Genomic DNA, 57671 nt, shown 5'->3' on the forward strand with positions numbered 1-57671 from the left:
AACCAAAAAGATGATCGAAAAGTATTTTGCTGAAATCCCCAAAGGGAATGAAGTAGAAAGAGTTTCGGTTAAAGAAGAGCCTATTACTGAAACTATTACTGCTACCGAATATGATAGCAATATTCAAATTCCGGCAAAGTTATTTGTTTACCGCACCCCTTCCATGAAAAACAGAGACGCCTATGTGCTAGACATGATTTCCTCTATTCTTACCGATGGAAGAAGCTCTAGAATGTATAAGAAAATGGTAGACGAAGACAAAACCGCCTTACAGGTTTTAGCCTTCCCAAGATCTCAGGAAGATTATGGAACCTATGTGATGGGCGCACTTGCTTTAGGAGAAACTCCGCTAGATACTTTAGCTGCTTCCATGGATGAAGAAATTGATAAACTTCAAAATGAACTCATCTCTGAAAAAGAATACCAAAAACTTCAGAACAAATTCGAGAACCGCTTTGTAAACTCCAATAGCAGTATATCGGGTATTGCTTCTTCATTGGCAACTTACAATGTTCTTTATGGAAACACCGATCTAATTAATGAAGAGATTGAAATCTACAGGGATATTACCAGAGAAGACATCAAAAGAGTAGCCAACCAATACCTTAACGAAAATCAACGTCTAGAATTAGACTACCTTCCAGAAAGCGAAAAAGAATAACATAAAAAATAAATAGAATGAAATTTAATATACTCACATTATTTATCGCCTGTTTTTTGACCACCACGGCAATAGCACAGGTAGACCGTTCTAAACAACCCGAACCGGGACCGGCACCAAAGATTAATCTAGGGCAACCAGATGAATTTGTATTACAAAACGGGCTAAAAGTTTTGGTAGTTGAAAACAATAAACTACCACGTGTTTCTGCATCCCTGATTATAGATAATAAACCTCACGCCGAAGAAAAACCGGCCACCTCATCTTTAGTTTCTGCCTTAATGGGAACGGGTACCCAAAACATATCTAAAGACGATTTTAACGAAGAAATAGACTTTTTGGGAGCCAGTATAAGTTTAGGGGCTGAAAATGCTTCTGCACGTTCACTTTCTAAATTTTTCCCAAGGGTTATGGAGCTTATGGCCGAAGGGGCTTTAAGGCCAAAATTTACCCAGGAAGAGTTTGAAGCCGAAAAAACCAAACAAATCGAAAGTCTAAAGTCTATCAACAAAGATGTAGGTTCTATCGCCAGCCGGGTTAGTGCAGCCTTAGCTTATGGAGCTAACCACCCTTACGGTGAATTTGCTACCGTAGAAAATACTGAAAAAGTAAGCCTGGAAGATATCGAAAATTTCTACAACACTTACTTTAAACCCGGTAACGCATATCTGGTTGTAGTTGGAGATATAAAAACTTCTGAAGTTAAAAAACTTGCCGAGAAAAATTTTGGAGACTGGGAAGCCGGAACTCCAAATGAACAGGAATTACCAAAGGTAGCTAATGTAGCCAATACACAAATCAACCTGGTAGATATGCCCAATGCGGTACAAAGCGAACTAAGGCTTCAAAACACCATAGATTTAAAAATGGCAGATGAAGATTACTTCCCGGTATTGGTGGCAAACCAAATTCTAGGAGGTAGTTTTGGAAGTTACCTAAATATGAACCTTCGGGAAGACAAAGGCTACACCTATGGTGCAAGAACAAGTACCGGAGCCGATAAATATGCCTCTAGATTTGTTGCACAGGCAAGTGTTAGAAACGCAGTAACCGATAGTGCTATTGTAGAATCTTTAAAGGAAATAAAAAGAATTAAGACCGAACCGGTAGACGCTAAAATTTTAGAAAACGCTAAAAGCAAATTTGCAGGAGACTTCGTTTTAAGACTAGAAAGACCTTCTACTATCGCCAATTATGCACTTAACATTAAAACCAACGATCTTTCAGATGATTTTTATGAAACTTTTTTAGAAAATATAAATGCAGTTACCGCCGAAGACATTCAACGGGTAGCCAACAAATATTATCAAACCGACAATATGAGAATTGTTGTGGCAGGTAAAGCTTCAGAAATTGCTGAAAATCTTGAAAAAGTTGAATTTAACGGGAAAACAATTCCGGTTAAATACTACAACAAACTTGGCGAAGAAGTTGAAAAACCACAAACTAAAGAAGTTGATGCATCGGTAACGGTAGAAAAAATTTATGCAGACTATATTGAAGCAATTGGGGGACGTGATGCTGTGGAAGATGTAGAAAGTGTAGTTATGAAAGCCGAAGCCAGTGTACAGGGAATGGCTCTAAACCTAAGTCTAAAAAGAACTATGGATGGTAAATTAAACCAGGAAGTTTCTGTTGGCGGTAACGTAATGAGCAAACAGATTTTTGATGGTGAAGCTGGATTTGTAATGGCGCAGGGTCAAAAAATCCCTTACAATGAAGATCAAATTAAAACTGCTAAATTAGATGCTAATCCATTTCCAGAACTAAAGGTTGGAGACGCAACTCTAGAAGGAATTGAAACTGTTGAAGGTAAAGATGCTTACGTTGTTGCACTTAGCGACAACTACAAAGCTTACTACAACGTAGAAAGTGGTTTAAAAATGCAAACTGTACAAACGGTATCACAAGCAGGGCAAACCATGACCATTCCTACAGGATATAGCGATTACCAGGAAGTTAAAGGAGTGAAATTCCCTTTTAAAATGACTCAGGCTGCAGGCCCACAAACATTTGAATTTGATGTTGCCGAAATCCTTGTTAACGAAGGAGTTTCAGCTGAAGATTTTGAAGAATAGTGATTTTTGTTAATGTTAGAGGGAACCGGCCAGCGATGGTCGGTTCTTTTTTTTTTCTAAAACTATATTTCATGAGATTTGAAACCGAAAAACATCTTTTACCGCCTTATTTTAAGATTATCTCTTTTGCAATTACTGCCCTGGCATTAATTTCTGCGATAATAAGCTTTAATGAAAAACTGAACCTAGACCCAAATATTTTCCTGCCACTTGGGAAATACTTATTCTTGTTAGCGCTCGTATTTTTTTCATTCTCGAGAGAAAAAAATGAAGAAAAAATTTTTAATCAACTTAGGTTAAAATGTCTAATTTCAGCAATAATTTTCCCTAATATCTTCTTCCTTTTTAATACTTTTATGGAGTTACCCGAATCGGTTAAGCATCGTGAATTTATGTCTGCCTTCGAGGTTTTATTGATCTTTCATATCTACTATCTGGTTTCCTTTTATTATTATAAAAACAAATAAACCAAATGACATTAAAAATTTAAATTAAGTTGCCTGTTTTCTAAACTTAGAGAACACTTTTTTAGATCGGTTTACAATAAACACTCCTATCAAGATTACAAAAGCTGAAAATAATTGCCAGACACTAAAAACTTCGCCGTCTAAAATCCCCCAACCTAAAGCAACCACTGGTATCGTATAAGTAACGGAAGTGGTGAATACCGGATCTGATATTTGCACCAGTTTATTAAAAATTATCATAGCGACCCCAGTTCCAATCACCCCCAAAACAGCAACATAACCTATAGATTGCTGTAAAACATCATTAGATAGCTCACGTTCAAAGAATCCAGAATAATATAAAATTAACAAACCAGGCAATAGTAAAACGCCAAAACTTCCCGCTGCGATTGCCAGCGGACTAATATCACTCATATGGTTCTTCAAAATATTAACATTCATAGCATAGCAAGATGCTGCCACAATAACCAAAAGTGAATAAAGGTAATTTTGGTCTGGGTTGATACTGGCACCACTTAAAATTAAGCCTGCCGTACCTAGAAGCCCCACTACAACTCCTAAAATTTTATTCTGATTGAATGCTGCCTTAAAAAATAAAGCCCCAAAAATAAGTGTCATTAAAGGAGTGGCTGCATTTAAAATTGAAGCAATAGCACTATCTATTTCGGTCTCTGCAAAAGAAAAGAGATAAACCGGAAAGAAATTTCCCAGTATACCCGATATCAGCACCCATTTCCACTGTCTTTTTCTAATGTTTAGCATTGATTTAAAACCAATAAGCAAAAGAAAAACCGCCGCAAAAATTATTCTAAAAGAACCTACTTCCAGGGCCGATAAACCAACAAGTCCCTTTTTAATAAGAATAAAGGAACTTCCCCAAACAAGAGAAAGTATAACCAGGTAAATCCATTTCAATTTTTCCAAAGGCATATTTCCAAATTTTTAAAGCTGCAAAAATCGGTATTACTTTAGAGCTAAAAAGAAATTCAACAACTAATTTTAAAATGATTTTAATGCAAAACCCGGCACAAAATTATATGCAGTTTTCTACATCTCTAGTACAATCTTTTATAGCAATTTAGCTAAATTGGGAAACAAACGGATTTTCAAAGAAGTACAAGAAGCTAAAACCAAAAAAAGCTCTTCGGAAAGAATTAATTAGAATTTGAAGTTAAATTTTCCCAACGGAAAGTTTCAATAATATGTTTCATATCTTCTTTTAAGTAATCTGCAGCGGGAATAATAGAATCGTAATTGGGTTTAGCCCTAAAATAGGCCGAAGCGGTTACAAAATGATTTACACTATCGGTAAGATAAAATTGAGCCTGGGAAGCCGCATCTCCGGAAACCTCATAAAACATCCCATAAACATCCCGAAGCTTATTTGTATAAACATCTCCTTCAATAGCATCAGCTTTGATAGTATGCTGCAAAGGAAGTTTCTGAGCATCTGCTAACAAAGAATCCAGATTATTATTTATTCGCTGATAAGTTATAAATATAGTACCGTTAAGCTCTTTATACTCCAGGTCTACCCAACAAGGAATATTGTTTCGGGAGTCTTTGATTTTCGCCAGGGTATTAATTTCAAAATTATAGGGACAGTTAAGTTGTGCAGCCCCGTATTTTGCCTCGGGATAATTTAGCGATAAAAAGGCACGAGGTTTTGGTGTTGTTGCATCTTCACCGCAAGCGGCAAACAACAAAAGCAACAAGAAAAACCCACAATATTTCATAGCCTCAAATATTTTAAACTTCTACCGGTGAGATATTTACTTTTATTTGTTTTAGCCGTTTGTTATCTAAAACCTCTACTGTAAAACTATAGTTCAAAAAGTAGATAACATCATTCTTTTTCGGAAAACCTCCTGAAGTCTCCAATAAAAAACCGGCAAGGGTATCTGCTTCCCCTTTCCTCTCTTCAAAAGCCACCGGATCCTCAATTTTCACAATGCGGTAAAAATCCTTTAACGGGGTTTTCCCTTCAAAAACATAGGTGTTTTCATCTAATTTAGAGTACACCAGGTCTTCATCATCAAATTCATCGCTAATATCACCAACAATTTCTTCAATAATATCTTCCAGGGAAATCAAGCCACTGGTCCCACCATACTCGTCTACTACAATTGCCAGGTGATTCTTTTTAGTTTTAAAATCGTTAAGTAAATCATCTAACTTTTTATTCTCGGGAACAAAATAAGGCTCCCGTAACAAGCCTGTCCACTCAAAGTCCTTTTTATCGATAAATGGCAATAAATCTTTAACATATAAAATACCTATTACATTATCTATATTTTCCCGGTAAACCGGAATTCTAGAATACCCCCTATCTATAATTTCAGGAATAATTTCTTTATAAGCCTGACTCTCATTTAAGGCAAAGATGTCCATTCTTGGGCGCATTACCTGTTTGGTATCTGTATTTCCAAACGAAACAATGCCTTGTAATATTTTTTGCTCTTCCTGGGTGGTATCTTCTTCACTAGTAAGTTCTAAAGCCTGTGATAAATGGTCTACACTTATAAAAGCACGCTGCTTCCCAAGACGGTTGTGCATAAAAATTGTAACTGCTCTCATTGGGCTACTAAGAGGCGTAAATATGGTATCAAGAAAATTTAAGGGACGTGCCATAAAATTGGAAAACGCCACGTTATTACGACTTGCATATACCTTCGGTAAAATCTCACCAAATAAAAGAATGATGAAGGTAACTACCCCAACCTCAATAAGAAACTTAAAGTTAATACCGTAAAACACAGTATTCATCCCACCAAAAATTTCATCGGCAATATTATCAAATAGCAGCACCACCGCTATGTTAATAAAATTATTGGCCACCAGGATAGTAGCCAACAGCTTCTTGGGTTTATCTAATAAGTTTACCACAAGTTGCTGGGTTTTACTTCGCTTGCCGTCTTCGGTTATTACATCGGCAGGAGTTAGCGAAAAGAAAGCCACCTCTGCCCCAGAAATCAAGGCTGAACATAGTAAAAGCAGCAATAGCACCAAATAGCCTATTAGCTGCGTAAAATCAAAAGCGGCCCATAACAAAATCAAACTGGGAGGTTCTGAATCCAAATGATGAGGTTTTAATTAAACTTAGAAAGGCAAATCGTCTTCCTCTTCTTCCTTTGCCATAGATTGACCGGCAAAATTATCATTTTTAGGTGTGTTTTGTTGGTTTTGAGAAGGAGAATTTTGTTGTTGCATATTTCCGCCACCTTTGCTCTCTCCTTTTGGCGTTAAAAAGGTAAAATCTGTACATTGTATCTCTGTAGTATAACGATCATTTCCCTGGTCGTCCTGCCACTTTCGGGTTTTAATTCTACCCTCAATATATACCTTATCGCCTTTTTTAAGATATTTCTCGCAAATTTCTGCAGCCTTATTACGCACTACAATATTATGCCACTCGGTATTGGTAACACGTTCGTTAGTGGTACGGTTAGTATAGGTTTCGTTGGTAGCCAACGGAAATCGGCCTATTGCGCCACCCCCTTCAAAATAATGCATTTTCACGTCGTCTCCCGTATACCCAATTAGCATTACTTTGTTTAATGTACCTGTCATCTCAATTAATTATTTTTAGCCAAAAACAGCTCTTTAATTCACACCCTAAAATACTGAAAAATTTATTGCTATTTAAAGCCAAACCCCATAAAACTTTAAACAAATTATACAGAATAGGTCTCCAGCCCGGTTTCTTCAATGAAATTAGCAATTAAAACCGGAACGGGATAATTCTTAACCTGCTTTACAGGAATTCCCTCTCCACCTACTCTCTCAGCTTTCACCCACCAAAAATGCGTATAAATATGTTGATGTGAAAGCCTATGCACCACGGGTTTTTTATTATGCAACTGCAAAGACATCTTTTGTTCTCCCAAAATCTCCTTTAAATTTTCTTCGGAAAGGAAAGCCTTATCGCTTACCGGCTTCTCAGTTTCAATTAATGGAAACTCGTATAAACCGTTCCAAATTCCTTTCCCGGTTCTTTGCTGAAGCAAGGTTTTATTTTCTTCAGAATACACTACTAAATAATTAAAGTAGCGTTTTTTAATTTTAGTTTTCTTCAACTTAACCGGCAAATCCTTAATTTTATCCTTTTTCAAGGCCAGACAGGCCAAATTTAAAGGACAAGTCTCACAAAGCGGATTTTGCGGTTTGCATTGTAATGCACCAAATTCCATGATGGCCTGGTTAAAAGTAGCAGGGTCTTCTTTATCCAGAAGTTCTTCAGCCAAAGCCCTGAACTCTTTAATACCTGATGTAGAATTTATAGGTGTATCTACATCAAAAAAGCGAGATAAAACCCTGTAAACATTTCCATCCACTACCGCTACAGGTTCATTATAGCTAATAGAAGCAACCGCAGCCGCAGTATAATCTCCAACCCCTTTTAACTTTTTAAGTTCTTTATAAGAGCCCGGAAAAACACCATTTAGTTCATCGGCTACATATTTAGCACTTTCATGTAGATTTCTTGCGCGCGAATAATAGCCCAGCCCCTGCCATAATTTTAACACCTGCTCCTGCTTAGCTTTAGCTAGGTCAAAAACACTTGGAAAAGCATTTATAAAACGTAAATAATAGGGCAAACCTTGCGCTATTCTGGTTTGTTGAAGCATAATTTCGCTTAACCAAATACGATAAGGATCGCTGGTTTTGCGCCAGGGCAGTTCGCGTTTATTCCTCAAATACCAATTAATCAAGACTTTAGAAAAAACCATATACAAAATAGACTTGATGCAATATTAAAAGTTTATTCCGTTATTATTTAATGAATTAGGCTTGAAATATTGCAGATTTAATTCTTATATTTGCGCCCTTGAAAAATATAGAAATCCCAATTTATAATATTAAATAGTACGAAAATGACGAAAGCAGATATTGTAGCAAACATTTCAGAAAAATTAGGAATGGAAAAAGGTGATGTCCAGGCTACTATTGAAACCTTCATGGATGAGGTTAAAACTTCATTAGAAAGTGGAGATAACGTATATTTAAGAGGATTTGGAAGCTTTGTTGTAAAAACAAGAGCCGAAAAAACCGGAAGAAATATCTCTAAGAACACAACAATTAAAATTCCCGCACACAACATTCCGGCCTTTAAACCGGCTAAAATTTTTGTAGAAGGAGTAAAAACTAACGTAGAAGTTAAGTAAATTGAAACTCTAAAATAGTTTCGCTATAAAATAATTTATTAATTAAAAAGGAACACTATGCCAAGTGGTAAAAAAAGAAAAAGACATAAGGTAGCTACGCACAAGCGTAAAAAAAGAAACAGAGCTAACCGCCACAAGAAAAAGTAGTTTTCATACTACTTTTTTTGTTTAAAACGTTCATTGAAATTGAAACCTAGCTTATTAATTCACAAGCTTAGGGTTTCTTCAGGATTAAAACCCTGTGATAAAATAATGTTTAATCCATCTGTAACTGCTTAGGCAGCTATAGATATAAATCTAATAGAGTGTGGACAAAGAATTAATTATTAGGTCCGAATCCTCTGCTGTAGATTTTGCCTTACTGAAAGATGGAAAACTTATTGAACTCAACAAAGATGAAGACGGCAACAAATTTAATGTTGGCGATATTTTTATCGCTAAAATTAGGAAGGCCGTACCCGGGTTAAATGCCGCATTTGTAAATGTTGGCTACGAGAAAGATGGTTTTTTACACTATCATGATCTCGGCCCCCAGGTTTCTTCTATGCTTAAGTTCATAAAACGTGTAAGCACAGGTAAATTAAAAGATTATTCCTTAAAGAATTTTACATTCGAAAAGGATATTGACAAAGACGGGGTAATTACCGACGTCTTAAAGTCAAATCAGTCGTTACTGGTTCAGGTTGTTAAAGAACCTATTTCTACCAAAGGCCCAAGAATAAGCTCAGAGCTTTCTATTGCGGGTCGTTATATTGTATTGGTCCCCTTTTCTAATCGCATTTCGGTTTCACAAAAAATTGAAAGCAAAGAAGAAAAAGACCGGTTAAAAAGATTGGTAAAAAGCATTAAGCCCAAAGGTTTTGGGATTATTGTTAGAACCGTAGCCGAAGGCAAAAAAGTAGCAGAACTGGACAGAGACCTTCAAAATTTAATGGGTCGCTGGACAGGAATGTGCAAAAAGATGTATAAGCCACATCATCCCTCTAAAGTATTAGGAGAATTAAACAGGGCTTCTTCCCTGTTAAGAGACATTTTTAACGACTCTTTTACTTCTATTACCGTAGATGATGAGACGCTTTATACTCAAATTAAAGACTATGTGGGCGAAATCGCCCCAAGCAAAGAATCGATTGTTAAATTATATCAATCTAATGTTCCAATTTTTGAAAAATACGGTATCGAAAGACAAATAAAAACTTCATTTGGGCGCACCGTCTCTATGAGCAAAGGCGCCTACCTGGTAATAGAACACACCGAAGCTATGCACGTAATAGACGTAAATAGTGGGAACCGTTCCAACAAATCCAGAAACCAGGAAGATACCGCATTAGAGGTGAATATGATTAGCGCCACAGAAATAGCCCGGCAATTGCGTTTACGTGATATGGGGGGTATCATCGTGGTAGACTTTATAGACATGGGCAAAGCCGAAAACCGCAAAACCCTGTTTGATCACCTTAGAAACGAAATGAGTGACGATCGTGCAAAACATAAGATTTTGCCCCCGAGTAAATTTGGGTTGATACAAATTACAAGACAACGCGTAAGGCCGGAAATGAATATTAAAACCCGTGAGGAAAATCCCAACGGTACTGGTGAAATTGAAGCACCAATTCTTTTAATAAACAAAATTAAAACCGACCTGGAAAAACTCATTAAGAAAGATCACAAAAAGATCACTTTGAGTGCGCACCCATTTATTGCAGCCTTTTTAACCAAAGGCTTTCCATCTCCCCGCTCGCAATGGTTTTTAGACCATAAACGATGGGTGAAAATTTTACCAAGAGACGCTTACACGTATATGGAATATCATTTTCACGATAGAGAAGGAAATGAGATCCTTTAATCTTAAAAACGCCTTTCGAAAATTCGGAAGGCGTTTTTTTATGCTTAATCCTGAAAATTCAAATTTGATTCCACTACTATTAATTTTTACTTTTATAGCCTTAAATTTGATTCTTTAATTTTAAATTTTGAAAACATCCCAGGAGTCATACACAATTAAAGAAGCAACCATTAAACTGATGCAGTTTTGTGCTTACCGCGATCGTTCCCATAAAGAAGTTGAGGAAAAACTAAATAAAATGAATATGATCCCCGCTGCGCAAGAGCAAATTATTATACAGTTAATGCAGGAAGATTTTTTAAATGAAGAACGTTTTGCCCGTAGTTTTGTAAGAGGAAAATTCAGAATTAAAAAATGGGGGAAAATTAAAATTAAACAGGAATTGAAATTCAGGGAAATTTCTTCGCCCATCATTAAAATAGCACTCACCGAAATAGAACAGGAAAAATATAACGCTACTTTATACGAACTGGCCAAAAAAAAACTTGATTTACTTAAAGAACCAGATTCTTTTAAAAAAAAGCGAAAATTAGCCGATTTTCTGCTTCGCAAAGGCTATGAGAGCAATCTGGTTTATGAAGTGGTAAATGAGCTCTTAGAGTAGCTCTTATAGACCTCACTAGTATAGAAAACTGTAAGGTTTGCAGGTATTTTAAATCTTATTCCTTTTATGGGTTCGTTTTATAGCTTGCTCATTTTTATAATCTATCCACTTCTGGCCTCTTAGCTTGCGCATATAGTTATCAAAATTACGCATAAACACCAGATTATAAACCGCTTTAGAAAAATTGGCAAGCCTTCTGGGCGTAGCCCTTAAACTCATAGAAAAACCGGGCGTTACATAAGTCATTTGGTGCCAATAACCTTCGGGCATATACAAAGCCTCTCCGTGATTCAATTCGGTTACATAGCCTTTGGCCTTTTTTAAAACCGGGAATTTCTTAAAATCAGGATTATTAAAATCGATGTCTTCACGGGAGATAAGTGCGTGCGGAACCTTATACAAATATTTTCCCTCTGAAGGAGGATAAATTATACATCGTTTTTTTCCGTGGAAATGAAAATGAAGAATATTGGCAAAATCGATGTCGTAATGCATAAACACCTTAGAGTTCTCACCACCAAAAAACAATGTGGGCAACTGTTTTATAAATCGAATTCCGAGATCGGGAAATTTAAAGTCGTTTTGCAAAACCGGCACTTCTTTTAATAAATGATAAAGAAAAATACGGTAATTGGTTGGCCCAGATTTAAGCAGCTCTATATAATTTGCCATCTTCATCTCTGTATGTGGCTCGTTGAATTTTTGTTTTGAATTAATAGGCCTGTCATCATACAACGGAACCACTTTTTCGCCCGCAACCTCGCTTATATAATCTAAATCCCACTTTTGCACAGCAGGCCAATCATCTACTAGATGCTCTATAACCACGGGCTTTTGCGGACGTACATAATTTTCTAAAAAGTCTTTTTTAGAAATAGTTTTAAGCCTGGGTATGGCTTCCAGGTGTAAACTCTCTTCCTTCTCCATCATTCAATTCCGGCACTTCTGTGCGTATTTTCAATCGCTTTTTTATTCTTGTAATCTATCCAATCCTGCCCCTTTATCTTACGCATTAAATTATCGTAATTTCGGGTAATAAGCAAATTTCTAAGCACCTCGGCAATACGTCCCGGCTTTTGAGGCAATGACCGCAGCGTCATAGATAAACTTGCAGTTTCATACTTAATATAATGCCACCATTTACTGGGAATATACAAGGCTTCTCCATGTTGTAAAGTAGCCTCAAAACCCTTTGCTTTGGCCAAAGCCGGATATTTTTCAAAATCTGGGGCATCCATATTTATAATTTCCATACTCACAATAGAGTGCGGAACGTGATATAAAAACTTAGTTTCAGAAGGAGGATATAGAATCACCCTTTTTTCGCCTACAAAATTGAAATGAAAATTATTGGCAAGATCCATATCATAATGCATCACCACACTACTGCCTTCGCCTCCCACAAATAAAACAGGCAACTTTTTAAAGAATTTCACCCCAAGATCTGGATATTGAAAATCATCAATTAACTCCGGACAATTCTGCAACAGGTTAAAGAAAAACATCCTAAGATCTGTTGGGCCTTTTTCAAGAACATCTATGTATTCGCGCATAGGGACTTTCATAGCCGGGCCATGGGAGTTTTGCCGGCCTTTTGCCGGTTTACCATCATAAAGCGGCACTACAACATCCCCGGCTTTATCCCTAAAATAATCAAAATCCCACTTTTTTGTTGCCGGCCAGTTAGATGAAAGTGCTTCAAAAACAACCGGTTTTTCGGGTATAAAATAGTCTTTCAAAAATTCTTCTTTTGAAAGGTTTTTAACCCGCGGTATGTCTTGCAGATTCAATCTCAAAGTTGAATAATGTTTTAAGCCTTGGCCTTAGACTTTTGTTGGGCTTCTACATTGCGCTCAATAGTATGCCCGGGCCTTGACCATTTTGGTTTTTCACCTAAATTCTGATATTTAGATTCTTCAGCTGAAACACTTTTAGGCTGCTCCTTTTTCTCAAATGCTTTCTGAGGGTTCAAACCTAAAGATTTAAACAGTTCCATATCTTCATTTACATCGGGATTTGGCGTGGTAAGCAATTTATCTCCGGCAAAGATCGAGTTTGCCCCTGCAAAGAAACACATGGCCTGCCCTTCCCTACTCATTTGGGTTCTTCCTGCCGAAAGTCTCACCTGGGTTTCAGGCATTACAATCCTTGCAGTAGCAACCATTCGCACCATTTCCCAAATAGAAACGGGCTCCTGCTCTTCCATAGGGGTTCCCTCAACGGGCACCAAAGCGTTAATCGGTACAGATTCCGGCTGCGGACTTAAAGTTGAAAGAGCTACCAGCATTCCTGCCCTGTCGTCTACACTTTCCCCCATTCCTATAATTCCACCACTACAAACCGTAACGTTAGTTTTTCTAACATTCCCAATGGTATCTAACCTATCCTGGTAGCCACGGGTAGAAATCACTTCTTTATAATATTCTTCTGAAGAGTCCAGATTGTGATTGTAAGCATACAAACCGGCTTCAGCAAGACGCTGCGCCTGGTTTTCGGTAATCATTCCCAGGGTACAGCACACTTCCATATCCAGTTTATTTATAGTTCTTACCATCTCTAAAACCGAATCGAATTCTTCACCATCCTTTACGTTTCTCCAGGCAGCCCCCATACAAACCCGGGAACTTCCAGACTCCTTAGCACGCAAGGCCTGGGCTTTTACCTGGTTCACGCTCATAAGGTCGTTTCCTTCTACATTGGTATGATACCTGGCAGCCTGTGGGCAGTATCCACAATCTTCGGGGCAACCGCCGGTTTTTATAGAAAGTAAAGTTGAAACCTGAACCGTATTGGGGTCATGGTTTTTTCTATGTACAGTAGCCGCTTCATAAAGCAGCTCCATTAATGGTTTATTGTATATTTCTAGAATTTCTTCTTTTGTCCAGTTATGTCTTGTGGCCATAAAAATAGATTTGATTCAAAAATAAATAAAACTGCGCTTTAATATAGCTTCAGTATAGAAAGATTTCTAAATATATTACTTTCTACTTATTAAAACGGAAACTGCGTTTCCGCCAAAACCAACGGCATTCACTAAAATATTTTCCAGACGTGCCGGTGTCTTGCTAATTTCAGAAAAAGGAACTTCAATAAATTCCTGATGTTGAAGCATTAAAGCTGCAAGTTCTATATTAAGAATTCCTGATGCAGCAAATGTATGCCCCAGCTTCCATTTATTACTGGTTATTGCGGGCGTATTTTCACCAAAAAGGGCTTTTATAGCATTTACTTCTGAAAGGTCTCCTTTTATGGTTCCCGGCGCATGCATCACCACCGCATCAATCTTTGAAAAATCTTTTTCCCCAATGGCCATTTTCATGGCTCTTTGTAAAGATTCTCCGTTTTCAGAAATTGAAACACTATGCTTTAAAGTTTCTGTGGCATAGCCAATACCCGTAATTTTAGCGATGGCATTTTCAGAATTTTCCTTTTGAAGTGCCAAAATTCCCGAAGCCTCCCCAAGAATCATGGAATTTCGCTTTTTCCCCATATCCAGGGCACGGCATGGGAAATCGAGATCTTCTGAAGCATAAATTTTCATCGCTTTCATTTGGGCAATTGTAAACGCTGTTAAAGCAGCTTCACTCCCACCGGCCAGAAATTTATTCACAAAACCCGCTTGCATCCAGGCAATGGCATTTACCACCGCATGTAACCCTGTTGAACAGGTAACGCTATGTGAAAATGCAGCCCCCTTCGTTTGAAGATCTTGCGAAACCCAGGAAGAAATATTTCCTAAAGTAGTAGAAGGGGAAGCTTGTGTAGCCGCTTTTCCGGTCTCTAAAAATTCCTGATGGTATTTTTCAAATAATCCGGTAGCACCACGGGAACTACCAATATTCACACCAATGTCCTTCTCATCTTTCCAACCTGCTTCTTTAATAGCTTTTCTAGCCGAATAGATAGCAAACAAAACCGAGTCGTCCAGCTTTTTATAATTAAGTTCCTGGCCACGAAGCGATTTTATAGCTTCTTGTACTTGTTCCGGTAAAAAAGCCGCAAAAGCTTCGGTTTTTTCAAATTGATGCTTGTTAATAAAATGTTTTGGCTTTTTATAGTTCTCCCAAATTTCTGCCCTGGATTGACCTAGAGCAGAAACAGAACTTAATGAAGATATATATACGGGTGATTTCAAAAGAAAATAATTTTTCAGCAAAAATACAGTCTGCAGCACCAATCACTAAATGTTTCAGTACAAAATATTAATTGCAATCAAAAAACTACTTCGGGATATTACACCCTTTGGCAGTGCCAATAAATTTTGAAACATCATTTTAAAGCCCCACAAACTTAAATTATTCTTTAAATGGTATTCAACAACTTTTCAATAACCTGATAGATTTTATCCAATTCGGGTTGCGATATGGTAAAAGGCGCCAAAATATAAATGGTATTTCCAAGCGGTCTTAAAAAGACACCATTATCCATAAAATGCTTAAAAAGTTGATCTCTTAGACTACCATAACGCTCCATTTTCACATTTAAATCAAAGGCATAGATCACGCCTAGTTGACGACGATTGGTCACCCTGGGATGACCTTTTATTTTTTCATCAAAACTTTGGTGAGATTTAATAACCGATTTAATTTTTTGTTGAATTTCTTCGGAAACCAATAATTCTATTCCGGCAATGGCAGCAGCACAAGCCGGTGGATTTGCAGAATAGGTGTGCCCATGAAATAGGCCTTTTGAAATATCATTATCATAAAAAGCATCGTAGATTTTTTGCGAACAGGTGGTTAGCCCCATAGGCAGCAAACCGGCGGTTAATGCTTTAGACAGGCACATTACATCTGGTTTATTCTGCAAATAATCTGAAGCGAAATTTTTTCCGGTTTTTCCAAAGCCGGTCATCACCTCATCGGCTACACAAACAACATCATGCTCTTTGCAAATTTTCAGGATTTCATCTAGGCCTGCAGCGTCGTGCATTTTCATTGCTGCAGCTCCCTGCACCAAAGGTTCATAGATAAAACCTGCAATATTGTTTTCAGAAATAAGGTTTTTGAGTTTCGAAATTACTTCAGTATTATTTTCTCCCGTTGGCACCGGAATTCGCAAAACCTCAATAAAATGCTCTTCAAAGGCACCATTATACACCGAAAGCCCGGAAACAGACATAGCGCCAAAAGTGTCGCCATGAAAACCTTCTTCAAAAGCCAGCATCACATTGCGATTGTTACCCTGGTTATGATGGTATTGCAAAGCCATTTTAATTCCAATTTCGGTGGCAGTAGAACCATTATCATTAAAAAACAGTTTCTGCTGATTGCCCGGCAAAATCTTAATAAGTTCTTCTGAAAGCTTTACTGCGGGCTCGTGGGTAAATCCGCTAAATACTACCTGATCCAGGTTTTGCATTTGCTCTGCAACCTTTGCGGTAATATATTCATTGCAATGTCCATACATGGCGGTATACCAGGAAGCAATTCCATCTATAAATTCGCTTCCATCTTCAGCATAAAGTATACTTCCTTTTGCTTTTACTATTGGCAGCGCTTTAGGGGAAATTTTGTGTTGGGTTAAAGGATGCCAAAGGTGTTTTTGATCTCGGGTAACTAAATTCATTTTATATATTCTCAGGAGGTTGTCTGGAAAAGTTTTTTAAATCGTCTTTCTGAATTTATTTCAGAATCTAAGTTGTGGTATTTAGAACTTTTTAGAAGCTGAAGCAAGCCCGCCAGAAAGGACGGGAAGGTTCAGGTTGACAAAATTAGACTTTTTAAACAACCTCTACTTTTAATTTATTTCAATTTCTCTCTAAATATCTCAGCGTATTCTTTAATCACATTTTGATCGAAATAGGGTTCCTGTTCTATTCTTCCAAGAATGTTTACACCACTCATTTTCTCAATAATAGATTCGGTGGTTTTATTTTCTTCACCAGAGAATATAATTCCGAAACAGTGCAAGCCTCGCGATTTTAAAGCTTCTATAGTTAACAAAGTATGATTAATACTCCCTAAGTAATGGCGGGAAACCAGGATGATACGATCTCCGGGCAGGATTAAATCGGCTATCGTCTCTTTATCACTAATAGGTACCAATAGACCTCCGGCACCTTCAATCACAAGATTGTTTTTCGTTTCAGGCCGGGTAATATTTTCAGCATTAATTTTCACCCCATCAATTTCTGCCGCTGCGTGGGGGCTCATCGGTGTTTTTAACGCAAAGCTATTTTTATGAAAAACGGTTTTAGCATTAGAAACTAATTTTTGTACTTTATGGCTATCTGAATTATCAAGATCTCCCGCCTGGATAGGCTTCCAGTAATCTGCCTCTAATGCTTCGGTTAAAATTGCCGAAACCAGGGTCTTTCCAACTTCGGTGCCAATACCGGTAACAAAATAAGTATGTTTCATTATTTATAAATTCAATCTCTAATAAGGAATTCTTCTATACTCAATAAGGTTTGGTATAAAACTAATTTTATATCAATTTTCTTGTTCGTTTAAGCTGAAATTTTCTTCACAGTTTTCGCAGTGATAATCGTATTTATAGTGAATGGGCAGTGCGAAGGTGAGAAATGAAAATAAAAAAGCCAAGAAAGAACGCACATCTTTAATATGCGTATAAACTTTTACAAGAGCACTCTCACATTTTGGGCAAATCACAGGCCTCCCTTCATCATCCAAAGAGTAACTTTCTATCTCCTTTAAAATTGCCCGGGCGCGCTCCTCATCTTCAGTATAAACATTTAATTTTATGCCGCCAACAGCCTGACTCACCAAAGGATCTGTATCTATAAGGACCTGGTCTACCAAAAACACCTGTATTCCTTCAGATTGTAGCTTTCCTTTTACAATTTGTGCTTCAGACGAGTATTGAAACCTGGCAATATTTACAAAAGTATTCATGTCTTTAAATAGTTTATCATAAAATGAGAATCAAGCACCGCCATATAATTAATCCTGTTACAGCGAATTTCAGGATTCAATATCATACTGGTGATATCAGTAATTTAGCGAGTATTTTTAAAACCCGGTTAATTTCCTCTTCCGAATTAAAAGCATGAATGCAAAATCTTAATCTTTCTTTATCTTTTGGTACGGTTGGAGAGAGTATAGGTTTTACATCAAAACCTTCTTTATTGATGTTTTGGGCTACATATTGCACCTGGTCATTTCCTGGGATTATACAACTTTGAATAGCCGATTTACTTTCAAGAAAAGCACTCTCCAAATTATTTTTTACTACTTGTTCTCTAAAATAATGAATATTGTTCTTTAAGCTTTGTATTTGTGAAATTCCACGATAAAGCTCACGGTAAACCACCAGAATAGTCGCCACCGAATGTGGTGGTAAGGCTGTGGTATAGATAAAACTTCTTGAAAAATTAATCAGGTAATCCTTTAGGCTCTTACTTCCTAAAATTACAGCTCCGTGACAACCGGGAGCTTTGCCAAATGTGTTTATGCGGGCAAAAACTTTATGTTGAATTCCAAGCTCCTGAACCAAACCCTGCCCTTTTTTACCAAAAATACCGCTAGCGTGGGCTTCATCTACTATTAAAAAAGCATTGAATTTTTCTGCAATTTTAGCAAGCTCTTCCAAAGGTGCCATATCACCATCCATTGAAAAAACAGATTCTGTAACAATATATATTGCTGCCCCCTCCTGCTTATCTATCTTTAAGAGCCTATTTTGAAGGCTTTCTATACTGTTATGTTGAAACTTATAGGCCTTGGCATGGCTAATTGCAATACCATCTCTAATGGAAGCATGTGCAAGCTCGTCGTAAAAAATAAAGTCTCCACGCTGTGGAACCGAAGCAAAAAAGCCAAGATTAGCATCATAGCCAGAATTAAAAACTAATGCTGCATCAGTTTGATGAAATTCTGCCAAAAGGTTTTCGGTTAACGCATACAACTTATGGTTACCGGAAAGCAACCTGGAACCGGTGGCTCCATTATATAGAATATTATGTTGCTTTAAGACGTCATGGGCCTTATGGTAAATTTTGTCGGAAGAAGCCAACCCAAGATAATCATTAGAAGAAAAATCTATAAGGGATGATGATGAGTTAAGAACTCTAAAAGCCCTTTCCTGCTTTCTATTCTCTAAACTTTTAGCTAATTTTAAAGGTAATTCCTGCATTTTGCAAAACTACAACTTTAACCAACTAATAAATATGGAACTGGCAGAATTTAGCATAAGCATTGGTCTGGCAGCCATAGCCGGACTATTTATAGGTATAGAAAGAGAATTTTCTGGGAAAAGCGCAGGATTAAAAACAAACGCCCTTGTGGCACTTGGAGCTTGTGTTTTTATATTGGTTTCGCTAGAATTTAAAGGCGATGAATTTGTAGACACCTCCAGGGTTTTGGGACAGGTAGTTACAGGAATTGGTTTTATTGGTGCCGGCACCATACTTCAGCATGGTAAAAATGTAAAAGGCTTAACTACTGCGGCTACCATTTGGTGTAGTGCCGGTGCGGGAGCACTTGCAGCATTACAAATGTATACCGAACTTTTAGTTGTATGCATAACAATAGTGGCCATAAACCTTCTTTTTGGTTTTATTGAGCGCAAGTTAATGGCAAAGAAAAGAACACAAAAGGAAAATAAAAGCTAAAAGAATACACCGCAATAGCCTTAAAGGCTTCTTAAACTATAGAGTTCCTGTTTTAAATAGCCTATTGCGAAGCCTCATCATCCATTTTAGAATGATCTACGTTATCTTCAGGGCTATCGTCTGTTTCACTCTTTAAAACATAGGAGTTTTTCTGATATTTCCCACGAAGATCGTCCATAATAGAACCTTTCCACAATTTAACCCCCATAAAATAAGAAGCCCGTCCAATTAAATGTGCACTAACCGGTGCAGTTAAGAACACAAAAAGAATAATCACCAAAGCTCTGGAAGTAGTAGAAAGGTCGTTAAAGAAAACTGCTGTTCCCACTAAAATTAAACCCACTCCCAGGGTTGCGGCCTTAGTATTCACCGAAATTCGCATGTAAGTATCGGGCATTCTTATAAGTCCGATTGCCGAAAGCAAAACGAACAAGGTTCCTAAAGTAACTAAAATTACAATTATTACTGAACTCATTTCTTTCTATTTCTTTTTTCAAGGTAATAAGAAAAAGCTACTGTACTTAAAAAAGCAATCAATGCAAGAATCATTGCGGTATCTAGAAAAGTAGATCTTCCGTGTATAATACTATACACACCAATAATTCCAATCCCGGTAGTGATTAAAACATCTAGAGCAATAATCTTATCGGCAATGCTTGGTCCCTTTATAAATCGGTAAACTATAAGCAATACCGAAAAGGCCAAAATTGGTAAAATTATATAATATAAATAATCGGTTAGCGTCATCTCAATATTTCCAAAATACGTTTTTCAAATCCATTTTTTATCCCATCGATAAATTCCTGCCTATCGGTTATATACATGCTATGTACATAAAGCACCTTTTTATCGTTAGATACATCAAGGCTTAGTGTACCGGGCGTAAGCGAGATCATATTTGCCAGAAAAGTTATCCCAAGGTTGCTTTGTATGGTAAGAGGAACTTTAACAATTCCCGGTTTCATTCTAAAGTTTGGGGTAACCACTTCATAAGCTACCTGCAAATTTGCTTTAAACAGTTCCCATAAAAAATAGAAAAAGAAAGCAATAAGTTTAGGAAGAAGCATAAAATACCGTGCATCACTACTTCCTCGCGTAATAACCCACAGAATAAAGAAATTCACAAGGAATCCAAACAGGTAATTTTGAAAACTAAAATCTCCTGTAAGGGCTACCCATACAAAGGTGAGTAATAAGTTAGATACAAACCTGCTCTTCATTATTCGGATATTTGTGTGTTAAGTACCGCATCTATATAAAGTTGGTTATCTATCAATTCTGATGCAATTCTTGCTGCCAGGGTTTGAATATGTTCTGCACCAAAACCTACATACAAAGTCACCATACTTAAGAAAACAATAGGTACTATTATTTGAATCCTTTTTATTTTTTTAATCTTGTGGTAATACCTAAACTTAGGTTTAACCGGTATTTCCTGTGCATCTTTCCAGAAAACTTCGGCCCAAAGCTTTGCTATTACCACCAAGGTAATAAAACTTGCAAAGATAATGGCTGCCAAGCTCCAATAACTTCCTGTATCAAAACTAGCGGTAATCAACGATATTTTAGGCCAAAAACCAGATAAAGGTGGGATTCCAACCAATGAGAACAATGGGATAAACATCAACAAACTCAACTTAGGATATTGGGCATAAAACCCGCCCAATGCACGTAAGCTATTAGAGCCTTTAATGCGATAAATCAACCCGCTAACCATAAATAAATTTGTCTTTACAAGAATATCGTGAACCAGGTAAAAAATTGCTCCGGCTATGGCTACTTCGGTAAACATTCCCAATCCAATAATCATATAACCAATATGGCAAATAATTAAGTATGAAAATACTTTCCTAATATTATTTTGAACCAGCGCGCCCAAAGCTCCACTAAAAAGTGTAAAAATAGCGAGCACCAGTAAGATTTGATCCAGGAACACATCTTCAACAAAAATCAGGGTAAAAACCCTAATTAAGGCATACACACCTACTTTAGTAAGCAAACCACCAAAAATGGCCGATACAGCCGAAGGCGGCGTATGATAAGAAGCCGGCAACCAAAAATACAGAGGAAAAACCGCCGATTTAATTCCGAAGCCAATTAAAAATAAAATAGCGGTAATCTCTACCAGGGCCCGGTTTTCAACTGCAGCTACTTTATTGGCAAGATCGGCCATGTTAAGGCTTCCGGTTAAACCATAAAGCACCGCAATGGCGGTTAAAAATATCATGGAGGCCAGGAAATTAAGTGTAAAATATTTTACAGCCCCTTCCAATTGAGCTTTTTCACCACCAATAGTTATTAACACAAAAGAGCTAATTATAATAATTTCAAACCAAACATACAGGTTAAAAATATCACCGGTTAAAAAAGCCCCGGTAAGTCCTAATAATAAGAAGTGAAATATGGGAAAATACCCAAATCTTAATCGGTCGCTAATTACAGAACCCGCTGAAAATATCGAAACCGCCAACCCGGCAATAGAAGTTAATAAAACCATGGTTATTGCAAAGGTATCGGCGATAAAGGTTATACCAAAAGGCGCCTCCCAACTACCTGCCTGCACGGTTTGAGTTCCATTGTTCCAAATATAGGCAAAGACACCTATGCTAACACCAAGGTGAACAATGCTACCAAGTATACTAATTACACGCTGCGCTCCAATTCTTTTCCAAAAAAACATCAGCAAAATAGCCAATAATAATTGCAGCAGTAAAGGATATAATATTAATTGTTGTGTCATGAATCTTCGTCTGTTGCGTTCATTTCGTCCAGATCATCGGTTTTAACCACCTTATGCGCTCTTTTCACAAGAATAATGGCAAAAGATTGTAAACCGAAACTAATTACGATAGCGGTTAATATTAATGCCTGTGGAACAGGATCTGCGTATGCCTCTAAAAACACTTTGGATTCTCCGGGGATAATTGGCGGTGCCCCTTCAGTAATTCTTCCAAGAAGAAATATAAGCAGGTTGGCCCCGTTTCCTAAGAGTATAATTCCAATAATGAGTTTCACCAAACTTCTGCGAAGCATCATATAAATACCCGCAGCATACAGAATCCCAATAATTATCGCTAAAAGAACTTCCATAAATTAAGCTGATTCTGAGATTGTAAATATTATTGTGAGGGTAACACCTATTACCACAAGGTATACCCCAATATCAAAAAATAAAGCTGAGCCTACATTACCAATTACCGGGAAAGGTTCGGGGAACCAAAGCCCTGTCATAAAAGCCTGATCAACAAATATTGGAGACAACCCGCTAAAAAAAGCAAGAGCTAAGCCTACCGGCATCAAAAAACCGGGGTGAAATCTCAATAAGTTTTTAGTATCATCCAGGCCATTGGCGAAAGCGTGCAATACAAATGCAATTGCAGCAATTAAGCCACCCACAAAGCCACCGCCCGGCAAATAGTGCCCGCGCAATAATATAAAAATAGAGAACACCAGCAATACCGGTAAAAGGTAATTAGAAGCTGTTCTTAAAATTAGCGTACTCATCTGTATAAATTTTAGTAAGCCTAAATGGCTTTTAACATTGTCTTTACTGGGACCTATCAGTACTTTTCAACCTTAGTTTCAACAAGCCAAAAACACCTATGGCTGCGATAGCCAATACTGAAATTTCCATAAATGTATCTATGCCCCTAAAGTCTACAAGAATAACATTTACCACGTTCTTTCCATGGGCCATTATATAAGCATTTTTAGCATAAAAATCACCAACCTCACTATTGGTTGGTTCAGCTAAAACCTGAAGTGCCAATAGGCATATTACTGTACCTAAAGCTGCCGACAATACCCCATCCCTAATCCTCATTTTATAGTCTGAAAGAGTCAAATACTTCGGCAATCTATATAGCACCAATACAAATAAAATTACGGTTAACGTATCTATAGAAAACTGCGTCATCGCCAAATCGGGCGCACTGTAAAAAACAAAAATCAAACAAATTGCCAAACCAACAACACCCATAGCCGCCACGGCAGCAAGTCTCGATTTTGTAAAAACCGTATAGAAAACGCCGGCAATTAAAATTAAGGCTACCACCAATTCATAAGCAGTAACCTGAGATAGTTGCGTATGATCTATAACTACTCTAGAACTTCCAAACATAATGTAGCTCACCAAAACAACCAGAAATAGTACTATTGTAGTCACATAATTTCTTAAATAGCCATTTTGGAATACATTAGTCCAGAATGCAGAAAACACATTAAAATAGTGCGTTCCTTTTTCCAGAATACTTTTTGGCGAAATAAACTCTAACTTTCCAATCTTATTTTCAAGTTTTACTGAAGGTTTCACTAGAAAGTAAAGAAGAACACCCACGGCAATAGTAATAGCACTTAATAGCAAGACCGTATTGAAACCATGCCATAACGCGAGGTGATACTCTGAAGCATCAGCTCCTAAAGCTGAAACCACAGGTTTCACTAAAGCCGATTCTATTATCATTGGAAATATCCCAAATATGAGACCTAAAACAGCCAGGATAATTGCCGGCCCCCACATTAAGAAATCGGGGGCTTTTACATTTGTATACTCTTCAGGAAGCTTTCCGGTAAAAGGTTTTATTCCGGCTACAAAACCGGCCCAGAGCAATAATATTTTAGTTAAAACAATAGCTACCACGATAACTACTATAAAAGCTTCAGCGTGCAAACTAGCTTCATAGGTAAGCTCTTTCCCTAAGAATCCAACTGTTGGCGGAATACCCGCACTTGAGATCGCTGCTAAAATACCTGCAATTGCCACAGGCATCATAATTTTTCGAAGTCCTGCCAATTTGGTTACATCCCTGGTACCCGTTTGGTGATCTATTATTCCGGTTACAAGGAATAAAGTAGCTTTATATAAGGCATGAACAATTATAAAAACCGAGGCAGCCAAAAAAGCATCCTTACTTCCTAATCCAATTAAGAATACCAGGATTCCAAGGGCAGAAATAGTAGAATAAGCTAAAACTCCTTTAAGATCGATTCTAAAAAGGGCGTGTACAGCAGAGTAAACCATCGTAACACCACCTACAATTATTAAAGTAGTATTCCAAAATTCCTGATCTCCTAATACCGGCGTAAAACGCATAAGTAGATAAATACCCGCTTTTACCATCGTCGCCGAGTGCAAATAAGTTGAAACGGGAGTAGGCGCCTTCATGGCACCGGGCAGCCAGAAATGAAAAGGAAATTGAGCCGATTTCGTAAATGCAGCAACAAAAATAAAAATCACTGCTAAAATATAGTATTCACTACCGGCAATAGCCTCCTTCATACTCAGCATTTCAGAAATACTATACGTACCACTAATACTGCCTAACAACAAAGCTCCTGCCAACAAAGAAAATCCCCCAAAACCGGTTATCCCCAATGCTGTTAAGGCAGATTTTCGCGAAGCCGGATTGGTATTATTAAAACCAATAAGAAAAAATGAACTTATACTGGTTAACTCCCAAAATACAAACATAGAGATTAGGTTATCAGAAAGTACCAACCCAAGCATGGCCGCCATAAAAAGGCTTAAATATCCGTAAAACCTATCTAAATATTTGTGCCCCCTAAGATATGAGGCGGTATATGCAAACACCAGGAAACCAATCCCGGTAATCATTAAGGAAAAAAGAAGCGAAAGGCCGTCCAGTTTAAAACTGAGATCTACGCCAAATGCCGGAACCCATTGGTAAGTTCTACTAATAATTTCTCCTGAACTAATCTTTGGAATAAAACTGGCAAAATAAGCAAAAAGGCCTGCCGGGATAAGCGCCGAAAGGATGGCCATTTTCCCCCTGAAGAACTTTCCTGTAAATACCAGAAACAACGCGAATAAAAAACCTAAAAGTATTGCTGTTAGCATATATTATCTCTCAAAAAGTCCGTTCCTCGCAAATATAATAGATTTATTGAAGTTTTATTACCAAAACCCCCATAAAGCTGCAGAAAGCACACCGATTTAGCAGCTTCTCATTTTTAATCATTTCCTGAAGCCTGTTTCTTAGCAAATTTCTTAAAATGCTGAAATTAATTTACCAATTATCATTAACAGAATTATTGTTTTTCAATAATTAAATATAAATTTGTTATTGTTAAACAATAATTACCTAAAAATGAAATCTTCAGAATGGCTTAAGAATATTTTCAGCATAGCTTATTATCTTATGATCTTTGGCTGAATAATTTTACTTGGTTTTCTACTTTATGCAGTCTTTATTAATCCATGGGATATACTTAAAATATTGCGAGATGCTGAAGAGTTTAAAATCGAATCAGGAAATGCACTATACACCACTTTAACCTATAAACTATTATCAGGCGGATTTTGGATTTACATCTTCCTATTATTTAAAAACTTGATGAAAAATTTACTTGCCGGCCAATTATTTACGAGATTTCAGATTGCAAGCTTCAGATTAATTGGTCAGTTAATTATATACATTACTATTATTGACGCCCTGGCATATTTTATATTCAGGATTATATTTCAAGGACGTTTAAGGATAAGTGCAGATCTATTTGATTTTTGGTTTGTGATAGGTATAGGCTTATTTTTAATATTCCTTTCGAGTATTTTCAATAATGCTAAAATTTTAAAAGAAGAAAACAAATTAACAGTTTAGTTATGCCAATTATAATAAATCTAGATAAAATCCTGGAAGATCGGGGCGTAAAAAGTAACGAACTGGCTGAAAAAATTGGAATTACCAAAGCAAACCTTTCAATTTTAAAAACAGGAAAGGCCAAAGCCGTTAGATTTTCAACTTTAGAAGCGATTTGCGAGGCTCTTAACTGCCAGCCCGGAGATATTTTGTATTACACCCCAAAAGACTAATTAAAGCTTCCTAAGTTTTTTTCTGTTTTTAATTTTTGTTAAAAGCCTGGAGAAATTAATATTGTCAAAAACTAAACCACTTACGATAAAAACAAGCCCTACGATTGTGGACAAAAGAATAGTCTCTCCCAGCACAAAATAGATAACTATTAAAGATAGAAAAGGCACCAAATAGATAAACTTACTAACCTTTGCGGCATGAGAAGATTTCTTTAAGGCTAAAGACCAAATTACAAAAGTGATTCCCATTTCAAAAAGACCAACATAGGCAGCCGCAGCATAACTTTCTATCGAAAAAGAAGGAAACTCTGAAAATGCAAATAGCGCAATACTAATATATATCATTCCAAATAAAAAGTTAAGGAACAACTTACTGATTTCATCTCTCTCATCTTTTATATTATATATCCAAAACAAAGCCCAGATCACGGCAGAAGCAAGCCCCAACAATGCCCCATAAGGGTTGCTAAAAGAGAAAGATAATAAATTGCCTTGTGTAGAAATTACTGCTACCCCCAAAAAGCTAATAACAATAGCTATAAAATTTTTAACGCTAATCTTTTGACCTAGAATAGGAATAGAAAGTAAGGTAATCATTATTGGCCATGTATAATTTAAAGGCTGCGCTTCCTGTGCAGGCAGTAAAGAGTAAGCTTTAAATAGGACTACATAATATATAAAAGGATTTACCAAACCAAAAACAGCCGATTTCAAATAAGCTATTTTCGGAAAGCGAAAAATCTCTTTTAATTTCTTCTGAAGAATCAGTATAAAAAACAAAGAGATTAAAGAACCTAAAACCGCAAGAAACAGCAATTGTAGATAGTCAAAATACTCTAAAGACAACTTCATGGCCGCCGCTACCGTGCTCCACAACAGTACAGCCAAAACCGCATATAGATAAGCTTTATTTTGCTCCTTAACAGACTTCACAGCATTTACAATTAGTAATTAAACAGGCATAAAAAAAGCCGGACGTTTGTCCGGCTTCTCAAGTATTAAATATTCTAAAATTAATCGGCCAGAATAATAGCTTTATTATCTTTCAATTCTAAAACACCACCTTTTATCGTATAATAAAGAATATTACTACTGCCTTTATCTTTTCTGAAGTCTTCAGAAAGCTCATCGTCCAGCTCCTTGTTAGAGGCAGCAAGTTCTATTTTAACTTCACCTTCAACCAAAGTAGAAACTATAGGCGCGTGATTATTCAGCATTTGAAATTCTCCGGCATGACCGGGAACTTTTACTGCATTAATATCAGCTTTAAAAACTACAGCTTCAGGGGTTACTATTTCTAAGTACATATCTTTTAGTTTACAGCCTACAACTATTACAAGGACATCATATTTTATTTTGTGTTACCTACAATTGCGGCTAAAAATAAATTAGTCTTCTTCAGCCAACATTTTTTCTCCGGCCTCAATGGCTTCTTCTATAGTACCTTTAAGGTTAAAAGCCGATTCCGGAAGGTGATCTAATTCACCATCCATAATCATATTAAATCCTTTAATAGTATCTTTAATATCAACCAAAACTCCCTTTAAACCGGTAAACTGCTCGGCTACGTGGAAAGGCTGAGATAGGAAACGTTGTACACGTCTGGCACGTGATACAGCAAGCTTATCCTCTTCAGAAAGTTCTTCCATACCAAGAATAGCAATAATATCCTGCAATTCTTTATAACGCTGTAAAAGCTCTTTTACTCGTTGTGCACACTTATAATGATCGTCACCTAAAATATCGGCAGTAAGAATTCTTGAAGTAGACTCTAATGGATCTACCGCAGGGTAAATACCTAGCTCGGCAATTTTACGTGAAAGTACCGTAGTTGCATCCAGGTGGGCAAATGTTGTTGCCGGCGCCGGGTCGGTAAGGTCATCGGCAGGTACATAAACCGCCTGTACAGACGTAATAGATCCGTTTTTAGTTGAAGTAATACGCTCTTGCATCGCACCCATCTCTGTTGCCAAAGTTGGCTGATAACCTACCGCAGAAGGCATACGCCCAAGAAGTGCAGACACCTCCGAACCAGCCTGTGTAAAACGGAAAATATTATCTACGAAGAAAAGAACATCTTTCCCCTGGCCATCTCCCGCTCCATCACGGAAAAATTCGGCTATTGTAAGTCCTGATAACGCCACACGAGCACGTGCCCCTGGCGGTTCGTTCATTTGTCCAAAAACGAAAGTTGCTTTAGAATCTAACATTGCAGTTTTATCGACCTTTTTAAGATCCCAACCGCCTTCTTCCATAGATTCAGAAAAAGCGTCACCATATTTTATAATACCAGATTCAAGCATTTCACGAAGAAGGTCATTTCCTTCTCGAGTACGCTCTCCTACCCCGGCAAATACAGAAAGACCACCGTGGCCTTTTGCGATATTATTAATTAATTCCTGAATCAATACAGTTTTACCTACACCGGCACCACCAAAAAGACCAATTTTACCACCTTTTGCATAAGGTTCAATAAGGTCAATTACTTTAATCCCGGTAAATAAAACCTCTGTAGAAACAGATAAGTCCTCAAATTTTGGTGCTTCCCTGTGGATAGGCATTCCATCTTTTCCAGATTTAGGAAGCTCTCCAAGACCGTCAATAGCATCTCCAACAACGTTGAATAAACGACCATATACATCTTTACCAATTGGCATTTGTATAGGTGCTCCTGTAGCAACCACTTCTACACCACGGCTTAAACCATCGGTAGAATCCATAGATACTGTTCTCACAGTTTCTTCTCCAATGTGCGATTGCACTTCTAAAACTAAAATGGAACCATCTTTTCTGGTGATTTCCAAAGAATCATAGATTTTTGGCAATTCAGCATTCTCTGAGTCGAACACAACATCAACTACAGGGCCAATAATTTGGGCAACTTTACCTGTTACTTTAGACATTATTTAATTCTTTAATGTTTTCGTATTTAAAATATCTGAAAACCCCAATATTATAATTCACAATGCGTTAAAAACGCAGAAAGGTATTTTCAGGCTGCAAAGATAGTTTTTTCTAAATAAAATCATACCTCTCTTAAAATAACTTTTTTCAAGCTTAGTAAAGCGAGCAAAATTAAGCCTTAAGCAGCCATTAAAACAAAAATCCCTCCTGAAAATTTCAAAAGGGATTTATATATTCTTACTTAAATCGAATACGCCGTTATTCTACCGTAACCGACTTAGCTAAGTTTCTGGGTTGATCTACATTTTTCCCAAGCATTACCGCAATATGGTAAGACAACAACTGAAGCGGAATGGTTGTAACAAGTGGTGTTAAAGGCTCCAGGGTTTCAGGCACTTCAATTACGTGATCGGCAAGTTCTCTTACTTCGGTATCACCTTCGGTAACAATAGCTATAATTTTACCTTTTCTAGACTTGATTTCCTGTATATTACTCACCACCTTCTCATAATGCCCTTTTTTAGTCGCTATCACTACTACCGGCATTTCTTCATCAATAAGTGCAATAGGACCGTGTTTCATTTCGGCAGCCGGATAGCCTTCAGCATGAATATAGGAAATTTCTTTAAGCTTAAGTGCCCCTTCCAATGCAACCGGAAAGTTATACCCCCTACCCAAGTAAAGGCAGTTTCTGGCATCCTTATAAATATCGGCAATCATCTTTATATGTTCATCACCCTCTAAAGCACTTTCAATTTTAGAAGGAATACGCTCCATTTCCTGCAAATAGGTCATGAACTCTGTATGAGAAATAGTCCCATTTTGTTTGGCAAGTTTTAAAGCCAATAAAGTAAGTACTGTAATTTGAGTAGTAAAAGCTTTTGTTGAAGCCACACCAATTTCGGGCCCGGCATGAGTGTAAGCCCCTGCATGGGTTTCTCTTGAAATAGAAGACCCCACCACATTACAAACCCCAAAAGCAAATGCACCTTTTTCCTTGGCAAGTTTTATAGCCGCCATCGTATCGGCAGTTTCCCCACTTTGGGAAATTGCTATTATGACATCTTTTTCTGAAATAATAGGATTACGATACCTAAATTCTGAAGCATATTCCACTTCTACAGGAATCCTCGCCAGTTCTTCAAAAATATATTCAGCAACTAAACCGGCATGCCAGCTGGTACCACAGGCCACGATAAGAATTCGTTTCGCATTAGCTATACGTTCCAGATTATCGTCTACTCCTGCCATTCTAATTATACCTTCGTCGGGCAACATCCTACCCCGATAAGTATCTTTTATTGCAGTTGGTTGCTCATGAATTTCTTTAAGCATAAAGTGCTCATAACCACCTTTTTCTATCTGCTCTAGATTAAGTTGCAACTCCTGAACATAAGGAACCACTAAAGTATCGTCATGAATCTTTCGTACTTTAACCTCTTTCCCCCTGCGTACCACGGCCATTTCACCATCTTCCAGGTAAATTGCATTATTGGTATACTCAATAAAAGGCGAAGCATCTGAGGCTATAAAAAATTCATCTTCCCCAACTCCAATGGCAAGCGGACTCCCTAAACGAGCCACAACAATTTCATCTGGTTTGGTTTTATTATAAACCGCAATTGCATAAGCACCAATAGTTTGGTTTAATGCAATTTGAACGGCCTTACCAAGCTTAACACCTTCTTTTATAATTACATCTTCAATAAGATTAACCAATACTTCGGTATCGGTATCACTTTTAAAGGTGTACCCCCTGGTTTTCAATTCTTTTTTTAAAGCATCATAATTTTCTATAATGCCATTATGAATAATAACTAAATCTCCCGAATTTGAATAATGCGGATGACTGTTTACATCGCTTGGCTCTCCATGAGTAGCCCAGCGTGTATGGCCTATCGCAACATTTCCGTTGATAGTTATGGTATTTTCAAGTTTTTCTTTTAGAGCCGCAACCTTACCTTGTGTTTTGCAAAGCTTAAGTTCTTCTCCATCATAAAGGGCAATTCCTGCACTATCGTATCCACGATATTCCAGTCTTTGAAGCCCCTTAAGGACAACGGGATAAGCATCCCTGTGCCCAATATATCCTACAATTCCGCACATAATAGTATATTGGTATTAGTTAGTAAATTATTTAATCTCTGTGTAGTATATTCTAAGTTTTAATCGTTTCTCTTCATCGTTTGATAGGTTACCGTGCAAAACAGTGCCCTCGGGGGTTGTAATTACTTCTGATGGTATTGTCTCAATATCATCAAGCCCTCTCACACCTGATTGTAATGGGGTAATAGGACCGTCTCTTCTGTCTAAAAATACATTGTTAATATTATCAACCAACACCAATCCCAACCGAACATTCTCAGCATCATCCTCCAAAATATTGGTTACGTGCTGGGTAAGATTTATTTTATATCCAACAGGCTCATCATTAGAGGCATCTTTCAAAATTTTAGAAAAGGAAGTTAGGGAATTAAGTGGTTGGGCAGAATTAAAATCCTGAACAAAATTACGAGCAAAACTTAAATCTGCCAGCAACCTTCCATTATCAAGGTCATACAAATAAAGCCTATTATACTCATTCATCTCACTAACAAAGCTTTTATCTACGTAAAAATTAAGATTAACCTCGTTAATAAGCCAGTCCTTTTCTTTTAAAGCCTCTATTTGCTCTTCATCCTGAAAAAGCTCTATCACCGCCATACTTCCTTCTCCCCCATTCAGGAAAAGCTTTTCAGCACCTGCTTCCGCATTACTTTCTTCTATAGCCTGCAATATATCTCCCGGATACTCTCCTTTAAAACTATTTACAATAGTACTACCCAAATCAAGTTTATATTGTTTACGACGTCTTATGGTATCTGTACCGCCATCATCATTGGTGGTTTCCACCTCATTGGTATAAAACAGTTCTATTCCGGCACCAGACTCTTTATTAAGGTTAAAAAAGATCATGGTCCCATCTTCTTCTTTTGGCTCAGCTTTAATAAACATTCCGCGCAAGTAATTCTTAAAATTATTATTATTACTAAGTACGCCAGAACCTTCTTTTTCTATAATTTTTTCCTGAAAATACGCAGTCGGAAGTTTAATTCTTAACGCCGGACCGGAAACAATGGTATCTTGCTCACCCTGGTCATTTTCTTCATAGGAAACAATAGCCTGATTAGAAGGCAGAAAATTATCATTTTCGTAAATCACCTCCCCGGTAAGGTTTTGTTCAAATAAATCTTGCTCATCTGAGTAATAACGTTGACTATCCTGAAAATCGGCATCTGGATCTAAATCTCTCAAATAATAATTAGATTCCTGAATAGAAATTCTAATTGGAGTGTTGCCATACACAGAGTCTAAAGCATAAGTTATATTCCCATCTTCATCTGAATCAGCTTCAGTACTAAAATAAGGAATTGTTAAAACCACACTATCAAGCTCTGGTTCTGTACCAAAAGTAGGGTTTTGTGTAGGTAGTGAAATTTGAGTAAGAATACTTGCTGTGGTTTGCCCGTAAATAGGATGATTATAAACCCCCAATAAATGGTTTCCAAGCTTATTTGTTTGTACTGAATTGATTTTTTTACTGTAGGCAGTAACTTCAACCTCCTCTAGCTCAAGATCACTGGTATTTTCAATAATCTCACCTCCAACAGTACTATACTCATCATCACAGGCCACAAAAGCAAAAACAACAACAAGTAAAGTTGCTGTTTTATACATCATTCTCATTAAATTCATTCGATAAAAATTTCTATTCAGATAAAACTTCGTTAGTATAAAAATCCTGATAAGCCTGGCTAAATTCTTCCCTATTTTTATAAGGAAGCAATGGCTTATTAATTCTGGTTAAATATGTAGCAAGTTCTTCAGGGATATTATCACCGGCTGTAATTACCGCATCTGAATGATCTGCTGCCAGCTTCATTAAATTAACAAAGTTTGGGGTTTTTAAATGTTTTATATCTTCTTTCTCCATTCCGTCATACAAGACTTTCTCCTGCATCTCTTCATCTAACGTTCCTTCGAAGTCTTGATTGTATACAGAAGTAACTATTTTTGCACCATTAAACAAAGGCTCATTCCCATAATAACATCTTAGATACAACGGAAGCAAGGATGCCAGCCAACCATGTACATGAATAATATCGGGCGACCAATTTAATTTTTTCACGGTTTCTATTACTCCTTTAGCAAAAAAGATGGCACGCTCGTCATTATCTTCAAATAAGTTACCATCCTCATCAGTGAGAGTAGCTTTTCTTTTAAAGTAATCTTCATTATCTATAAAGTAAACCTGCATTCTTTCCTTAGGAATAGATGCCACTTTAATAATTAATGGCATATCTAGATCATTAATCACCAAATTCATCCCAGAAAGCCTTATCACTTCGTGAAGTTGGTGGCGGCGTTCATTGATATTACCAAACCGGGGCATAAAAATTCTTATTTGCCCTCCAATATTATTTACCATTTTTGCGGCTTCAAAAGACGTGGATGATATTTCGGTTTCGGGCAGGTAAGGAATAACTTCAGATGATACGTATAATATCCTCTTATCTTTCATAAATAGATGGCTTTAATTGCGATTGCGAACAAAAAACACGCAAAATTACAAAAATTTATGCAGATTGCTAGTAATATATTAAGTTTGCACGCTGTTAATTTTATAATAAAATGCAGGTTTTCAAAGAAAAAACCCTTCTAAAAGCGGCGGTTAAGGCCGCAAAATCCAATGCAAAAATCATTGGTTTAGTCCCCACCATGGGGGCATTACACCAGGGACATTTATCCCTGGTAAAACAAGCATTACAGGAATGTGATCAGGTGATTATCAGCATCTTTGTAAACCCAACCCAATTTGACAACCCTGCCGATCTTGAGAAATATCCGCGTACTTTAGAGGAAGATATAAGGCTTTTAAAACAAGCCGATCCTGAGCTTTGGATTTTCACTCCCACAGCTAAAGAATTATATGGCGAAAATATAAGTGCCGAGCAGTTTAATTTTGATGGATTAGAGCAAGTAATGGAGGGAAAACACCGAAACGGACATTTTGACGGGGTTGGAACCATCGTAAAAAGACTCTTCGAAGTAATTACACCACACAAGGCTTTTTTTGGTGAAAAAGATTTTCAGCAATTACAAATTGTAAGAAAATTAATTGATAAAACCGGGCTTCCTGTAGAAATAGTAGGCTGCCCTATTTTAAGGGAAGAAAATGGATTAGCAAGAAGTTCCCGAAATGAGAGGTTGAATACTTTTGAGCGTGAGGAAGCCTCTTTTATTTACAAAACCCTGCTTAAAGTTAACGAACTATTTGGCACAAAAAGTGCAGAATATATTCAAAACTGGGTAGAGGGGCAATTTAAAAATCATCAGGTTTTAAAACTAGAATATTTTGAGATTGCCAATACCCAAACATTAGAAAAAATTAACCGAAAAAGAAAAGGCAATACCTACCGTGCTTTTATCGCGGCCTATGTTGGAGAAGTTAGGCTTATAGACAATATTGCCCTAAATAACGAAGAATAAACTATGCAAGTTCACGTAGTAAAATCTAAAATACACAGAGTAAAAGTTACAGGTGCCGATCTTAATTACATAGGCAGTATTACTATAGATGAAGATCTTATGGAAGCTGCCAATATAATTGAAGGGGAAAAAGTCCAAATTGTAAACAACAACAATGGAGAACGCTTGGAAACATATGTAATACCGGGTCCAAGAAATTCTGGCGAAATTACCTTAAATGGTGCCGCGGCCAGGAAAGTTGCCAAGGGCGATATTTTAATATTAATCGCTTATGCTATTATGGATTTTGAAGAAGCAAAATCATTTAAACCTTCACTTGTATTCCCTAATGAAGAAAACAATCTTTTGAGCTAATTCATTTGAATAAGAACCTGGTTAAAATACTTAAAATTATACTCCCACTTTTACTGGGAGTTTTTTTAGTTTGGTATTCCCTAAATACCGCCACACCAGAAGAAAGGGAAGAATTATGGCAAAATATTTTAAATGCCAATCCCTGGTTTTTACTACTATCTATGGTTCTTGGCGGACTCTCCCACCTTTCGCGTGCGTACCGCTGGAAGTTTATGCTAGAACCTATGGGCTACAAACCCAGGCTCCTCAATAGCTTTATGGCCGTAATGGCCGGGTACCTGGCAAATTTCGGAATTCCAAGATCGGGGGAAGTTTTGCGCGCAGCGAGTCTCTCCTCTTATGAAAAGATCCCTTTTGAAAAAGCATTCGGGACCATTATTTCTGAAAGAATTGCCGATGTTGTTATTATGCTGTCTATTACGGCATTCACATTATTACTTCAAACCGAATATTTACTCACTTACTTTAGCAATAATAATATTAACCCCTTAACCAGTTTCGGTTTACTTATAGCTCTTTTATTACTCGGTATTATTGTACTTCAGTTTATAAAAAGATCACAACTCTCATTTTTAGTTCGCATAAAAAAAATGGCACGCGGACTTTTAGAAGGGATGCGAAGTATTTTTAAAATGGAACAAAAATGGGCATTTATCTTCCATACCCTGTTTATATGGATTATGTACATTCTAATGTTCTATGTAATTATTTTTGCCGTTCCCGGAATGGAAAAAGTTAGTTTCTCTGTAGTTATGGCTACTTTTGTTGTGGGTTCTTTTGCAGTTTCGGCTACCAATGGCGGAATTGGCGTTTACCCGGTGGCCATTGGGGCTATCTTAGTTGTTTTTGGCATTTCTAAACAAACCGGCGAAGCCTTTGGATGGATTACCTGGAGCACACAAACCCTTTTGGTACTTATCCTGGGCGGACTTTCCTTCATTTTCCTCCCAATTTTCAACCGTCGGAAATAAATTATATCTTGTGTTGGTTAAACAAAACCCAACACCTATGATTAAAAAATTACTAATTTTTGTGCTGCTGGTAGCACCGCTACTAAGTTCAGCACAAACACTTTATGAAACTATTTCTTCCCAAAAACTTGGGGAAACAAGGGAAATTAAAATTCAATTACCAAGAAATTACGAAGAAAACACCGAAAAAACCTACCCGGTAATCCTGGTATTAGATGGCGACTATCTATTTGAACCCATGGCCGGCAATGTAGATTATTATTCCTATTGGGAAGATGCCCCCGAAATGATTGTAGTTGGCGTCAACCAAAGTAAATCGCGTATGGACGATGCTTATTATGAAGATCACAATTTTCTTCCGGCAAATAAAGGCGCAGCCTTTTTTGAATTCCTGGGAATGGAACTTTTGCAGCATATAGATAATAAATATAGGACTGCCAATTTTAGAGTAATTGCGGGCCACGATTATACGGCAAATTTCATTAATTATTACCTGTTGAAATCCAATCCTATTTTTCATGGCTATATTAATTTAAGCCCGGACCTGGCACCCCAAATGGTAGATCGTATCAGCAATGCCTTAAGGAAATCTGAAACCAAAAAATGGCTTTATTTGGCTACCGGAACTGATGATATCCCACAGCTAAAAAATGGGATCGAAGCCCTTAACGAACAACTAACAGCTTTGGAAAACGATTTGGTGACCTATGAGTTTGATAATTTTGAAAATGCTACCCACTATTCTTTGGTAGGAAAAGCAATCCCTGCCGCCCTCGAGAGCATTTTTAATGTTTACAGATCTATAAGTAAGAAAGATTACAATGAGCTTTTGCTACAAACTTCGGTTTCTTCAGTAGAGTTTTTAACTGATAAATATGAAAGCATAAACGAGCTTTTCGGTATTGAGAAAAAAATACGCTTAGAAGATTTTATGGCCATTCATAATGCGATTGAAAAAACGAAAAGATGGGAAGATTACAAAGGTTTAAGTGACCTGGCTTATGACAACTATCCCGGCACTATGCTTGGCACCTACTTTGAAGCACGCTACGAAGAAGAAACCGGCAATCCTAGAAAAGCAATGCGAACCTACCAAAATGCATACGGACAAGAAAAAATAGCATTTTTAAACACCGATTTTATGCTGGCAAAAGCCGATGCAATTAAAAAAGATTTCGGTTATTAGCAGCAAAATTTAAAGCTAAATGGCCAAGGTTAAATCAACGTTCTATTGTCAAAATTGTGGAAGTCAATATGCGAAATGGCAGGGCAAATGCAGTTCGTGTGGCGAGTGGAATACCATTGCTGAAGAAATTGTAGAAAAACCAGATAAAAAAGACTGGAAAACCGCTACCCATAACCAGGCAAAACGAACTTCCAAACCTTTAAAAATAGCTGAAATTGAAAACAGCCCCCAAAACCGATGGAATACCGGCAACACCGAACTGGACCGGGTTTTAGGCGGCGGACTTGTACCTGGATCGCTCACCCTACTGGGCGGTGAACCGGGCATAGGAAAAAGCACATTGCTTCTTCAAATTTCACTTCAATTAAACTACAAGGTATTATACGTTTCAGGAGAAGAAAGTCAGCAACAAATAAAAATGCGGGCAGAACGTATTAATCCTGTCGCTGCCAATTGCTATATTCTTACCGAAACCAAAACCCAAAATATCTTTCGGCAAATTGAAAGCATTGAGCCCGAAGTGATTATTATAGATTCTATTCAAACCCTGCACAGCGATTATATTGAAAGTGCCCCGGGAAGCATCTCCCAAATTAGGGAATGCACAGCAGAGCTTATAAAATTTGCAAAAGAAACCAACACCCCGGTTATTCTAATAGGTCATATCACAAAAGAAGGCAGTATTGCAGGCCCAAAAGTACTGGAGCATATGGTAGATACCGTTTTGCAGTTTGAAGGCGATAGAAACCACGTATATCGAATTTTACGGGCTCATAAAAACCGATTTGGCTCTACCCACGAACTGGGTATTTACGAAATGCAGGGAAGCGGTTTACGAGAAGTAAGCAACCCTTCTGAAATCCTTATTTCCAGGAACGATGAAGATCTCAGCGGCACAGCCATTTCGGCCACTTTAGAAGGAATGCGCCCTCTTATGATAGAAATTCAGGCGCTGGTAAGTACAGCTGTGTATGGAACACCACAACGGTCGGCTACAGGTTACAATGTAAAACGACTAAACATGCTATTGGCTGTTCTAGAAAAACGAGCTGGTTTTAGGCTGGGCGCCAAAGATGTTTTTTTAAATATTACAGGTGGAATTAGTGTAGATGATCCTGCAATAGACCTGGCCGTAATTGCTGCTATTTTATCTTCAAATGAAGATATCTCTATTCCAAAAGATATTTGTTTTGCTGCTGAAGTTGGCCTTGCCGGAGAAATTAGACCGGTTACCCGTGTAGAGCAACGTATTATAGAAGCCGAAAAACTCGGCTTTGCTTCAATCCTGGTTTCCAAACAAAGCAAGGTCCCAAAAAGCAATTTCAACATCAATGTGATAAAAGTTGCTAAAATTGAAGATGTTGTAAGTCATTTGTTTGGGTAACCCAGAGATTGGGGAATAAAAAAACAGCATCTTAATCTGGCACAATTACTGCTTTAATTTGCACGGAAACGCAAGATTATGAAGCAGATAAAATTTTTAAGCCTATCCTTAATTTTAATAATTTCCGGATGTTCGCAAATTAATAAAGCATCTGATTTTATAACTAATCCTACCGCAAAAGAGCAGTATAAACGCGATTTGAATATTTCAGATGAACTATTTCAAATTTGGGAAAATTCGGCTGAAACGGTATTTCAGGATAGTGTAGGCATAAATCTGCCTTATGCCGAAACCGGTAAATTCTTTCCTAAAGGTTTTTCAGTGTATTCTTATGAAATCAAGCTTCAACCCGGAGAGGTTTTAAATGTTGAAGCGAAAACCGATTCTACCGGGCAAGTTGTTTTTATAGAGTTATTTGAAAAGATAGGCGATTCAACAAACGTATTTGAAAAGATCAAAACTTCAGGTTTCCGGAAGAAAAGATTAAATTTTGAAGCCCATAAAAAAGCTACCTATAAATTAGTTATTCAACCCGAAATTGAAGCCCACACCCCTTTCACTTTTAAAATAGAGAAACAACCGGCTTATCTTTTTCCGGTTAGTTCCGGCTCAAATAGAAATGTACAAAGTTACTGGGGCGATAATCGCGATGGAGGTGCCAGGCGCCACGAGGGCATAGATATTTTTGCTAAAAGAGGAACCCCAGTAGTTGCTGCTACAGATGGCAGCCTTAGCTTTACCGGCGAAAAGGGACTTGGCGGCAAGCAGGTTTGGCTACGGGACCCAAAACGCAAGCAATCGCTTTATTATGCGCATTTAGATAGTATTGCCAATATCTCGGGGAATGTAAAAAGAGGAGATACCTTGGGCTTTGTGGGCAACACAGGTAATGCCAGGGCCACACCCCCACATCTTCATTTTGGAATTTATAAAAGCTATCGTGGCGCCATAAACCCCTTACATTTTGTATATCAAACCAACGTTCTGGAAAACGAACCTAAGAAATTAGACAGCACTCCACATCAATTGCTAGTAAAAACCAACAAAGCCAATCTTAGAAATAAGCCGACAACTTCAGGCTCAAAAATTTTAAGCACCTCCAAAGCTAGAGATACCCTGCAATTTTTGGGAAAAACTAATGAATGGTACCATATAAGGACCTCAGCAAACCAAGCTTCCTTTATACACCAAAGTTTGGTAGCACCAATAGCTCCTTAAACCCTGGAGGGCAAATAATTATTAAGGTGCAGGATTTGGATAGGTTTCGTGAACTTTATTAATCTCGCCTAAAACTTCCTCCGAAAGTTCAACCTCTATACTTCCAATATTTTCAGTCAACTGTTTTAAAGAAGTGGCACCAATAATATTACTGGTTATAAAAGGTCGCGTATTTACAAATGCCAAAGACATTTGAGCGAAATTCAGGTTATGCTTTTTAGCAATTTCGCTATAAGCTCTGGTAGCCTTTACTGCCTGCTCATTAGAATATCGTTTATACTGCGAAAATAAGCCCAGTCTTGAATTGGGTTCTACGCCATCTAAATGCTTTCCGGTTAAAGTTCCCATTCCCAATGGAGAGTAGGGAAATAAGCCTATATTTTCACGATGAAGCACTTCTGTAAGTCCAATTTCATCTTTTCTATTTAGCAAATTATACGGATTTTGTACGGTAATCATCTTGGGAAGATTATGTTTTCTACTTTCCTCCAAAAAACGCATTACTCCGTATGGAGTTTCATTAGACAAGCCTACCTGCCTAATTTTCCCCTCTTTTACAAAGCCGTTTAAAGTTTCCAGGACTTCCTGAAAATTTTCTTCCCAGGCTTCATTTTGATCGTGCTCATAGCCTAATTTTCCAAAGAAATTAGTGTTTCGCTCCGGCCAGTGCAGTTGATAAAGGTCTATATAATCTGTTTGAAGTCGTTTTAAACTCTTGTGCAAGGCATCGGTAATTGCTTCTTTAGAAAAACCCAGGTTTTCCCTTATATGTTCCATAGCATTTCCCGGCCCAACAACTTTTGAAGCCAGCACTACCTCTTCCCTTCTACCCGATTTTTTAAACCAGGAACCAATAATTTCTTCTGTACTACCCTGGGTTTCGGCTTTTCCGGGAATAGAATACATTTCTGCTGTATCCAGGAAATTCACCCCTTTATCTAGCGCTAAATCTATTTGTTCGTGGCCTTCGGCTTCAGTATTTTGCCCGCCCCAGGTCATAGTACCCAGGCATATTTTACTAACTTCTATATCGGTATTGGGTAGCTTGGTATATTTCATTGGTTTTCTTCGGAAATGATTATTTATTCGTTCAGCAATTTAGTTACCTCATCTAACTTTGGTGTTAAAATTACCTCAATTCTTCTGTTTTTCGCTTTCCCTTCAGCGGTTTCATTAGTGGCAATTGGCGCATACTCCCCACGGCCGGCTGCGGTTAAATTCTGCGGATCTATATTGTTATTTTCCTTTAAAATTTGCACAATAGAAGTTGCTCTTTTAGTTGAAAGGTCCCAATTATCCTTAAGTGTACCGCTTCCCCTGTAAGGCACATTATCGGTATGGCCCTCAATTAAAACCGCGATATCCGGGTTTCCTGCCAATACTTTCCCTAATTGATTTACCGCCTGTCTACCTTCAGCATTTACGGCCCAGCTTCCCGAGCTAAACAACAACTTATTTTCCATAGAAACATAAACTTTTCCGTCGCGCTGTTCTACGGTTAAACCTTTCCCTTCAAAATTGGTAAGTGCCTTGGAAATAGCATCTTTTAGCGCATTCATTTTGGCATCCTTGGCCGCAATTAAGCTTTCCAGTTCATCTACCCTTCTAGAGCGGGCATCTAAATCTCGTTGCAATTTATCTAATCTGGCTTGCTCTGCTACCAACGCCTGTTCTTTCTCCTCTAATTCGGCTAAAAGTTCTCGATTTTGACGGGAATTTTCTGCAATAGCTGCAGAACTGTTTTCTTCCAGCGCATCGTAAGAATCCTTTAGGGCAGCATAATTTTTTCTGGCACTTTCCAACTCATCTTTTAACCGGTCTCTTTCTGCAGTAGCTTCAGCATAATCTTCTTTTAAGGCTGAATATTCTTCATCTAAATCTCTATATTTTTCGAGTTCAGCCTGTGTATTTCTATTTTCCCTTTTTAAATCGGCATGCCTGCTTTCAAGTTCCTGGTATTTTTTTGAAGAAACGCAGGAAGTAAACATAAAAATCCCTGAAATTGCTAAAGCCACTACTTTTTTCATCACTATAAATTATTATTTTTTTAAAATTTTGATTCTAATTCTACCAACACAGGACAGTGATCGCTGTGTTTGGCCTCGGGTAATATAACGGCGCGTTTCAGTTTTTCTTGTAGGGGTGTTGCCACTAAATTATAATCTATACGCCAGCCCTTATTATTGGCCCGGGCATTGGCCCGATAACTCCACCACGAGTATTGCTCTCCCCCTTCATTAAAGTGCCTAAAAGAGTCTATAAACCCACTTTTCATAAAATTATCTATCCATTTTCGTTCTTCCGGTAGAAATCCAGATACGTTTTTAAGTCGAACAGGATCGTGAATATCAATAGCTTCGTGACAAATATTATAGTCTCCACAAATTACAAGATTTGGAAAATCCTGTTTAATTTCGTCTATATACAGCTGAAAATCGTCCATAAACTTAAATTTATGTTCCAACCGGGCAATATTGGTTCCCGAAGGCAAATACAAGCTAATGATAGAAAAATCTTCAAAATCTGCCCTTATGGTGCGCCCCTCGTGATCCATATAATCTATCCCGGTACCATATTCTACATGTAAAGGTTTATGCTTGCTTAAAATTGCAACCCCACTATAGCCTTTTTTTTGTGCAGGATACCAATAATGGTACGGATACCCGGCCTCTTTAAAATCGTCCAGGTTTAATTGTTCCGGTTGGGCTTTTATCTCCTGTAGGCACACCACATCTGGATTTGCCTGTTGCACCCACTCTAAAAAGCCTTTTCTTATGGCCGCCCTAATTCCGTTTACGTTATAGGAAATAATTTTCATGAAAGTCAATTTTCCCCAAAAATAAGGCTAAATGCAAGATTTACAAGTTAGATTATTGAATTTCCAGCAGTCTTTTGGCTTGTTGAAAATGCCTTTCTTCGTGTGCTAAAATAATTTTAAACGCAGCCTCAAGTTTATAAACAATTTTTGGATTTGCCGGCGAAGATATTACCGCGTTTTTCTCTAAGAGATCTTCAGATTCTACAATTTTTTGCCTTAATTTTTCCTGATGTTCAAGAAATTTGGCTAATATTTCTTCTGAAACTTGAGTTTCAGAAGGTTTCCAAATAGAGAATGTTTTTGTTTTTTTGGTGGTTTCAGGCTGTACCGATTTTAGAATTGTTTTTCCGAAGAAATTTACCAAAAAACCAAATCTAGCGGTAAATGGCTTTTTATGACTTTTATCGCGAAGCCTGTCTATCATTGGAAAATAGGACTGGTTAATTAAAATTAGATGTTCTAAATTTTGCGCAATACTCCAGGTCGCTGCATTTGGTTTATGATGAATTTCGGCCTTATTTAGTTGCCCAAACTCCGTTTTAAACTTCAGGGTAATTTCATCTAACCTATTTAAAAATTCTTCGGTATACATTTTTCTCCTATCATTCTACAATAAAGCGTTTCACTTTTCCAACCTCCCGGGTTCCCATTCTTACAAGATAAACTCCCCTTGCCGCATAAGACATATCCAGTTCGTACACATAGCCGCTACCCGAGTTTTGCACCTGGTTTTCCAGCATTTTTTGACCTAAGATATTATGCACCGTAATTCGCAAAGTTTCCTCATAATCGGTCTCCATTACAATTCTAAACTGCTGGTTCTGTTCTGAAACTACAACAAGTTCAGCTTCGTTTAAAATAAAGTCTTCAATATCTAAGGTAGAATCGGTAATATTTACAGAATAGTCGTGGGTTGTGCCATACTCCATAACCTCGCAAGGATTATTTAGATCCCCTTCAAAATCTACATCCCCTGCCCTAATTCTCAACAAGTGTTGGCCCAATTCTGCATCAGCCGGAATACTAAAATTTGTATCGTGCCATTCTCCTGCTGTAGGAATAATTTCTGAAGTTATTAAGCGCTCCTCATCACTAAAAACCGCATCGTCATTAAAATCTATCCACATAGAAAAACGCTCGGCATTCTCAGCGGTTAATTCGCCAAATAAGGATTGTACCGAAACGGTAAACTCACTTTGGGAGCGATCTAAATTAGCAGAAAGACCAATAAAATCGGCATAGCCATTTCCGCAGGGAATACGTTCGTTAAGCACATTTTCCAACTCAAAAAAGAAAATTCCATCGCCATAACTACAATCGCCTCCTTCAGGAATACAATCTAAATTAGCAAGTGTTTTTACCGCGGTATCGTTGGTAGGGTCAAAATCGTTTGTTAAGCGCGTTCCCCCGGTAATCCTATAGCTTCCGGAAGGAGAAATATCTGAAGTTTGGTTAAACGTGTATACCTCCAAACCTCCCACCGGCAGGGTTCCGTTAAAAACTTCCCTAACCGGGGTGTTATTTCCTATTTGATAGAATACCGGAAAATTTTGTTGTGGCTCCCCTCCAAAGTTTTCTATACTTATGCTTATCTCTTCTGAAGCACTAAAATTTTCTCCGGTTTGTGGTGCATCAATTGAAGTTACCCCAACATCGTTTGGAGGTAAGTTTTTAATAGAAGTAAGCAAGCTATCATTTTCAGCATTTTCATCTCCCGCCAAATTTGTACTAAAAACAAATTCATAGGTTCTCCCAACCTCCGAAAGATCGGCTTTTGCAGCAAAAGTAAATTCTGCCGAGCTCGTGGCAGGAATACTTTCTTCAAATATTTCGGTAATCTCGGGGCCACCATCTACGCTATAGCTTACTTCAAAATTAGATTGCGCATTGCGACCGTAGTTTCTTATTTTAATGGTAATTTCTTCATTAGCACCCAAACTGGAATCTTCCGGACGTACCAAAGAAACCACGCCAAGATCGTTATCAAAATCTGGCGCAATTTTAAATACGCCTACGTGGTTTTTTCTTTCAGGACCTACAAAATACTCCCCATTATGCCAAAAAGTAAGCCCATCGGCAGGGTCTACGCTTAAATGTGCATAATCCCCATACCTGGAGTTAGGATTAGGGCTTTCGCCTTCAATAATACTTTGTTCCTCTATAGTCATAACTCCGGGCTCATCGTTTTTATATCTTCCTGTATAGCGTAAAGAGGGAAAAACCGGGTTTTGAGGATTATCGTTTAAAACGGTATAACCAAGGGCAATATTACCCTCTTTATCCAAGCCAATACTGCCGCTAAACCTGTCGCTATTATCGGGGGCGTAAGTCCCCTCCTGATGAACACTCCAGGGACCACCATCGTTTTGTTGCCTAAGCTCATACCACCTTATTCCGGCGTGTTCTGCGGCACCAGGGTTTACATCTACTACAAAATTCATTACCACGGCATTATAGTCCTGGAAGCGCCTATAGGTGGTCATATACATCATAGTGGCTTGCAACACATCAATTTCGGGAGTGTCGCTTCCCGGTTGCGCCAAATTTGAAAAAGAACCTCCATCAAAAGTGGCGATAAATGGTGAGACGCCCTGGGCCGAACCCAATTCCTGAGATTCAGCTATTGTGGAATTTGACGGATTATTCCAATCTACATTAATAAGCCAAAGCTTTAAATGGTCTTCGTTAACACCTGCCCAGGCATCGTCTTGAAGGTAAACAATAGGGGAATTTCCTCGCGGTGGCAACTCCTTGCCTATAGCCGAAAAACCGGCAGGGCTATAAAAACCATTGGTTTGTATTCCGGGTAAAGGAAAAGACATTATTTGCGCCGTTTGTCCCAAGAGCATTTTATCCCTTTCTAAAGCATATACAACCTGGCTGGTAGTTGCAGTTTGAGAGTTTTTATTGGTAGTAATATAATAGCCGTCTCCCCAAACCGAGATTTTAGGATAATCTGGTAAGACCCCATTGGTTGTAAACCTATAGGTATACCACCCATCATTAACAGGGTCTGGGCCTTGCGATACAGCAATTAAAAAGCTTTCTGGCGTATCGCTAAATTGTGAAATTATAAACCTATCGGCAAATTCATCATAAAGTATAATGGGGTCTCCCAGGGTTTCATTGGTAAACTCGCCACCTATGCTGGCTAAAGATGCCGGTTGTCTAATTTGATTCCCCAATTTATCAAAAATTGAAAAAGCAGAATTCCAACCGTTTACGTAATGATTTGGGCCTGCAGCCCCCGTGGGGTCTGTGGGTGTGGCTTGTGTAGATGCAGCTTCAAAAGTAAAATTAGGAGCTTTTACTGATATCTCTCCCATTTTTTGCTGAATTCTGGAAGTTTTACCCTTTGGCAAACCTTTACCTGGCACAATTTTGTTGATACCTCTATTCCTGGGATTATAAATTTTGAATTTCTTTTCGGGTGCAATTAATTTTCTCCTGGCCATCGCAGAAGAAGAAACCGCACTGGCAGAGTCTATGTAAACAGGACCCGAGCTTTCCCGCTCCTGACCAATCACTGCCATCTGAAAACCAAAAATTAAAATTAATAGGAATATAATTCTTCTCATATTGAAATAAGGCTTCTTTTACACTCTAAAAATAAGGATTCTATGCTTATCAAAAACAAAAGGAGCGATTATCTTAAACAATCGCTCCTTCTTTATAATAAAAATTCCCTTTTTTATTTATTTTTTTATCCAGCTTTTAAAATCGACTTCCTGCTGGATAATATTTTTAAGCTCTGTAATGGCAACGCGCTTTTGCTCCATAGTATCTCTATGGCGAACAGTCACTTTTTTATCTTCAAGCGAATCGTGATCTACCGTAATACAAAGCGGGGTTCCCACAGCATCCTGGCGACGATACCTACGCCCAATAGCGTCTTTTTCGTCATATTGAACTCTAAAATCCCATTTTAATTCTTCTACAATTTCCTGGGCAAGTTCTGGCAAACCATCTTTTTTAACCAAGGGAAGAACCGCTGCTTTGGTAGGAGCGAGTACAGCGGGTAATTTTAGTACCGTTCTGCTGGTACCACCCTCCAGCTCCTCTTCTTTTAAAGAGCCTGAAAAAACGGCCAAAAACATTCTATCTAAACCAATAGAAGTTTCAATTACATAAGGCACATAATTTTCTTTCATTTCAGGATCGTAAAAACGCAACTTCTTTCCAGAATGCTCTTCGTGCGCTTTTAAATCGAAATCTGTTCTTGAATGAATTCCTTCTAATTCCTTAAAGCCAAAAGGAAAATTAAATTCTATATCTGTAGCGGCATTCGCATAATGCGCCATTTTCTCGTGATCGTGGAAACGATAATTTTCCTCTCCTAAACCTAAAGAAGCATGCCAATGCTGGCGGGTTTCTTTCCAATGTTCAAACCATTTTAACTCCTCGCCCGGGCGCACAAAAAATTGCATCTCCATTTGTTCGAATTCCCTCTGGCGGAAGATAAATTGTCTGGCTACAATTTCGTTTCTAAAAGCCTTTCCTATTTGGGCGATTCCAAAAGGAATCTTCATCCTACCTGTTTTTTGCACATTAGAAAAGTTTACGAAAATTCCCTGTGCCGTTTCAGGACGTAGATACAAATCGGTAGCAGAATCGGCTGAAGCTCCCAATTTGGTTCCAAACATCAGGTTAAACTGCTTAACATCTGTCCAGTTTTTAGAACCGGTTTCAGGGCAGGCAATACCCAATTCTTCAATTAATGCTTTTACATCGGCAAGGTCTTCATCGGTAAGTGATTTGGCCAAACGCTCCAGAATCTCCTTTTCTTCTTTTTTGTAACGAATAACCCTTGGGTTAGTAGTCACAAACTCCTCTTCATTAAATTTATCGCCAAAACGTTTCCTGGCCTTTGCTATTTCCTTTTGCGCCTTTTGATTGAGCTTTTCGGCATAATCTTCAACCAAAACATCGGCCCTATAGCGTTTTTTAGAGTCTTTATTATCAATTAAAGGATCGTTAAAGGCATCTACGTGGCCGGAAGCCTTCCAGGTGGTTGGGTGCATTAAAATTGCCGCATCCAAACCAACGATGTTCTGGTGCAATTGCACCATACTTTTCCACCAATAATCTTTGATGTTTTTCTTTAATTCTGCTCCGTTTTGCCCGTAATCATAAACAGCACTTAAGCCGTCATAAATTTCACTCGATGCAAAAATATACCCATACTCTTTAGCATGGGATATTACATTTTTAAAAAAGTCTTCTTGTTTTGCCATAGCGCAAAAATAAAAAAACCGCCCTGATAAACAGCAGGGCGGACTTTGATTTTTAAGTTTTAATTATTTTAAGTTAAAAGAGGCTGTTCCCAATAAAGTTGCATTTGCATAAACATAGACTTTATAGGTACCTTCAAGCAATTTATCTTCCTGGGTATTGGCCAGTAAACAAACGTCAAGTTCGTTATTTTCGTAGTATACTTTTGAAGCAGCACTATAAACCATAGCCCCACCTTCGTGTTCTACTACAATTTCGTCGCCTACCAATTCATTCTCCGGATTGTAAACCTGTACATACATGTTTCTTTCGCCGGGGCCGGCAAGATCGTTGGCGGTAATAGTAAAACAGGTTCTTACCTGGTCTATTCTTCGGGCGCGATCGTTTTCTACCAATTTTCCGCTATTTCTTACAATTACACCTTCCCCGCGAAGATTTGTTATCTTTAATTGGGCTGCCCGGTCTACTTTATTTGCAAGGTCCTGGTTTGTAGTTTGCAAAGAATCAGATATACGGGTGCGTTCTTCTAAAATCACGTTGGTACTGTCTAGAGTTTGGGACATCATCTGGTTTTGGCGGTTCAAACTATCTACCACTCTAAACAAACGTTCTTTTTCGGCTTTAAGGTTTCCTATTTCACGACGATAGCGCGATATTAAAACCAGGTTGGCTTCATTTTCCTCAACCGAATCTAATAAACGCTCAATTCTATCCCTTGCGTCTACCAGATTCTGATCCATAATTTCATTTTCCTCAATGGCCTCATCGTATTTAACAATTAAATCATTAAGTTCATCTTCTATTACCTGCTTTTCCTTGGTAAGAATTGCTTTATTTTCTTTCTCTTCGTTGTAGAATTTAATTGTATAAATACCTAAGGCCAGCAAAGCCACGGCTAAAACTCCCGTTAAGATCTTAAGCGCTGTGTTATTCTTCTTTTCGGTCATCATAGTAATAATATTTGTTTGTAAATTTAGGAGATTATCAAGGCAACCTACAAGGACTTAACAAATGTTTCACGATTTAACAAACCTGTTCTATCCAAAAATATGCAATTGCTGCGACACCCAGCTTTTAAAAGCTGAAAAAGTAATTTGTACTGCTTGTTTACATCAACTTCCAACTACTAATTATCATTTAGATAACGAGAACACGACAAAAAAAGTATTTGATGCCCGTCTAAGTCTTGAAAATGCTACTTCGTTGCTATATTTTAGAAAAAAAGGGTTGGTACAAAAGCTTATTCATAATTTAAAATACAGGAAACAGGAAGATGTCGGGTATTTTCTTGGCAACTGGCTTGGAGACCAATTGGCTTCCCATCCAGGGTTTAGCAATGTTGATTGTGTTCTTCCGGTACCGCTTCATCACAAAAAATTAAAGAAAAGGGGATTTAATCAGGTAGCTGCTTTTAGCAAAGTACTCGCCAACAAGTTAAACGCAAAGTATATAGACGATGTACTGGTAAAGAAATCTGGTTCCCGAACTCAAACATTAAAAAAACGACTGGGAAGATGGGGAGTTATAGATGCCACTTTTATGATAGAAAACCAAAAAAAGCTAGAAAACAAACACTTGCTTCTGGTAGACGACCTCGTTACTACCGGTGCAACCCTGGAAGCTTGCGGAAACAAACTCCTTCAAATTAAAAATACTAAATTAAGTATTGCCACAATGGCAATTACAGACTGATACACACGTTAAAACCTAAAATAATTGTTTCTTTGCTATTAGATTTCATTTTTTTATTATGCTGAAGAGAATTCCCGGAATTTTAATAGTTGCCGTATTGGTTTTGTTGTGCGTGCAATGCGCAAAAAAAGGAATGCCAGAAGGTGGACCTAAAGATGAAGAGCCCCCAAAATTTATTCGAGCAACTCCCGAAAACTATAATACTAATTTCAATGCAGATGAAATTAGGATATTTTTTAATGAGTACATAAAACTGGAAGACGCCAGGCAACAAGTAGTTATTTCACCGCCTATAGAACCACGCCCGGCCATGATGCCTATGGGTTCGGCTCGTAAAGATGTGCGCATACAAAATCTGGACTCCCTACAGCCAAACACCACTTACACCATTAATTTTGGAAAAAGCATTGTAGATAACAACGAAGGCAATCCCCTTCCTTACTTTAAATACGTATTCTCTACGGGAGATTACCTGGATTCTTTAAAAGTTTCAGGAAGTATAAAAGATGCCAACCTAAAGGCTCCGTCAGAATTTATTTCTATTTTTTTATACGAGGTAGATTCTACTTTTTCTGATTCGTTGGTATATAAAGAAACACCAAGGTATATTACCTATACGCTAGACAGTACTGTAAACTTTGAGCTGGAAAACCTTAAAGAGGGAACTTACCAAATACTTGCCGTAGAAGACAAAAACGACAATTATAATTTTAACCCCAAAACCGAGAAAATAGGATTTATAGAGAACTATATCACCCTCCCAACAGATTCTACCTACGAGATTAGCATTTTTAAAGAAAATCTGGAGTTTGAAGCCGAACGTCCCAAATTATTAAAAGGCAATCAAATACTTTTTGGTTATCAGGGTTCTAAAGGTGTAGACAGTGTTAAGATTAATCTATTAACCCCTAAACCGCAAGGTTTTGAATCTAGAATTGTAAAAGATCGCGAAACCGATACTCTTTACTACTGGTACAATATTAGACCTGAAAATGACAGTCTTTCTTTTGAGGTGGTGAGCCCAACACGACGTGACACCTTATTTACAAAAATAGCTGAAGCCGAAAGGGATTCCTTAAAGTTAAACGCAAACCCGACAGGTACAATTGCATTCCAGGAAAATTACCGATTACAGGCAAACACACCTATTACAGAGTTTAACAAAGAATTAATTAGCATTATGGATGCTGATTCCAGTCTGGTAAACTTTGATGCCGAAATACGAAACCTTGAAAACGAAATTATAATTTCATTCGATAAAGAAGAAAGCAGTAAATATGAGGTAACGACATTGCCCGGTGCAGTAACCGACCTCTTTGGTGATACCAACGATACCATTAAAAGTAGCCTTAGCACCAAATCTTACGCAGATTATGGGAGTATTATTTTAACACTTCAAAATGTAAATCGGTATCCAATTATAGTACAGCTCACTAACGAGAAAGGCGAAGTACAGCACGAACAGTACGCCACCGGAGGAAATAATTTTCATTTCCGTTTTCTAAAACCGGGAAAAAACCTAATCAGGGTAATTTTTGACGATAATGAAAACCAGAAATGGGATACCGGAAATTATCTTAAAAGAATCCAACCCGAAGAAATCCAATATTATAGGGATACGGTAGAGGTAAGATCTAACTGGGATATTTCAGAGACTTTTATTTTAAAATAAATGTATCCCGATCCTGAAGGAATTTAAAATGACTTCGGGTTTCCATTAATTGTTGGTTATCCAGGCTAACTTCCTTTACAAAGGCTTCTTCCCTGTTTAACTCGGTTAGATTTTGGCCTAATCCGTCATAAACTGCGCTATGCCCATTGTATTCGACTTTATTCCCATCGTTTCCGGTTCGGTTTACGCCAATGCAGTAACTCATATTTTCTATGGCCCTTGCCTTTAAAAGTGTATCCCAGGCAAAAACCCGTTTCTTTGGCCAGTTGGCAACATAAATTAGCAAATCGTAATCTTCGGTATTTCGTGAAAAAACCGGAAATCTTAGGTCATAACAAACCAGTGGGCAAATCTTCCAGCCCTTATATTCAACCACCAACCTATTTTTTCCGGCGGTATAGGTTTTATGTTCGTTGGCCAAAGTAAAGGTGTGACGTTTATCATAGGTTTTATAAGTTCCGTCAGGAAAAACGAAGAAAAGCCTATTAAAATAATTATCATTTTCGGTGATGATTAGGCTTCCGGTTACCGCAGCATCTTTCAGTTTTGCAATTTCGCGCATCCACTGTAAACTTAAACCATCGGTCTTTTCTGCCAGCTTTTCGGCATTCATACTAAAGCCTGTGGTAAACATTTCGGGTAGTACAATTAGATCTATATCTTCAGAAATCGCTTTAATTTCTTCTGAAAACAAACTGCGATTAGCTTGCGGATCTTCCCATTTTAAATTAGCCTGTATTATTGCAGTATTTAGTTTTTGTGCCATACCCAAAATTACCAATTTTTAAATTCCTGCTGCTAAATCATTGTTAAACAATTGTAGAAAACTCACATTATAAATAGTTTTAAGATGTAAAAATTGAAATCATGAAAGTACAGGATTTATTACAGAAAGATTCTTATTCTAAAGCGGCAGGCAGAGGTTTACTGGCAGGCGTTATTGGCGGATTGGCTGGTACGGCAGTAAAAAGCCTTGTAGAGCATTTTTTGCCCGTGCGGAAAGTTGAACAACGCTCAGCCCAAATACAAATTGTAGACGATCTTTCTACTAAAATAACCGGCTCTCCGGTTAGTGTTCAAAACGAAGAACTTGCCGAGCAACTTGTAAACTTCCCAATTGGAGCCACTGTTGGCGCGGCATACGGTTTTGGCAAAAAAGACAATAAAGAATTAAATATTAAAGATGGGATTATTTTAGGTGGCTCTACCTGGGTTTCTACCCATGAAACCTCGCTTCCTCTAATGGGCCTGGAACCAAAACCAACCGATGTTCCTTTAAAAATGCAATTTAACGAACTATTTGCACACGTTCTTTTTGGTATTACAACCGAAGTTGTTCGTAGCACCGTACTACAAAGATTAAACGAAAGGGATTAGTTTTCGAGGCTTTTCAGCATTCTTTTAATTCTATCTTCCAATTTTTCTGAAGATAATTTTTCCCTCAATCTGTCAGTAATAATAGGAAAAGAGAAAGGAGTTGGTTTTTGGCAGTTTTTCCAAACAATCTCCTGTTTTTGTATACGCTCTAAAGCCATTCTTAATCGACCTTCTTCCAACTGATGCTCAAAAGTTTCCCTAAAGGATTGCAAGTACAATAAATTATCGTTTTCGTAATCTCTAAAAACGCTAAAAAGCAATTGCGAGCTACTTTGCAAATGCTTGCTTTTTATCAATTTGTTTGGGTAACCGGTAAATACCATTCCGGCTATAACAGCGATATCCCTAAATTTTCGCCGGGCCATTTCGGTAGCGTTTAAACTTTTGTAAAGATCGTCCATAAGGAATTCTGCCGAAAATAAATCGTTGTCTAAAACCTGTTGCATATCAATTTCCTGGTCTGAGAGTAGTTCAAATCCATAGTCATTAAAAGCAATACTAAATGAAATGGGCGAGAGCAAACTAATGCGATATGCCAGCAAACTTCCCAGCGCCTCGTGAACAAAACGGCCTTCAAACGGATAAAAAATGGCGTGATAACCTTCCCGGGTTTTAAAGGTTTCGACTAAAAATTCATCTTTGTTTGGAATAATAGATTCTTTCTGCTGCCTTTCCAAAATTGGTTGCAAAGCTTTTAATTCCGATGACTTCCGGACTGCGCTCGAAGTGATATCTACATAGGTTGAAGCAGCATACATTTCTTCCCGAAGCAGTTCACTCATTTGTGCCGAAAATGCCATCCTACCACCCATCCAACTAGGCACTTTAGAAGTTTTTTTCTTCGATTTTCGTACTAAAACCTGCATACTTTTAATACGCACCAACTCCAGGTTTCTCCCGGCAAAAGTAAACACATCGCCGGGTGCAAGTTTAGAAATAAACCACTCCTCAATCGTGCCTATATAACCTCCCTTAAGGTATTTTACGCTTAAAACCGCATCACTCACAATTGTCCCAATTTGTAAGCGGTGGCGCATCGCAATGCCACGATTATTTACCTTAAAAAGACCATTTTCTTCAATTTCAATTTTCTTGTATTCATCATAAGCCTGTAAACTTTGGCTGCCATTGGTAACAAAATTAAGGACCCACAGCCATTCGTCTTCAGTAATTCCCTGAAAACAGAAAGTCGATTTTACCTCGGGCCAGATTTCCTTCGGAAAAAAACCATTGGAAACCGCCAAAGTGGTTAGGTATTGCACGAGGACATCAAAACTCAACAAGTACGGAATGCGATCTTCTACCGCGTTCTTTTTTACCGCCTTTTGCAAAGCTGAAGCTTCAACAAGCTCTATAGCATGGGTGGGTAAAAAATGGATAAAACTTTCTTCACCGGGACGATGGCCGCTTCTCCCCGCCCTTTGTAAAAACCGGGCCACCCCTTTTGGGCCGCCAATTTGAATAATGGTTTCTACCGGTGCAAAATCTACTCCCAAATCAAGACTGGAGGTACAAACCACCGCCTTTAAGGTTTCATTTCTAATGGCCTGCTCAACCCAAAGTCGGGTTTCTTTATTAATACTCCCGTGGTGCATGGCTACCTCCCCCGCAAATTCAGGATATTTTTCCATTAACTTCTGAAACCATAATTCGCATTGAGACCGGGTATTGGTAAAAAGCAGTGTAGTTCTGGAATTCTTTATAATTGGCACTACCTCATCAATTAAATGCAATCCCAAATGCCCACGCCAGGGGAATTTTTCCATTTTCGGTGGAATAATAGATTTTACAGTTATCTTCTTCTTTAAATTCGCTCTAATTAAAGTTGAATTTTGAAAGGCTTCGGAATCAGGACCGAGCAAAACTTCCCTGGCCTGCTCTAAATTCCCAATCGTTGCCGAGATTCCCCAGATTCTTAAATCTTTTGAAACCGTTTTTAAACGAGATAGGGCCAGTTCCATCTGCACACCTCGTTTTGTGCCCAGTAATTCGTGCCATTCATCAACCACCACGGCACTTAGATCTTTAAACGTTTTATCGTAATTTTTGGAAGAAAGTAGTAATTGCAAGCTTTCGGGGGTGGTAATTAGTAAGTCGGGCATGGATTTTTTTTGCGCTGCACGAATTTTTTGTGGAGTATCTCCCGTTCGTATACCTACTGTTAATTGGCTCTCAATATCGTCGGCAAACCGTTGCGCAGCCTGTTCAATTTCTACCGAAAGTGCTCTTAAAGGTGTAATCCAAATAGCTTTTAGTCCTTTTTTATGCTTGATTTTATAATCGGGGTTTTGCTTTAAATAATCCAGTACTATCGGTACCCAAAGCGCATAGGTCTTTCCACTACCCGTAGGTGCGTTTAAGAGGCCGTTCTTTTTCTGCAAAAAGGCCGTCCAGGTTTGTTTCTGAAAAGCAAAAGCTTTCCAGCCCTGGTTGGAAAACCAGGTTTCTGCTATTTCAGTAAGTTGATTTCTATTCATGTTTTAACCCTTCCGTCTTATTCAGCTACCACTGAATAATTCACCTTCCCTTTAAAAGGGAAGGAACTATTTTTATTTTTAATTACTACCTCACCCTGTTCCCCTACTTTCTAAAAAGGGGTGCCCGATAGGGCGGGGTGGTCCACTTTTTAAAATTGAATAAGTTGATTTCTATTCATGCTTCAACCCTTCCGTCTTATTCAGCTACCGCCGAATAATCCACCTTCCCTTCAAAAGGGAAGGAGCCATTTTTATTTTTAATTATCACTTCACCTTGTTCCCCTACTTTCTAAGGAGGGGTGCCCGACAGGGTGGGGTGGTTTATTTCTTCTTAAAATTATCTTCAATCTCCTTCAAAACCGAAGGTAGAAAGTCAAAAACCATCCTATTTTCAAACCGTATTACTTTAAATCCAAAATCTTCCAGTTTTTTAGTCCGTTTTTCATCTTTTTCTTCAGAGAGTGGAGTTTTATGTACCTCTCCATCTAACTCTATGATTAGTTGCTCTTCCGCGCAATAAAAATCCACTATAAAATTTTCTATACTATGTTGCCTTCTGAATTTTCTTCCTTTAAATTTTCTTCGTTGTAATTGTTTCCACAAAAATGCCTCTGCAGGAGTTAAGTTATTCCTTAATGCTTTTCGGAAAGGCTGCAAGAACTTTTTGTTATGACCTGGTTTTTTCATTGGTTTTAAACTTTATCCTTTACCCTTCCGTCTTATTCAGCTTCCACTGAATAATCCACCTTCCATTTAAAAGGGAAGGAACTATTTTTATTTTTAATTATCACTTCACCTTGTTCCCCTACTTTCTAAGGAGGGGTCCCCGACAGGGTGGGGTGGTTAATCCGGGATTAAATCCCGCAACTCACCCAGCGTATTTGCTTCATATATATTTTTATCGGTTCGCCAGCGTACCATTCTCGGAAAACGCGTTGCTACTCCACTTTTATGCCGTTTGGATTCGGCGATCCCTTCAAAAGCAATTTCAAACACATGATGTGGCGTTACACTTCTAACAGGACCAAAACGCTCTAAGGTGTTTTTTTTAATCCACGCGTCAAGTTTTCTAAATTCGGCATCGGTTAAACCGGAATAGGCCTTCGCAAAAGTGACCAGTTCTTTTTTTTCATCATCCCATAAACCAAAAGTATAATCGGTAAATAGATTGCTACGTCTTCCATGACCGCGCATGGCATAAGTGAGCACCGCATCTACCGTAAGCGGATCTACCTTCCATTTCCACCAATCGCCTTTTTTTCTTCCCACTAAATATGGCGAATCCAATCTTTTCAACATCAAGCCTTCCGATTTTTCTTCCCGGGCCCGTTCACGTTCTTTAGCCACTTCAACCCAATTTTTAAAAGATATACGCTTTGATAAGTGCAATGGAATTTCTTCCGTAGAAACCTTATTATAAAGTTTCTCCAGAATTTTTCTTCTTTCTTGAAAAGCTTTATTCCTAATATCTTCTCCCTGCCATTCTAAAATATCGTATGCTTTTAAAATAACAGGCGTTTTACTAAGCAGATTTTTAGTAATATTCTTTCTTCCTATTCGGGTTTGCAGATCTTTAAAGCTTCCTATACTACCTTTTGGAAACGGCAATATTTCGCCATCCAGGACAGTTCCATTAGGAATTTTATCTACAAAGCTTTGAAATTCGGGGTATTTATCGGTTACCAGTTCCTCACCACGACTCCACACAAAAAGCTCATTATTTCTCACGATTACCTGGGCGCGAATACCATCCCATTTATGCTCGGCACTCCATTGGGCTACATCCCCAAGCTCTTCAACTTCCCCATCTATTGCATAAGCCAGGTAAAACGGATAGGGCTTAGACAAATAATCTTCTTCGTTTTCTTCTAAAATTAGTTTTTTAAAGGTGGTTTTTTCAGGTTTCCAATTGCCAATCATTTTATAAGCGAGAATATCCTCATCAATATTAGTAGCTTTTGAAAGGGCACGGGTCATTAATTTTTGACTCACGCCAATGCGAAAACTCCCGGTAATGAGCTTGGTAAACACAAAACGTTCATAATAATTAAGCGCAAGCCAATTTGTATGCAGGTATTCCTTTTTTGTCGATTCATCTTTAGGTTTCAGTTCAATGATCTCCTGCAGAAATTGGTTGAGGCTTTTTTCGGTATTTTCTTTGGCAGGGGGTATCACAAGGGCAATTGTCTCGGCCAAATCGCCTACAATATGATAAGACTCTTCAAATAACCACAGGGGAATGTTAGCGAGCTCTGAAGCCCATTCACGCATTAAGGTAGTATTTACCGGTCGCGGTGGGCGCCTATGTGACAAAATAGCTATGGTCCATACCTTATCCCTATCATCGGCATTTTTAAAATAATGGGTTAAAGCCTCCACTTTCAGCGTGGTTTTATTAGTGCTATCAAGGGTTTTTATAAGCTCTGCAAAGTGCTTCATCTTAGTTTAGTTTATTTACTTCCCGACTGCAGGTGAAGTGACAAAACATTTAAATTTCTTTTTCATTTTTTGACTCTTCTTCTCCTGTTTCACCTTCATATTGTGTTTCTTCAGTCCTGGCATCATAACCTAGTTCACGTAAATAACGAGAGAAAATGTCGGTATACCCGTGGGTGCAAATCACTTTTTCGGC

At 37.9% G+C, this 57671-nt stretch carries 55 protein-coding genes (2 of these 55 running past the window's edge); 17 read left to right on the top strand and 38 right to left on the bottom strand.

What is annotated here, in order from left to right:
- A protein-coding gene (locus I6U50_RS04685) for a M16 family metallopeptidase (RefSeq protein WP_232805878.1) crosses the window boundary here: on the top strand, positions 1-661 show its end. It extends 665 nt beyond the left edge of the window; only the last 661 of its 1326 coding nucleotides appear in the window; the start codon falls outside the window, past its left edge; it ends in the stop codon at positions 659-661.
- Between the two features lie 17 nt (positions 662-678).
- Positions 679-2739 (top strand): M16 family metallopeptidase, encoded by a 2061-nt coding sequence (locus I6U50_RS04690; protein ID WP_198638020.1) that lies wholly within the window; start codon positions 679-681, stop codon positions 2737-2739.
- Positions 2740-3230: 491 nt separating this feature from the next.
- Here the strand turns inward: I6U50_RS04690 and I6U50_RS04695 are convergent, their stop codons facing one another.
- From I6U50_RS04695 to mutY, 5 genes are all read right to left on the bottom strand, one after another.
- A complete protein-coding gene (locus tag I6U50_RS04695; protein ID WP_198638021.1) occupies positions 3231-4136 on the bottom strand; it encodes a DMT family transporter in 906 nt (301 codons plus the stop codon).
- A gap of 224 nt (positions 4137-4360) precedes the next feature.
- On the bottom strand, positions 4361-4942 hold the full coding sequence (gene gldD, locus I6U50_RS04700; protein ID WP_198638022.1) for a gliding motility lipoprotein GldD: 582 nt from the start codon (positions 4940-4942) through the stop codon (positions 4361-4363).
- Between the two features lie 13 nt (positions 4943-4955).
- Positions 4956-6284 (bottom strand): gliding motility-associated protein GldE, encoded by a 1329-nt coding sequence (locus tag I6U50_RS04705; RefSeq protein WP_198628638.1) that lies wholly within the window; start codon positions 6282-6284, stop codon positions 4956-4958.
- A gap of 21 nt (positions 6285-6305) precedes the next feature.
- The gene (locus tag I6U50_RS04710) at positions 6306-6776 is read right to left on the bottom strand and encodes a single-stranded DNA-binding protein (protein WP_198638023.1); all 471 of its coding nucleotides are present in this window, start codon (positions 6774-6776) and stop codon (positions 6306-6308) included.
- A gap of 104 nt (positions 6777-6880) precedes the next feature.
- On the bottom strand, positions 6881-7936 hold the full coding sequence (gene mutY, locus I6U50_RS04715; protein WP_198638024.1) for an A/G-specific adenine glycosylase: 1056 nt from the start codon (positions 7934-7936) through the stop codon (positions 6881-6883).
- Positions 7937-8062: 126 nt separating this feature from the next.
- Between mutY and I6U50_RS04720 the strand changes: the two genes are divergently transcribed.
- The 3 genes from I6U50_RS04720 (at position 8063) to I6U50_RS04730 (ending at position 10821) form a co-directional block, all read left to right on the top strand.
- Positions 8063-8371, top strand: a complete 309-nt coding sequence (locus tag I6U50_RS04720; protein WP_255351554.1) for an HU family DNA-binding protein — start codon at positions 8063-8065, stop codon at positions 8369-8371.
- 307 nt (positions 8372-8678) lie between these two features.
- On the top strand, positions 8679-10217 hold the full coding sequence (locus I6U50_RS04725; protein ID WP_193711441.1) for an Rne/Rng family ribonuclease: 1539 nt from the start codon (positions 8679-8681) through the stop codon (positions 10215-10217).
- A 124-nt stretch (positions 10218-10341) separates the two neighbouring features.
- The gene (locus I6U50_RS04730; RefSeq protein ID WP_394370609.1) at positions 10342-10821 is read left to right on the top strand and encodes a regulatory protein RecX; all 480 of its coding nucleotides are present in this window, start codon (positions 10342-10344) and stop codon (positions 10819-10821) included.
- Positions 10822-10869: 48 nt separating this feature from the next.
- On the opposite strand, the gene I6U50_RS04735 is transcribed toward I6U50_RS04730, so the two are convergent.
- The 8 genes from I6U50_RS04735 to I6U50_RS04770 all read right to left on the bottom strand — a co-directional run bounded on the left by I6U50_RS04735 (position 10870) and on the right by I6U50_RS04770 (position 18918).
- Entirely contained in the window at positions 10870-11751 is an 882-nt protein-coding gene (locus I6U50_RS04735) for a cupin-like domain-containing protein (RefSeq protein WP_198638025.1), read from the bottom strand.
- On the bottom strand, positions 11748-12617 hold the full coding sequence (locus tag I6U50_RS04740; protein ID WP_198638026.1) for a cupin-like domain-containing protein: 870 nt from the start codon (positions 12615-12617) through the stop codon (positions 11748-11750). The genes I6U50_RS04735 and I6U50_RS04740 overlap by 4 nt, the downstream gene beginning before the upstream one ends.
- A gap of 14 nt (positions 12618-12631) precedes the next feature.
- Positions 12632-13723 (bottom strand): biotin synthase BioB, encoded by a 1092-nt coding sequence (gene bioB / locus I6U50_RS04745; RefSeq protein ID WP_198628643.1) that lies wholly within the window; start codon positions 13721-13723, stop codon positions 12632-12634.
- 75 nt (positions 13724-13798) lie between these two features.
- Positions 13799-14956: a beta-ketoacyl synthase N-terminal-like domain-containing protein gene (locus I6U50_RS04750; protein ID WP_198638027.1), complete on the bottom strand. Its 1158-nt coding sequence runs from the start codon at positions 14954-14956 to the stop codon at positions 13799-13801.
- Between the two features lie 167 nt (positions 14957-15123).
- On the bottom strand, positions 15124-16389 hold the full coding sequence (bioA, locus tag I6U50_RS04755; RefSeq protein ID WP_198638028.1) for an adenosylmethionine--8-amino-7-oxononanoate transaminase: 1266 nt from the start codon (positions 16387-16389) through the stop codon (positions 15124-15126).
- Between the two features lie 176 nt (positions 16390-16565).
- Positions 16566-17183, bottom strand: a complete 618-nt coding sequence (gene bioD, locus I6U50_RS04760) for a dethiobiotin synthase (RefSeq protein WP_198638029.1) — start codon at positions 17181-17183, stop codon at positions 16566-16568.
- A 72-nt stretch (positions 17184-17255) separates the two neighbouring features.
- A complete protein-coding gene (locus tag I6U50_RS04765) occupies positions 17256-17678 on the bottom strand; it encodes a putative signal transducing protein (protein WP_198638030.1) in 423 nt (140 codons plus the stop codon).
- Positions 17679-17760: 82 nt separating this feature from the next.
- Positions 17761-18918 (bottom strand): aminotransferase class I/II-fold pyridoxal phosphate-dependent enzyme, encoded by a 1158-nt coding sequence (locus I6U50_RS04770; protein WP_198638031.1) that lies wholly within the window; start codon positions 18916-18918, stop codon positions 17761-17763.
- A gap of 34 nt (positions 18919-18952) precedes the next feature.
- On the opposite strand from I6U50_RS04770, the gene I6U50_RS04775 reads away from it, so the two are divergent.
- Entirely contained in the window at positions 18953-19396 is a 444-nt protein-coding gene (locus I6U50_RS04775; protein ID WP_198638032.1) for an MgtC/SapB family protein, read from the top strand.
- A gap of 61 nt (positions 19397-19457) precedes the next feature.
- Here I6U50_RS04775 and mnhG read toward each other — a convergent pair whose 3' ends face one another.
- Genes mnhG through I6U50_RS04810 form a run of 7 tightly spaced genes read right to left on the bottom strand, consistent with a single transcriptional unit; the run spans position 19458 to position 25253 of the window.
- Complete coding sequence (gene mnhG, locus I6U50_RS04780; RefSeq protein ID WP_198638033.1) at positions 19458-19871, bottom strand: monovalent cation/H(+) antiporter subunit G; 414 nt, start codon at positions 19869-19871, stop codon at positions 19458-19460.
- Positions 19868-20143, bottom strand: coding sequence for a cation:proton antiporter (locus tag I6U50_RS04785; protein WP_075325587.1), 276 nt, complete (start codon positions 20141-20143; stop codon positions 19868-19870). Before I6U50_RS04785 ends, mnhG begins: the two co-directional genes overlap by 4 nt.
- Positions 20140-20616 carry a Na+/H+ antiporter subunit E gene (locus tag I6U50_RS04790; protein WP_198638034.1) on the bottom strand — a complete coding sequence of 159 codons (477 nt, stop codon included), beginning with the start codon at positions 20614-20616 and terminating at the stop codon, positions 20140-20142. The genes I6U50_RS04785 and I6U50_RS04790 overlap by 4 nt, the downstream gene beginning before the upstream one ends.
- Entirely contained in the window at positions 20616-22136 is a 1521-nt protein-coding gene (locus I6U50_RS04795; RefSeq protein WP_193711453.1) for a proton-conducting transporter transmembrane domain-containing protein, read from the bottom strand. The genes I6U50_RS04790 and I6U50_RS04795 overlap by 1 nt, the downstream gene beginning before the upstream one ends.
- A complete protein-coding gene (locus I6U50_RS04800) occupies positions 22133-22486 on the bottom strand; it encodes a Na+/H+ antiporter subunit C (RefSeq protein WP_079719904.1) in 354 nt (117 codons plus the stop codon). The genes I6U50_RS04795 and I6U50_RS04800 overlap by 4 nt, the downstream gene beginning before the upstream one ends.
- 3 nt (positions 22487-22489) lie before the next feature.
- Positions 22490-22900, bottom strand: a complete 411-nt coding sequence (locus I6U50_RS04805; RefSeq protein WP_193711454.1) for a Na+/H+ antiporter subunit B — start codon at positions 22898-22900, stop codon at positions 22490-22492.
- Between the two features lie 43 nt (positions 22901-22943).
- A complete protein-coding gene (locus tag I6U50_RS04810; protein WP_198638035.1) occupies positions 22944-25253 on the bottom strand; it encodes a putative monovalent cation/H+ antiporter subunit A in 2310 nt (769 codons plus the stop codon).
- A 379-nt stretch (positions 25254-25632) separates the two neighbouring features.
- Here I6U50_RS04810 and I6U50_RS04815 point away from each other — a divergent pair, with 379 nt between their 5' ends.
- Positions 25633-26013, top strand: a complete 381-nt coding sequence (locus I6U50_RS04815) for a DUF2975 domain-containing protein (protein ID WP_198638036.1) — start codon at positions 25633-25635, stop codon at positions 26011-26013.
- A 2-nt stretch (positions 26014-26015) separates the two neighbouring features.
- A complete protein-coding gene (locus I6U50_RS04820; RefSeq protein WP_198638037.1) occupies positions 26016-26225 on the top strand; it encodes a helix-turn-helix domain-containing protein in 210 nt (69 codons plus the stop codon).
- On the opposite strand, the gene I6U50_RS16070 is transcribed toward I6U50_RS04820, so the two are convergent.
- From I6U50_RS16070 to I6U50_RS04850, 6 genes are all read right to left on the bottom strand, one after another.
- Positions 26226-27158 carry a DMT family transporter gene (locus tag I6U50_RS16070; RefSeq protein ID WP_198638038.1) on the bottom strand — a complete coding sequence of 311 codons (933 nt, stop codon included), beginning with the start codon at positions 27156-27158 and terminating at the stop codon, positions 26226-26228.
- A gap of 80 nt (positions 27159-27238) precedes the next feature.
- On the bottom strand, positions 27239-27532 hold the full coding sequence (locus I6U50_RS04830; RefSeq protein ID WP_198638039.1) for a hypothetical protein: 294 nt from the start codon (positions 27530-27532) through the stop codon (positions 27239-27241).
- Positions 27533-27613: 81 nt separating this feature from the next.
- On the bottom strand, positions 27614-29128 hold the full coding sequence (gene atpD, locus I6U50_RS04835; protein WP_193711459.1) for a F0F1 ATP synthase subunit beta: 1515 nt from the start codon (positions 29126-29128) through the stop codon (positions 27614-27616).
- 259 nt (positions 29129-29387) lie between these two features.
- Positions 29388-31235: a glutamine--fructose-6-phosphate transaminase (isomerizing) gene (glmS, locus tag I6U50_RS04840; protein WP_198638040.1), complete on the bottom strand. Its 1848-nt coding sequence runs from the start codon at positions 31233-31235 to the stop codon at positions 29388-29390.
- A gap of 27 nt (positions 31236-31262) precedes the next feature.
- Positions 31263-32864, bottom strand: coding sequence for a DUF4270 domain-containing protein (locus tag I6U50_RS04845; protein ID WP_198638041.1), 1602 nt, complete (start codon positions 32862-32864; stop codon positions 31263-31265).
- Positions 32865-32877: 13 nt separating this feature from the next.
- Positions 32878-33690, bottom strand: a complete 813-nt coding sequence (locus I6U50_RS04850; RefSeq protein WP_193711462.1) for a glycogen/starch synthase — start codon at positions 33688-33690, stop codon at positions 32878-32880.
- 110 nt (positions 33691-33800) lie between these two features.
- Here I6U50_RS04850 and panC point away from each other — a divergent pair, with 110 nt between their 5' ends.
- The 6 genes from panC to I6U50_RS04880 all read left to right on the top strand — a co-directional run bounded on the left by panC (position 33801) and on the right by I6U50_RS04880 (position 39771).
- Positions 33801-34658, top strand: coding sequence for a pantoate--beta-alanine ligase (gene panC, locus I6U50_RS04855; protein WP_198628655.1), 858 nt, complete (start codon positions 33801-33803; stop codon positions 34656-34658).
- A gap of 3 nt (positions 34659-34661) precedes the next feature.
- On the top strand, positions 34662-35012 hold the full coding sequence (gene panD / locus I6U50_RS04860) for an aspartate 1-decarboxylase (RefSeq protein ID WP_193711464.1): 351 nt from the start codon (positions 34662-34664) through the stop codon (positions 35010-35012).
- Positions 35013-35017: 5 nt separating this feature from the next.
- Positions 35018-35983 carry a lysylphosphatidylglycerol synthase transmembrane domain-containing protein gene (locus tag I6U50_RS04865; protein ID WP_198628656.1) on the top strand — a complete coding sequence of 322 codons (966 nt, stop codon included), beginning with the start codon at positions 35018-35020 and terminating at the stop codon, positions 35981-35983.
- A gap of 37 nt (positions 35984-36020) precedes the next feature.
- Positions 36021-37169: an alpha/beta hydrolase gene (locus I6U50_RS04870; protein ID WP_198638042.1), complete on the top strand. Its 1149-nt coding sequence runs from the start codon at positions 36021-36023 to the stop codon at positions 37167-37169.
- A 19-nt stretch (positions 37170-37188) separates the two neighbouring features.
- Entirely contained in the window at positions 37189-38553 is a 1365-nt protein-coding gene (gene radA / locus I6U50_RS04875) for a DNA repair protein RadA (protein WP_193711467.1), read from the top strand.
- A gap of 78 nt (positions 38554-38631) precedes the next feature.
- Entirely contained in the window at positions 38632-39771 is a 1140-nt protein-coding gene (locus tag I6U50_RS04880) for a M23 family metallopeptidase (protein WP_198638043.1), read from the top strand.
- Positions 39772-39792: 21 nt separating this feature from the next.
- Here I6U50_RS04880 and I6U50_RS04885 read toward each other — a convergent pair whose 3' ends face one another.
- From I6U50_RS04885 to I6U50_RS04915, 7 genes are all read right to left on the bottom strand, one after another.
- A complete protein-coding gene (locus I6U50_RS04885) occupies positions 39793-40830 on the bottom strand; it encodes an NADP(H)-dependent aldo-keto reductase (RefSeq protein ID WP_198638044.1) in 1038 nt (345 codons plus the stop codon).
- Between the two features lie 23 nt (positions 40831-40853).
- Positions 40854-41798 carry an OmpA/MotB family protein gene (locus I6U50_RS04890; RefSeq protein ID WP_198638045.1) on the bottom strand — a complete coding sequence of 315 codons (945 nt, stop codon included), beginning with the start codon at positions 41796-41798 and terminating at the stop codon, positions 40854-40856.
- A gap of 20 nt (positions 41799-41818) precedes the next feature.
- Positions 41819-42589, bottom strand: a complete 771-nt coding sequence (locus I6U50_RS04895; RefSeq protein ID WP_198638046.1) for an exodeoxyribonuclease III — start codon at positions 42587-42589, stop codon at positions 41819-41821.
- A 52-nt stretch (positions 42590-42641) separates the two neighbouring features.
- Complete coding sequence (locus tag I6U50_RS04900) at positions 42642-43181, bottom strand: DinB family protein (protein WP_198638047.1); 540 nt, start codon at positions 43179-43181, stop codon at positions 42642-42644.
- A gap of 10 nt (positions 43182-43191) precedes the next feature.
- On the bottom strand, positions 43192-46167 hold the full coding sequence (locus tag I6U50_RS04905) for a T9SS type A sorting domain-containing protein (protein ID WP_198638048.1): 2976 nt from the start codon (positions 46165-46167) through the stop codon (positions 43192-43194).
- Positions 46168-46284: 117 nt separating this feature from the next.
- On the bottom strand, positions 46285-47823 hold the full coding sequence (locus I6U50_RS04910; RefSeq protein WP_193711474.1) for a glycine--tRNA ligase: 1539 nt from the start codon (positions 47821-47823) through the stop codon (positions 46285-46287).
- Positions 47824-47886: 63 nt separating this feature from the next.
- Positions 47887-48771: a hypothetical protein gene (locus tag I6U50_RS04915; protein ID WP_198638049.1), complete on the bottom strand. Its 885-nt coding sequence runs from the start codon at positions 48769-48771 to the stop codon at positions 47887-47889.
- Positions 48772-48832: 61 nt separating this feature from the next.
- On the opposite strand from I6U50_RS04915, the gene I6U50_RS04920 reads away from it, so the two are divergent.
- Positions 48833-49513, top strand: coding sequence for a ComF family protein (locus I6U50_RS04920; RefSeq protein ID WP_193711476.1), 681 nt, complete (start codon positions 48833-48835; stop codon positions 49511-49513).
- A 58-nt stretch (positions 49514-49571) separates the two neighbouring features.
- Complete coding sequence (locus tag I6U50_RS04925; protein WP_198638050.1) at positions 49572-51185, top strand: Ig-like domain-containing protein; 1614 nt, start codon at positions 49572-49574, stop codon at positions 51183-51185.
- Here I6U50_RS04925 and I6U50_RS04930 read toward each other — a convergent pair.
- Positions 51172-51951 (bottom strand): amidohydrolase, encoded by a 780-nt coding sequence (locus I6U50_RS04930; protein WP_198638051.1) that lies wholly within the window; start codon positions 51949-51951, stop codon positions 51172-51174. The genes I6U50_RS04925 and I6U50_RS04930 overlap by 14 nt on opposite strands.
- A 101-nt stretch (positions 51952-52052) precedes the next feature.
- Between I6U50_RS04930 and I6U50_RS04935 the strand changes: the two genes are divergently transcribed.
- On the top strand, positions 52053-52562 hold the full coding sequence (locus I6U50_RS04935) for a DUF1440 domain-containing protein (RefSeq protein ID WP_193711479.1): 510 nt from the start codon (positions 52053-52055) through the stop codon (positions 52560-52562).
- Here the strand turns inward: I6U50_RS04935 and I6U50_RS04940 are convergent.
- The 4 genes from I6U50_RS04940 to I6U50_RS04955 all read right to left on the bottom strand — a co-directional run.
- Positions 52559-55039 carry a ligase-associated DNA damage response DEXH box helicase gene (locus I6U50_RS04940; protein ID WP_198638052.1) on the bottom strand — a complete coding sequence of 827 codons (2481 nt, stop codon included), beginning with the start codon at positions 55037-55039 and terminating at the stop codon, positions 52559-52561. The genes I6U50_RS04935 and I6U50_RS04940 overlap by 4 nt on opposite strands.
- A 321-nt stretch (positions 55040-55360) precedes the next feature.
- Positions 55361-55726, bottom strand: a complete 366-nt coding sequence (locus I6U50_RS04945) for an endonuclease domain-containing protein (protein WP_193711481.1) — start codon at positions 55724-55726, stop codon at positions 55361-55363.
- Between the two features lie 156 nt (positions 55727-55882).
- Positions 55883-57478 (bottom strand): ATP-dependent DNA ligase, encoded by a 1596-nt coding sequence (locus tag I6U50_RS04950; RefSeq protein ID WP_198638053.1) that lies wholly within the window; start codon positions 57476-57478, stop codon positions 55883-55885.
- Positions 57479-57527: 49 nt separating this feature from the next.
- Positions 57528-57671, bottom strand: partial view of a ligase-associated DNA damage response exonuclease gene (locus tag I6U50_RS04955; protein ID WP_198638054.1) — the final stretch only. The gene runs 876 nt beyond the window's last position; the window shows 144 of its 1020 coding nt (coding positions 877-1020); its start codon lies off the right edge, out of view; its stop codon occupies positions 57528-57530.

It is taken from the genome of Salegentibacter maritimus, assembly GCF_016236975.1.
GTDB lineage: Bacteria > Bacteroidota > Bacteroidia > Flavobacteriales > Flavobacteriaceae > Salegentibacter > Salegentibacter maritimus.

What these genes read in the sequence shown, in the direction of transcription:
- I6U50_RS04820 (WP_198638037.1), top strand. Translation starts at nt 26,016, where the DNA reads ATGCCAATTATAATAAATCTAGATAAAATCCTGGAAGATCGGGGCGTA.
- I6U50_RS04845 (WP_198638041.1), bottom strand. Translation starts at nt 32,864, where the DNA reads ATGAATTTAATGAGAATGATGTATAAAACAGCAACTTTACTTGTTGTT.
- I6U50_RS04940 (WP_198638052.1), bottom strand. Translation starts at nt 55,039, where the DNA reads ATGAATAGAAATCAACTTACTGAAATAGCAGAAACCTGGTTTTCCAAC.
- gldD (WP_198638022.1), bottom strand. Translation starts at nt 4,942, where the DNA reads ATGAAATATTGTGGGTTTTTCTTGTTGCTTTTGTTGTTTGCCGCTTGC.
- I6U50_RS04810 (WP_198638035.1), bottom strand. Translation starts at nt 25,253, where the DNA reads ATGCTAACAGCAATACTTTTAGGTTTTTTATTCGCGTTGTTTCTGGTA.
- I6U50_RS04880 (WP_198638043.1), top strand. Translation starts at nt 38,632, where the DNA reads ATGAAGCAGATAAAATTTTTAAGCCTATCCTTAATTTTAATAATTTCC.
- I6U50_RS04710 (WP_198638023.1), bottom strand. Translation starts at nt 6,776, where the DNA reads ATGACAGGTACATTAAACAAAGTAATGCTAATTGGGTATACGGGAGAC.
- I6U50_RS04885 (WP_198638044.1), bottom strand. Translation starts at nt 40,830, where the DNA reads ATGAAATATACCAAGCTACCCAATACCGATATAGAAGTTAGTAAAATA.
- glmS (WP_198638040.1), bottom strand. Translation starts at nt 31,235, where the DNA reads ATGTGCGGAATTGTAGGATATATTGGGCACAGGGATGCTTATCCCGTT.
- I6U50_RS04945 (WP_193711481.1), bottom strand. Translation starts at nt 55,726, where the DNA reads ATGAAAAAACCAGGTCATAACAAAAAGTTCTTGCAGCCTTTCCGAAAA.
- I6U50_RS04785 (WP_075325587.1), bottom strand. Translation starts at nt 20,143, where the DNA reads ATGACGCTAACCGATTATTTATATTATATAATTTTACCAATTTTGGCC.
- I6U50_RS04870 (WP_198638042.1), top strand. Translation starts at nt 36,021, where the DNA reads ATGATTAAAAAATTACTAATTTTTGTGCTGCTGGTAGCACCGCTACTA.
- I6U50_RS04795 (WP_193711453.1), bottom strand. Translation starts at nt 22,136, where the DNA reads ATGACACAACAATTAATATTATATCCTTTACTGCTGCAATTATTATTG.
- I6U50_RS04805 (WP_193711454.1), bottom strand. Translation starts at nt 22,900, where the DNA reads ATGAGTACGCTAATTTTAAGAACAGCTTCTAATTACCTTTTACCGGTA.
- atpD (WP_193711459.1), bottom strand. Translation starts at nt 29,128, where the DNA reads ATGTCTAAAGTAACAGGTAAAGTTGCCCAAATTATTGGCCCTGTAGTT.
- I6U50_RS04890 (WP_198638045.1), bottom strand. Translation starts at nt 41,798, where the DNA reads ATGAAAAAAGTAGTGGCTTTAGCAATTTCAGGGATTTTTATGTTTACT.
- panD (WP_193711464.1), top strand. Translation starts at nt 34,662, where the DNA reads ATGCAAGTTCACGTAGTAAAATCTAAAATACACAGAGTAAAAGTTACA.
- I6U50_RS04920 (WP_193711476.1), top strand. Translation starts at nt 48,833, where the DNA reads ATGTTTCACGATTTAACAAACCTGTTCTATCCAAAAATATGCAATTGC.
- I6U50_RS04765 (WP_198638030.1), bottom strand. Translation starts at nt 17,678, where the DNA reads ATGAATACTTTTGTAAATATTGCCAGGTTTCAATACTCGTCTGAAGCA.
- I6U50_RS04850 (WP_193711462.1), bottom strand. Translation starts at nt 33,690, where the DNA reads ATGAAAGATAAGAGGATATTATACGTATCATCTGAAGTTATTCCTTAC.
- I6U50_RS04950 (WP_198638053.1), bottom strand. Translation starts at nt 57,478, where the DNA reads ATGAAGCACTTTGCAGAGCTTATAAAAACCCTTGATAGCACTAATAAA.
- I6U50_RS04910 (WP_193711474.1), bottom strand. Translation starts at nt 47,823, where the DNA reads ATGGCAAAACAAGAAGACTTTTTTAAAAATGTAATATCCCATGCTAAA.
- I6U50_RS04895 (WP_198638046.1), bottom strand. Translation starts at nt 42,589, where the DNA reads ATGAAAATTATTTCCTATAACGTAAACGGAATTAGGGCGGCCATAAGA.
- I6U50_RS04735 (WP_198638025.1), bottom strand. Translation starts at nt 11,751, where the DNA reads ATGATGGAGAAGGAAGAGAGTTTACACCTGGAAGCCATACCCAGGCTT.
- mutY (WP_198638024.1), bottom strand. Translation starts at nt 7,936, where the DNA reads ATGGTTTTTTCTAAAGTCTTGATTAATTGGTATTTGAGGAATAAACGC.
- I6U50_RS04905 (WP_198638048.1), bottom strand. Translation starts at nt 46,167, where the DNA reads ATGAGAAGAATTATATTCCTATTAATTTTAATTTTTGGTTTTCAGATG.
- radA (WP_193711467.1), top strand. Translation starts at nt 37,189, where the DNA reads ATGGCCAAGGTTAAATCAACGTTCTATTGTCAAAATTGTGGAAGTCAA.
- I6U50_RS04900 (WP_198638047.1), bottom strand. Translation starts at nt 43,181, where the DNA reads ATGTATACCGAAGAATTTTTAAATAGGTTAGATGAAATTACCCTGAAG.
- I6U50_RS04790 (WP_198638034.1), bottom strand. Translation starts at nt 20,616, where the DNA reads ATGAAGAGCAGGTTTGTATCTAACTTATTACTCACCTTTGTATGGGTA.
- I6U50_RS04775 (WP_198638032.1), top strand. Translation starts at nt 18,953, where the DNA reads ATGGAACTGGCAGAATTTAGCATAAGCATTGGTCTGGCAGCCATAGCC.
- I6U50_RS04695 (WP_198638021.1), bottom strand. Translation starts at nt 4,136, where the DNA reads ATGCCTTTGGAAAAATTGAAATGGATTTACCTGGTTATACTTTCTCTT.
- I6U50_RS04930 (WP_198638051.1), bottom strand. Translation starts at nt 51,951, where the DNA reads ATGGCACAAAAACTAAATACTGCAATAATACAGGCTAATTTAAAATGG.
- I6U50_RS04830 (WP_198638039.1), bottom strand. Translation starts at nt 27,532, where the DNA reads ATGTACTTAGAAATAGTAACCCCTGAAGCTGTAGTTTTTAAAGCTGAT.
- I6U50_RS04935 (WP_193711479.1), top strand. Translation starts at nt 52,053, where the DNA reads ATGAAAGTACAGGATTTATTACAGAAAGATTCTTATTCTAAAGCGGCA.
- I6U50_RS04770 (WP_198638031.1), bottom strand. Translation starts at nt 18,918, where the DNA reads ATGCAGGAATTACCTTTAAAATTAGCTAAAAGTTTAGAGAATAGAAAG.
- I6U50_RS04690 (WP_198638020.1), top strand. Translation starts at nt 679, where the DNA reads ATGAAATTTAATATACTCACATTATTTATCGCCTGTTTTTTGACCACC.
- bioD (WP_198638029.1), bottom strand. Translation starts at nt 17,183, where the DNA reads ATGAAACATACTTATTTTGTTACCGGTATTGGCACCGAAGTTGGAAAG.
- bioB (WP_198628643.1), bottom strand. Translation starts at nt 13,723, where the DNA reads ATGGCCACAAGACATAACTGGACAAAAGAAGAAATTCTAGAAATATAC.
- I6U50_RS04915 (WP_198638049.1), bottom strand. Translation starts at nt 48,771, where the DNA reads ATGATGACCGAAAAGAAGAATAACACAGCGCTTAAGATCTTAACGGGA.
- I6U50_RS04800 (WP_079719904.1), bottom strand. Translation starts at nt 22,486, where the DNA reads ATGGAAGTTCTTTTAGCGATAATTATTGGGATTCTGTATGCTGCGGGT.
- bioA (WP_198638028.1), bottom strand. Translation starts at nt 16,389, where the DNA reads ATGAATTTAGTTACCCGAGATCAAAAACACCTTTGGCATCCTTTAACC.
- I6U50_RS04925 (WP_198638050.1), top strand. Translation starts at nt 49,572, where the DNA reads ATGCTGAAGAGAATTCCCGGAATTTTAATAGTTGCCGTATTGGTTTTG.
- mnhG (WP_198638033.1), bottom strand. Translation starts at nt 19,871, where the DNA reads ATGAGTTCAGTAATAATTGTAATTTTAGTTACTTTAGGAACCTTGTTC.
- panC (WP_198628655.1), top strand. Translation starts at nt 33,801, where the DNA reads ATGCAGGTTTTCAAAGAAAAAACCCTTCTAAAAGCGGCGGTTAAGGCC.